This window comes from Chitinophaga filiformis (assembly GCF_023100805.1).
GTDB classification, from domain to species: Bacteria; Bacteroidota; Bacteroidia; order Chitinophagales; family Chitinophagaceae; genus Chitinophaga; species Chitinophaga filiformis_B.
The window spans coordinates 7,423,582-7,481,252 of sequence record NZ_CP095855.1; the positions used below are offsets into that span (position 1 = coordinate 7,423,582).

Annotated in this window: 39 protein-coding genes and 2 tRNA genes (1 of these 41 running past the window's edge); 21 read left to right on the top strand and 20 right to left on the bottom strand. The window is 44.3% G+C overall.

The window, feature by feature from the left end:
* The first annotated feature begins 297 nt into the window (after positions 1 to 297).
* Positions 298 to 1,074 carry a rhomboid family protein gene (locus MYF79_RS29020; protein ID WP_247811350.1) on the top strand — a complete coding sequence of 259 codons (777 nt, stop codon included), beginning with the start codon at positions 298 to 300 and terminating at the stop codon, positions 1,072 to 1,074.
* A 47-nt stretch (positions 1,075 to 1,121) separates the two neighbouring features.
* Positions 1,122 to 2,348, top strand: coding sequence for a 4-hydroxy-3-methylbut-2-enyl diphosphate reductase (locus MYF79_RS29025; RefSeq protein WP_247811351.1), 1,227 nt, complete (start codon positions 1,122 to 1,124; stop codon positions 2,346 to 2,348).
* A 223-nt stretch (positions 2,349 to 2,571) separates the two neighbouring features.
* On the opposite strand, the gene MYF79_RS29030 is transcribed toward MYF79_RS29025, so the two are convergent.
* From MYF79_RS29030 to MYF79_RS29065, 8 genes are all read right to left on the bottom strand, one after another.
* Complete coding sequence (locus MYF79_RS29030; RefSeq protein WP_199652904.1) at positions 2,572 to 3,333, bottom strand: LytR/AlgR family response regulator transcription factor; 762 nt, start codon at positions 3,331 to 3,333, stop codon at positions 2,572 to 2,574.
* Between the two features lie 18 nt (positions 3,334 to 3,351).
* Complete coding sequence (locus MYF79_RS29035; RefSeq protein WP_247811352.1) at positions 3,352 to 5,274, bottom strand: tetratricopeptide repeat protein; 1,923 nt, start codon at positions 5,272 to 5,274, stop codon at positions 3,352 to 3,354.
* Positions 5,275 to 5,748: 474 nt separating this feature from the next.
* The gene (cmk, locus tag MYF79_RS29040; protein ID WP_247811353.1) at positions 5,749 to 6,438 is read right to left on the bottom strand and encodes a (d)CMP kinase; all 690 of its coding nucleotides are present in this window, start codon (positions 6,436 to 6,438) and stop codon (positions 5,749 to 5,751) included.
* An 81-nt stretch (positions 6,439 to 6,519) separates the two neighbouring features.
* Positions 6,520 to 7,869 (bottom strand): hypothetical protein, encoded by a 1,350-nt coding sequence (locus MYF79_RS29045; protein ID WP_247811354.1) that lies wholly within the window; start codon positions 7,867 to 7,869, stop codon positions 6,520 to 6,522.
* A gap of 87 nt (positions 7,870 to 7,956) precedes the next feature.
* The gene (locus tag MYF79_RS29050) at positions 7,957 to 9,525 is read right to left on the bottom strand and encodes a T9SS type A sorting domain-containing protein (RefSeq protein WP_247811355.1); all 1,569 of its coding nucleotides are present in this window, start codon (positions 9,523 to 9,525) and stop codon (positions 7,957 to 7,959) included.
* A 50-nt stretch (positions 9,526 to 9,575) separates the two neighbouring features.
* Positions 9,576 to 11,663, bottom strand: a complete 2,088-nt coding sequence (locus MYF79_RS29055; protein ID WP_247811356.1) for a hypothetical protein — start codon at positions 11,661 to 11,663, stop codon at positions 9,576 to 9,578.
* 82 nt (positions 11,664 to 11,745) lie between these two features.
* Positions 11,746 to 13,566, bottom strand: coding sequence for a hypothetical protein (locus MYF79_RS29060; RefSeq protein WP_247811357.1), 1,821 nt, complete (start codon positions 13,564 to 13,566; stop codon positions 11,746 to 11,748).
* 679 nt (positions 13,567 to 14,245) lie between these two features.
* Positions 14,246 to 16,780, bottom strand: coding sequence for an ATP-dependent Clp protease ATP-binding subunit (locus tag MYF79_RS29065; protein WP_199652911.1), 2,535 nt, complete (start codon positions 16,778 to 16,780; stop codon positions 14,246 to 14,248).
* A 195-nt stretch (positions 16,781 to 16,975) separates the two neighbouring features.
* Between MYF79_RS29065 and MYF79_RS29070 the strand changes: the two genes are divergently transcribed.
* Both MYF79_RS29070 and MYF79_RS29075 read left to right on the top strand, forming a co-directional pair.
* Positions 16,976 to 17,350, top strand: a complete 375-nt coding sequence (locus MYF79_RS29070; protein WP_247811358.1) for an STAS domain-containing protein — start codon at positions 16,976 to 16,978, stop codon at positions 17,348 to 17,350.
* Between the two features lie 103 nt (positions 17,351 to 17,453).
* Positions 17,454 to 18,362 carry a ribonuclease Z gene (locus MYF79_RS29075; RefSeq protein WP_247811359.1) on the top strand — a complete coding sequence of 303 codons (909 nt, stop codon included), beginning with the start codon at positions 17,454 to 17,456 and terminating at the stop codon, positions 18,360 to 18,362.
* 72 nt (positions 18,363 to 18,434) lie between these two features.
* Here the strand turns inward: MYF79_RS29075 and dapA are convergent, their stop codons facing one another.
* Positions 18,435 to 19,313, bottom strand: coding sequence for a 4-hydroxy-tetrahydrodipicolinate synthase (gene dapA, locus MYF79_RS29080; protein ID WP_247811360.1), 879 nt, complete (start codon positions 19,311 to 19,313; stop codon positions 18,435 to 18,437).
* A gap of 101 nt (positions 19,314 to 19,414) precedes the next feature.
* Positions 19,415 to 20,368, bottom strand: coding sequence for an acetyl-CoA carboxylase carboxyltransferase subunit alpha (locus MYF79_RS29085; RefSeq protein ID WP_247811361.1), 954 nt, complete (start codon positions 20,366 to 20,368; stop codon positions 19,415 to 19,417).
* A 118-nt stretch (positions 20,369 to 20,486) separates the two neighbouring features.
* On the opposite strand from MYF79_RS29085, the gene MYF79_RS29090 reads away from it, so the two are divergent.
* Positions 20,487 to 20,560: transfer RNA gene (locus MYF79_RS29090), tRNA-Asp, on the top strand.
* Positions 20,561 to 20,639: 79 nt separating this feature from the next.
* Here the strand turns inward: MYF79_RS29090 and MYF79_RS29095 are convergent.
* Positions 20,640 to 20,927 carry a PDDEXK nuclease domain-containing protein gene (locus MYF79_RS29095; protein WP_247811362.1) on the bottom strand — a complete coding sequence of 96 codons (288 nt, stop codon included), beginning with the start codon at positions 20,925 to 20,927 and terminating at the stop codon, positions 20,640 to 20,642.
* Positions 20,928 to 20,981: 54 nt separating this feature from the next.
* Between MYF79_RS29095 and MYF79_RS29100 the strand changes: the two genes are divergently transcribed.
* Positions 20,982 to 23,231 carry an ATP-binding cassette domain-containing protein gene (locus tag MYF79_RS29100; protein WP_247811363.1) on the top strand — a complete coding sequence of 750 codons (2,250 nt, stop codon included), beginning with the start codon at positions 20,982 to 20,984 and terminating at the stop codon, positions 23,229 to 23,231.
* A 196-nt stretch (positions 23,232 to 23,427) separates the two neighbouring features.
* Here the strand turns inward: MYF79_RS29100 and MYF79_RS29105 are convergent, their stop codons facing one another.
* On the bottom strand, positions 23,428 to 23,988 hold the full coding sequence (locus tag MYF79_RS29105; protein WP_317233100.1) for an RNA polymerase sigma-70 factor: 561 nt from the start codon (positions 23,986 to 23,988) through the stop codon (positions 23,428 to 23,430).
* Between the two features lie 349 nt (positions 23,989 to 24,337).
* Between MYF79_RS29105 and MYF79_RS29110 the strand changes: the two genes are divergently transcribed.
* The 5 genes from MYF79_RS29110 to MYF79_RS29130 all read left to right on the top strand — a co-directional run bounded on the left by MYF79_RS29110 (position 24,338) and on the right by MYF79_RS29130 (position 34,917).
* Positions 24,338 to 25,597, top strand: a complete 1,260-nt coding sequence (locus MYF79_RS29110; RefSeq protein WP_247811364.1) for a FecR family protein — start codon at positions 24,338 to 24,340, stop codon at positions 25,595 to 25,597.
* A 239-nt stretch (positions 25,598 to 25,836) separates the two neighbouring features.
* Positions 25,837 to 29,010, top strand: a complete 3,174-nt coding sequence (locus MYF79_RS29115; RefSeq protein ID WP_247811365.1) for a SusC/RagA family TonB-linked outer membrane protein — start codon at positions 25,837 to 25,839, stop codon at positions 29,008 to 29,010.
* 14 nt (positions 29,011 to 29,024) lie between these two features.
* A complete protein-coding gene (locus MYF79_RS29120) occupies positions 29,025 to 30,560 on the top strand; it encodes a RagB/SusD family nutrient uptake outer membrane protein (protein ID WP_247811366.1) in 1,536 nt (511 codons plus the stop codon).
* A 109-nt stretch (positions 30,561 to 30,669) separates the two neighbouring features.
* The gene (locus MYF79_RS29125; protein ID WP_247811367.1) at positions 30,670 to 32,184 is read left to right on the top strand and encodes a calcineurin-like phosphoesterase C-terminal domain-containing protein; all 1,515 of its coding nucleotides are present in this window, start codon (positions 30,670 to 30,672) and stop codon (positions 32,182 to 32,184) included.
* A gap of 450 nt (positions 32,185 to 32,634) precedes the next feature.
* Positions 32,635 to 34,917 (top strand): histidine kinase dimerization/phosphoacceptor domain -containing protein, encoded by a 2,283-nt coding sequence (locus MYF79_RS29130; RefSeq protein WP_247811368.1) that lies wholly within the window; start codon positions 32,635 to 32,637, stop codon positions 34,915 to 34,917.
* Here the strand turns inward: MYF79_RS29130 and MYF79_RS29135 are convergent.
* A complete protein-coding gene (locus tag MYF79_RS29135; RefSeq protein ID WP_247811369.1) occupies positions 34,901 to 35,470 on the bottom strand; it encodes a TIGR00730 family Rossman fold protein in 570 nt (189 codons plus the stop codon). The two genes, MYF79_RS29130 and MYF79_RS29135, sit on opposite strands and share 17 nt — an antisense overlap.
* A 142-nt stretch (positions 35,471 to 35,612) precedes the next feature.
* Between MYF79_RS29135 and MYF79_RS29140 the strand changes: the two genes are divergently transcribed.
* Positions 35,613 to 35,686 (top strand) — tRNA-Asp (locus MYF79_RS29140).
* A gap of 154 nt (positions 35,687 to 35,840) precedes the next feature.
* The gene (locus MYF79_RS29145) at positions 35,841 to 36,131 is read left to right on the top strand and encodes a hypothetical protein (protein ID WP_247811370.1); all 291 of its coding nucleotides are present in this window, start codon (positions 35,841 to 35,843) and stop codon (positions 36,129 to 36,131) included.
* 498 nt (positions 36,132 to 36,629) lie between these two features.
* Here the strand turns inward: MYF79_RS29145 and MYF79_RS29150 are convergent, their stop codons facing one another.
* The 3 genes from MYF79_RS29150 to MYF79_RS29160 form a co-directional block, all read right to left on the bottom strand.
* Positions 36,630 to 37,280 (bottom strand): hypothetical protein, encoded by a 651-nt coding sequence (locus tag MYF79_RS29150; protein WP_247811371.1) that lies wholly within the window; start codon positions 37,278 to 37,280, stop codon positions 36,630 to 36,632.
* Positions 37,281 to 37,666: 386 nt separating this feature from the next.
* Positions 37,667 to 40,186, bottom strand: a complete 2,520-nt coding sequence (gene uvrA, locus MYF79_RS29155; RefSeq protein WP_247811372.1) for an excinuclease ABC subunit UvrA — start codon at positions 40,184 to 40,186, stop codon at positions 37,667 to 37,669.
* Positions 40,187 to 40,426: 240 nt separating this feature from the next.
* Positions 40,427 to 42,175, bottom strand: a complete 1,749-nt coding sequence (locus MYF79_RS29160; RefSeq protein ID WP_247811373.1) for an SWIM zinc finger domain-containing protein — start codon at positions 42,173 to 42,175, stop codon at positions 40,427 to 40,429.
* A 182-nt stretch (positions 42,176 to 42,357) separates the two neighbouring features.
* Between MYF79_RS29160 and MYF79_RS29165 the strand changes: the two genes are divergently transcribed.
* Positions 42,358 to 42,750: a response regulator gene (locus MYF79_RS29165; RefSeq protein ID WP_247811374.1), complete on the top strand. Its 393-nt coding sequence runs from the start codon at positions 42,358 to 42,360 to the stop codon at positions 42,748 to 42,750.
* A 293-nt stretch (positions 42,751 to 43,043) separates the two neighbouring features.
* Here MYF79_RS29165 and MYF79_RS29170 read toward each other — a convergent pair whose 3' ends face one another.
* Positions 43,044 to 44,792, bottom strand: coding sequence for a hypothetical protein (locus tag MYF79_RS29170; RefSeq protein WP_247811375.1), 1,749 nt, complete (start codon positions 44,790 to 44,792; stop codon positions 43,044 to 43,046).
* A 742-nt stretch (positions 44,793 to 45,534) separates the two neighbouring features.
* Here MYF79_RS29170 and MYF79_RS29175 point away from each other — a divergent pair.
* The 4 genes from MYF79_RS29175 to MYF79_RS29190 are packed head-to-tail and all read left to right on the top strand — an operon-like array spanning position 45,535 to position 51,982.
* A complete protein-coding gene (locus MYF79_RS29175; protein ID WP_247811376.1) occupies positions 45,535 to 48,786 on the top strand; it encodes a SusC/RagA family TonB-linked outer membrane protein in 3,252 nt (1,083 codons plus the stop codon).
* Between the two features lie 18 nt (positions 48,787 to 48,804).
* Entirely contained in the window at positions 48,805 to 50,280 is a 1,476-nt protein-coding gene (locus MYF79_RS29180) for a RagB/SusD family nutrient uptake outer membrane protein (protein ID WP_247811377.1), read from the top strand.
* A gap of 19 nt (positions 50,281 to 50,299) precedes the next feature.
* Positions 50,300 to 50,989 (top strand): hypothetical protein, encoded by a 690-nt coding sequence (locus tag MYF79_RS29185; protein WP_247811378.1) that lies wholly within the window; start codon positions 50,300 to 50,302, stop codon positions 50,987 to 50,989.
* A 21-nt stretch (positions 50,990 to 51,010) separates the two neighbouring features.
* The gene (locus MYF79_RS29190) at positions 51,011 to 51,982 is read left to right on the top strand and encodes a DUF5007 domain-containing protein (protein WP_247811379.1); all 972 of its coding nucleotides are present in this window, start codon (positions 51,011 to 51,013) and stop codon (positions 51,980 to 51,982) included.
* 201 nt (positions 51,983 to 52,183) lie between these two features.
* On the opposite strand, the gene MYF79_RS29195 is transcribed toward MYF79_RS29190, so the two are convergent.
* Together MYF79_RS29195 and MYF79_RS29200 are read right to left on the bottom strand one after the other, a co-directional pair.
* Positions 52,184 to 53,095 carry a helix-turn-helix domain-containing protein gene (locus MYF79_RS29195; RefSeq protein WP_247811380.1) on the bottom strand — a complete coding sequence of 304 codons (912 nt, stop codon included), beginning with the start codon at positions 53,093 to 53,095 and terminating at the stop codon, positions 52,184 to 52,186.
* A gap of 12 nt (positions 53,096 to 53,107) precedes the next feature.
* Entirely contained in the window at positions 53,108 to 53,911 is an 804-nt protein-coding gene (locus MYF79_RS29200; protein ID WP_247811381.1) for an SDR family NAD(P)-dependent oxidoreductase, read from the bottom strand.
* A 158-nt stretch (positions 53,912 to 54,069) separates the two neighbouring features.
* Between MYF79_RS29200 and MYF79_RS29205 the strand changes: the two genes are divergently transcribed.
* A complete protein-coding gene (locus MYF79_RS29205) occupies positions 54,070 to 55,092 on the top strand; it encodes an LLM class flavin-dependent oxidoreductase (RefSeq protein WP_247811382.1) in 1,023 nt (340 codons plus the stop codon).
* A 129-nt stretch (positions 55,093 to 55,221) separates the two neighbouring features.
* On the opposite strand, the gene MYF79_RS29210 is transcribed toward MYF79_RS29205, so the two are convergent.
* Positions 55,222 to 55,707 carry a CPCC family cysteine-rich protein gene (locus tag MYF79_RS29210; protein ID WP_247811383.1) on the bottom strand — a complete coding sequence of 162 codons (486 nt, stop codon included), beginning with the start codon at positions 55,705 to 55,707 and terminating at the stop codon, positions 55,222 to 55,224.
* Positions 55,708 to 55,922: 215 nt separating this feature from the next.
* Between MYF79_RS29210 and MYF79_RS29215 the strand changes: the two genes are divergently transcribed.
* Both MYF79_RS29215 and MYF79_RS29220 read left to right on the top strand, forming a co-directional pair.
* Positions 55,923 to 57,038, top strand: a complete 1,116-nt coding sequence (locus MYF79_RS29215) for an FAD-dependent oxidoreductase (protein ID WP_247811384.1) — start codon at positions 55,923 to 55,925, stop codon at positions 57,036 to 57,038.
* A gap of 230 nt (positions 57,039 to 57,268) precedes the next feature.
* Positions 57,269 to 57,671: the 5' portion of a hypothetical protein gene (locus MYF79_RS29220; RefSeq protein WP_247811385.1), read on the top strand. It continues 695 nt past the right edge of the window; the window shows 403 of its 1,098 coding nt (coding positions 1-403); it begins with the start codon at positions 57,269 to 57,271; the stop codon falls past the right edge of the window.

The following is a 57,671-nucleotide window of genomic DNA, read 5'->3' on the forward strand; positions in this document are numbered from 1 at the left end:
AATTCTCCCGGATTTTAGGCCCGAAAGTTTTAATTGGAGGGCAAAGATACTTAATAATCATTAAAAAATAAGCAATTTTCACATGTTTAACACAGCCCTCCCCCCGTTCCCCTCCCCCTCCCTCCAGGGTCGGTTTGATCCAAAAAAATGTGCCGCTAAATAGATTTATGATTGCGGATTTTGTACTAATTTTCAAGTATGAACGGGACCTCATTCAGCTCTGATATTCGCTATTGGCTTAGACAGGGAAATACAATTAACCATCTGCTTTTCTGGAATATAATTGTTTTCCTCGTCATGGGAACTGTATACCTGATCGGCAGAATTGCACCAACCACAGGGTTCGTTTCCGCTTTCCTTTTTGACAATCTTTCCCTGCACGCCAATGTCTATGCTTTCATCCGGAAGCCATGGGGTTTACTGACCTACATGTTCACACATCTGGAATTTTTACATATACTCTTCAATATGCTGAACCTGTACTGGTTCGGAAATATCTTCAGGTCTTTCCTCGGTAATCAGCGGGTGCTGCCGCTTTACCTGCTGGGAGGCATCATGGGAGGTATTGCATACCTGCTGGTATACAACCTGGCCTTTGGCGGCGTAAATGCCCCCATGATCGGCGCATCCGCCTCTGTCATGGCCCTGCTCATAGCCTGCGCTACCAAGCTGCCCAACTACGAGATCGGCCTGCTCTTTATCGGCTCCATCCGCCTCAAATGGCTGGCGCTTGTGGTGATCATACTGGACCTGATCTCCCTTACCCAGGGCAATGTAGGCGGTATTGTTGCCCATATGGGCGGTGCATTGACCGGTTTCCTCTATATCAAGTTCCTGAACAACGGCAATGATATCTGCCAGCCGCTCATCTGGCTGTTTAACCGCCGCATGCGGGTTGAAACGCCCAAACGCTCCTTTAAACCTAAAAAGTCTCCCCTTAAGCTTGTAAAACCCAGCCAGGAAGAAAATAAGCAACTCCGGCTGGACCAGCTGCTCGATAAAATAAACGACAATGGCATAGACAGCCTTAGCCCCGAAGAAAGAGCATGGCTGAAGAAAATGAGCCAGGAATAAACGGCCATGTATCCCAGCCATTCAAAATATGTAACTTTGCCGCCAAGATGAAAACATTTAACGTTCCTATTATATATCGCAGCCCGCTGATCACGGCCATCAAAAACCGCCGTAAGCAGCAGGACCGCATGAAGAAGGACTTTACACCTACCGTACTGGATTTTGGCGCCCTGAAGATATTACTGGCCCGCCACTTCGGCTTCTGCTATGGCGTCGAAAATGCCATAGAAATAGCCTTTAAGACTGTAGATGAAAATCCCGGTAAAAGAATCTTCCTGCTGAGCGAAATGATCCATAACCCGCATGTCAATAACGATCTGCTCGCCAAAGGTGTACAGTTCATCATGGATACCACCGGTAAACAGCTGGTACCCTGGGAAGAACTGACGCCGGAAGATATCGTGATCATCCCCGCCTTCGGTACCACCCTGGAAATAGAAGCAAAACTGAGCTCCCTGGGCATTGCTCCCCTGCAGTACAATACCACCTGTCCTTTCGTGGAAAGGGTCTGGAATAAGGCTGAACAGATCGGCCAACAGTCCTACACCGTCATCGTACATGGTAAACCCGGGCATGAAGAAACCCGCGCTACTTTCTCCCATAGCCGCAGCAATACGCCTACGGTGGTTGTGAAGGATATGGAAGAAGCCCGCCTGCTGGCCACCTTCATTACCGGAGAAAGCCCCGCCGAGGAGTTCTACGCCAGGTTTAAAGGCCAGTACTCCGACGGCTTTGATGTAACCCGCGACCTGCAGCGGGTGGGTGTGGTCAACCAGACCACCATGCTGGCCACAGAAACTCAGGCCATCGCCGACTATATCAAAAACGTGATCATGGACAGGTATGCCCTTGATCAGGAGAATGTAGGAGAACGTTTTGCCGATACCCGCGATACGCTTTGCTACGCTACCAACGACAACCAGAGCGCGGTAACCGGTCTTTTACAGGAAGAAGCAGACCTCGCTATTGTAGTAGGCGGATATAATAGTTCCAATACATCCCACCTGGTGGAATTGTGTGAGGTAAAACTGCCTACCTACTTCATCTCTTCAGAAGAGAAACTGGTAGCGGCTGATGAAGTATATCACTGGGATTTTCATCATAAACAGGAATTGCACAGCCGCTCTTTCCTGCCGGCTAAGGAACCGGTGACCATCCTGCTGACAAGCGGCGCCTCCTGCCCCGATGCACTGGTGGAAGCTGTGATCAGGAAACTGCTGTCGTTTTACGACCTTGAATATAAAATGGAGGAACTGGCAGCGACCTTCGCCTGAGACTGACTTTATTTACATAAACATCATAAAAGTAAAAAAGACACCATTACGGTGTCTTTTTTCTTTGGGGCTAATCAATGCTAGTAATGCAGAGAAAAAAAATTTTATATAGTAATAAGTTTAAACCTGAACCAAAATTAGCTGTTAGGCGACAAGCGTGCAATAGAGACTTATTATCCGGTGGTCTATTTCCTGTAAGTGGCGTAAAACAGATTAAATCTGGTTAGAACTGCATCGCCTTTTTCAGGAAATCAGCCTTCCTCCTGCGGGATATCTCTACCTGCGTTCCGTCACTCATCAATGCGAACCCGCCTTCACCCTGTATATAAGACTGCATCTGCTGTAAATTGATCAGGTGTGAATTGTGTACCCGGAAAAAGTCAACATCCGTCAGTAACTCCTCAAACTCTTTCAATGGTCTTGATACCATCAGGTTCTTTTTATCTGTAAAGAAAATACGCGTGTAGTTACCGGTGGATTCACAACGCACAATATTCTGTACCGGCATAAATACCAAACCGTTAATGGTAGGCAGGGCTATTTTCTTATGCGTCTGATGCAGCGTTTTCATATTCTGCAGGAATACTTCCAGCGGCGATGTGGACGTTTCCGTCTGTCCGTTACGGCGGCTGATGCATTTCTGTACAGCATCCTGTAACTCTTTTATACTGAACGGCTTCAGCAGGTAATCCAGGGCATTGAACTTGATGGCTTTCAGGGCATATTGTTCATAGGCAGTCGTGAATATTACATCAAAAGTAATCTTGTCGAACAGCTTCAACAGCTCAAAACCATTCTGGTGAGGCATTTCAACATCAAGGAAAACTACATCGGGCTGCAGTTCGGTGATCAGGTCTTTCGCTTCTTTTACGCTGTTAACTCCCCCCAGCACAGTCACTTCCGGGCATTTTTTCTGAAGCATAGTCTGTAGCGCATCTATGCAATGCTGCTCATCATCCACGATGATTGCTTTAATTTCGCTCATGCTGTCTTTGTAGGTTTTTTAAAATATGAATTCTACCGGTAAGATGAGTTTCACCTGTGTACCCATGGCTTTCCCAGTTTCATCTTCCAGGTCCGTTATATTTACGTCAGCTTCCTTGGTATTATTGATCTTTCTGATAAGGTCTATTCTTCCTTCTGTTACTTTCATGCCCATTGAGCGATGGGTTTGTCCTTTTTTCTCCTTTATTTCTACTGCTTTTTTTCGACCGATACCATTATCCGTTACAGTACAGGTCAGGGTTCTCCCTTTTACAGCAACAGCTATATCCAGTAATCCTTTTCCGGACTTATGTACCAGGCCGTGCCAGATAGCGTTTTCTACATACGGTTGAATGATCATCGGAGGGATCATTACTTCCTCTTCGTTAATATCTTCTGCTACAGTGATCCGGTACTCAAATACATCGTTGCAACGCAGCTTTTCAAGATCCAGATACAGGCGTAATGATTCCAGTTCCTTATTCAAAGATATGAATGTGTACTGCGTATTATCAAGAATCATTCGCATCAACCTGGAAAATTTTGTCAGATAGTCTGATGCTTCTTCCTGGTTATTACTCCATATAAACCGGTGAATGGAACTTAAAGAATTGAAAATGAAATGCGGATTCATCTGTGCACGCAGGGAACGTAGCTCCAGCTGCAGGGTCTGTTTATTGGTTTCCAGGTTCCTGTGCCGGATGTAGAAGAACCCTCCTATCGCCACCATCAGCACGAATCCGGCCATTGACAAAGTGTACACGACATTACGTTTCCTACGCAACTCGCTCATCTGCTTATCATGTTCCAGCAGTTTGATCTGGTTGTCTTTACGGTCTACCTCATAAACGGCTTGTGTCTGGGCCCACGCTAATGACGATTGTTCTTCCAGCAGGGTGTCTTTATAGACGAGCGACTTCTCCATGGCTTCCATGGAGCGCCTGAAGTCCCCTTTTGCCTTGTAATTGTCAGCAATGGCCTTGTAGGCCTCCATTAACAGGTATTTGAACCGCCAGGCCAGACAGAGATCAATGCATTGCATGAAGTATTTGTTCGCTTCATCATACTTTCCCTGCAGGCTCCACAGTTTTCCAATGTTCAGATAACTTTCGGCCACATGCACTTTATCGTCCACATTACCATTCACTTCCAGGGCCTTATCCAGGTATTCATGGGCGCGGGCATAATCTTTTTTCTCTTTATAGGCAGAGCCCAGGGCATTGTAACAGATGGCCAAACCTATGCTGTTGTTCAATTGCTGGTTCACTGCCAGCGATTTCTTGAAATATTCGATGGCCAGGTCCAGTTTTCCCAAGCCCTGGTATGCATAACCGATATTACCAAGATTAATAGCTACCCCCAGGGAATTTTTGCTCTGTTTTTCCAGCTCCAGGGCCTTTTCGAAGTGACTGATGGCCTCTGCATACTTCTCCGTGGACAGCTTGATGTTGCCGATACTGTTGATGGCAATACAGATATTGCGGATGTCGTTGATCTTTTCCGCCAGTTGAAGTGCCTTAAAATGATATTCAAACGCCTTTTCCAGCTGATCGTCCATCCTGCGGTAATCTACGCCGGTATTGTTCAGGGCATTACAAAGCCAAAGATCATTCTTTGCCTCTTCAGCATATTTAATAGCTTTCTGGTGGTAATCGGCGGCGAGCAGGTATTGAGATTTGTTCCTTTTGGAAATGCCGGTCTCGATATATGCATTGAAGATCCCCTGCGTATATTTAATACGCTGAGAGAGGGTTATTGCTTCCTGGAAAAAGAGGTTTTCCATCCCACGTTTGTCAAAGTACCTTCCCAGTAATTTCCCCTTATCTATCAACCAGTTTACTTTACTGGTGTCTCCGGGAAGTTTTCTGGCAGAATCGAGCGTCCGGTATACAAAGGCAGAATCCTGCGCAAGTATAATGTTCCCCTTTACAAACAAAAGCAAGAAAAATAGATAGAAATAGCCTTTAAACATGCATCAGCCAGGTAATACTCACAAGTTAATTAAAAAAGCGAAAGGGCGAAAGAATTCGCCCCTTCTTCCTATTAACCGAATACACCTACTGAAAATATGGAACAAGGCAGGCATCCCGGCCCTGCACCACATTAAGTTTAATAAATATCAGCCCACAAAGCCTGGATATATATGTAGTTACTAGCTTCGAAACGGTTAATAGCAACAGGTCCGTTGGATATAGTTATAAAAAGACCATTGCTGATCCCTTACGACTTCTCTTGACCACGTTGGGAAATGATATATAAAGCATCTCACGGTGCACTGTATGAACCGGTCAACACAATACGACTAATAAATTGCAGGAAATTCTAGAGGATGTGGAAAATTACCAATGGGTTTCTTCCTGGCTTGCACCAGGAACATAACAAATTTAAAAAGGATTTCTTAAAACTAAAAATAAATTCAGGAAGATTGTACCAATACTACATCGTCCACCCACTGGAGTACCAGCTTCAACTGTTCATCAGGGCTTAACTGACTGTTGTCCAGTATGATAGCATCTTCTGCCTTCCGCAAAGGACTGATCTCGCGGTTGGTGTCGATATAATCCCTCAGTTCCAGGTTCTCTTTCACTTCGTGGATACTGATATTCTTATTTTTGGCATATAGCTCTTTAAACCTGCGTTCTACACGGATGGCAGTATCCGCAGTCATGAATATCTTCAGTTCAGCATGAGGAAATACGGTAGTCCCGATATCGCGGCCATCCATCACAATACCCTTTCTGGCGCCCATTTTCTGCTGCTGCGCAACGGCAAATTCGCGTACTTCCTTCACGGCAGCCACTTCACTCACCTTCTCCGCCACCAGCATTTCCCGGATCATGTGTTCCACATTCTCACCGTTCAGGGTGATTTCAGATGCCTGGGAGATGGGGTTGAACTCAAACTCCAGGTGGATATCATGCAAGGCAGCCTTCACTGCATCATGATCTGTCCAGTCAACCCGGTTCTGAATAAAACACAGGGTTATTGCACGATACATCGCTCCGCTGTCTATATACACATAGTCCAGCTCACCCGCCAGTTGTTTGGCCAGCGTGCTCTTTCCACATGAGGAGTAACCATCTATCGTGATAATAATTTTTTTCAAAACCCAGTAATTAAATAACTATATAAAGAATAGACGGTGTAAAGGTAAAAGAAATTTGGAAAAATGAAACAAGATTGCCGGTTATATACCGGCAATGATCCACCAGTTCGATCCATCTGACTGAATGGTATATGAATTCCTTGCGCTATTGATCAACGCCACGTTGGCGTTACCATCGATCTGGCCCCCGGCAGTATCAATTGTGAGTGTGCCATTGGCGGCCTTTTTGATGACATATACTCTCCCTTTGCAGGTATTGGCAGCAGGTAATGTAATGGTAATATTTGCACCGGTATTTTTTACAACCGTATAGTCATTTTCAGTTAAGGTTGTGCTGGAGCTGACACCGCGGATCGGCAGACTGAAACTTCCGTCCAGATCCATCGTAGAGGTCGGCGCATTTGTCTTCACACCAAGGCGCTTGTTCGTATTGTCCCAGAAGAAGTTCGCGTTGTCCTGCCCTACCTCTGAAGATGCATCGCTGGTAATACTGCCGAAGATGATCGATCCATTCGAAATATTGTTATTCCCATTGGTCATTATTGCCTTATACCAGCCATTGATAGCGGTCGTACCCAGTGGAGCAGTAATGCCGGTCCACTCTTTCAGCGCCAGTGTATTCTTATCGAAATACAGCTGAGTGGTGAATCCTCCATTATTTCCCTTAAACGCCATTACACTCCAGGCAAAAGCACTTGTCCCTGCCGGACCATTGGTAACGACCCCGGTTACAGGGCTGGCCCATATTTTCATACGGGTGGTAGACCCTGCCACGTCTGCATTACCGACATCGTTGCTGGCCAGTGTGCCATATGTAGCGCCACCGTCATTATCGGTATTTGACTCCCAGGCAGTACCATTCCATTTCAGTACTTCGCCGCTTACCGGTGTTTTACTGGAGACCCTCAGGCCGGTCAGTTTTGATGCATTCCAGATAGCCAGTGAACTGTCGGCATATAAGGTACCTGCCGTATTCAGTTTAAGACTATTGTCCAGGGACACTTCCTGCGGACTTCCCACCCCTGTCGCATACCTTCCCAGCAGTTTTTGTGTATTGATGTTCTGCATTTTGGCAAAGGTCACTGCCTGGTTACTGATAGTACTGGCTACAGTACCTGTTCCGCTACCTGTAACATCGCCCGTCAGGGTAATACTGGAACTACCACCTGCGCCCAGACTTTGCCATTTTCCCAGTGAACGGATATTCAAACTATTATTGAGCGTCAGGTATATCAGCATACCATCAGGGGAACTTTTAATTGTTGTCGAGGTGGTGTCGCTAATACGCGGCAGTAGCAATCCCTGTGAGCTACTCTCCAGTTCCAGTAATGCGGATTTCTTTATCACACTTGGGTTGTTGCCCAGCTTTAGCTGTTGGGCATAGGATAACATTGGCGCCAATAACAATATTGGCATTAATAAAGTTCTCATAAGATTCGAAGCGGTTTCCAAATAATCAGAAAGCACACAGGCGATATTACCTGTGTGCTCCCTTCAAAATTATGTCTATTTAAAATATCAATGGTCTATTACAATTACTTTGCAGACGTAGGCCTGTTTCTTTGTCTCTTTATGCGTTAATGTGAGAACGTAAGTACCTGCAGGCATATCCCTGATGTATACTTCGCTTTGATTAACCATTTCCAGCCTGCGTACCTGTTGACCCCATGTGTCGAATACCTGTACGATCAGCGGTGTCTTAATACCTCTGACAGTTACTTTAAAGTCGCCATGGTTCGGGTTCGGGAATACAGTTGCCTGGATCAGCGGACCTACTTCCCTTACGTCTGTGTATACATATTTTCCGGTAGCAGATACCGCCTTGATGCGGTAAAAGCTCCAGCCATCATAATCGTTGGTGTCCTGGTAATAATAGTCAAGACGGGTAGTACTGTAGCCTCCGGGCGCCTTTGTCGGGACGGTCGCGATTTTCCTGAACGCCGTTTCGTTGTCCAGCATCCGCTCTATTTCAAATACAGCGTTGTTGGTCTCACGACTGGTTGTCCATACCAGGTCAACCAATGAGTAACTTACACGATATGCGTTAAAGTGAATAATATCAGCCGGCAGAAAACTATATGCCAGTGAGGTCAGTTTCGCAAAGTAAATGTTCCCGCCAATACCGGCAATGCCCCGGGAATGCATGGTAGCCTTCTGCAGCATGGGCTGTGTAGTCAGCGTACCTGGCGCCATATTATCGTTCACCGCTTTACGCATTTCCCAGTCCGTATCTATGAAACGGCTGATATAACTACTGCTGCGGTTTACATTATATTCCGGCGCTTCATCGGCATCCATATGCTGCAGCGTTACACTGGTCAACCCCGTGCCGTTGCCTTCCTGGCCCAGGTTCCAGGTCTTATATACTACGCTGTCATAAAGCGTTCTGCCTGTGATGGCCTGCATGAATACACTGTCAAAAACTCTCGCCTTAAAGTCTTCCGGAGAGCCTTCATAGCGCACACCGGCAGGTGCGTAATTGGTAGCACTGGTGCCTACAGGGAACACTACCTGGCCCGCGCTACTGTTCAGTTTTGCACGATAAAGAAAACCGCCTGCTGTTTCTGTTCCGGTAACGATGAAACGTTGATCGCTATACCCCGTAATGGAGCCCGGATTATCAGTTCCAACCATCAGGTTCCATCCATTCAGGAAAACGTGACCGTTAGTCAGTTGTAATGTATTTCGTACATGCAGGTCGTGCAGGTCTGCAAGCACAACGCCATTGGCGTTATTCACCTCCAGGTTGGGAAAGCTGGCCCCTGTCTTTGCAGCAACATTATAGCCTCCGGCAATGATCTGCTGACCGTTTTTACTCATAAAACGAAAAATTCCCCCGGTGCCTTTAAGGCCGGAAGGACTTTCGTCAGATAACAAAGCCGTATAACTATTGGTCCACTGTTTACCGAGAAAATAAAGTACAGAAGCCGGGCTGGACCCCAGCATACCGTCGTTGGTAACATCTCCGAAAAAGGCGACATTACCATAGCTCCATACCTGCCCACCGGCAGGTATGTAAGCTGCGTTTTGTGCAATAATATTTATGGAAAGAACCAGAAAACATAATATGAGTAAATATCTCTTCATGCAGGCATTATGTTTTTAGTTTCGCTTCGTTTTACTGTTATTAATCCGGATTATGGGTTGACTGCTGTAACAATCCACCGGGAATCCGCGCTGGAATAGACCAGGGTGATGGAACCTGTGCCTGTTGTAACGGCAGATCCCAGCGTCAGAATTCTGTTGGCCGCTGTACCACCACTGCTATTTTGCAGGGTCATATTCTGATTAGTAGTATTGTACAGCGTCACCATACGACCATCAAATCCGCCTGCAATACTTGTAATTGTAAAAGCAGCGGTAGGCCCCGTTATTCTTATAAAGGAAGCATTACCAATATTGATGTCATTGTTGGTAGTACCAAGTGAAATGGTGTTTGTCTCTACTGCCAGTGTAGTGAATGAGCCACTTGCCTGCGTGGTAGCGCCGATAGACACTCCGTCAAGTGCAGTGGTCTGTTTAACATCACCGTTTGCAGCAATTACCAGCGGATTACCGGTACCACTGGATGCCAGGTTCTCCACCCTGAGCGCATCATTGTTGGCATTTACATGCAAAGGTTTTACGGGTGTTGCTCCTGCAAGGCCTATACCTACCTTGTTGTTCTGCAGTCTCATGATCTCCGTGAAAGCCACCGTTGAATAATTATAGCTTTTAAAGGTGATCGGCTCGTCGCCGTCATCTCCGATGATAAACTCAAACCCGCCATTGTTGCTGGTTCCGGTAGCGCCAAATTCAAAATAATCTGTACCTGCAGAACAGCCTTTCATTCGGAAGTTACCATCTGCAGTGGTCCACATCTTCGGTTTATAGAAGCTTACTGTTGCCGGAACAGAGAACTGCAGTGCAGACTTCATGTACGTCACCATCTCATCGTTATCAGTATAATCAGTATAGCCTTCTGTGAGTCCCAGCGTCTGTCTGCGGCCAAACTCCAGCAAAGATGTGTTGTTGGATTTGATCACCATCTTATTATCATCTGTTGTACCCAGAAACTGAGTAGCGGCATTCACGCCATTATTACCAGTGAGTAACCAGTTGCTGGCAGCAGCATTTGCCGTTACAATCACATCACCCGTGCTGTTAATGGATAGCACCTTACTGTTATAGGCCTGGACGGTAGCTGTATTGAGGTCTTTCAATCTCAGTCCTGATACGCCGGTGGCAGCTACAGTACCTGCAACTTCCAGCGTATTACCTGGAGTGGTAGTACCCAGCCCCAGGCGGTTATTGGTATTATCCCAAAACAGGTTGGCATTCTTTTGTGAAACAAGCCCGCCTGTACCTGCGAACAATACAGAACCAGGTGTCATGGAAGATAGTGTGAATGTCCCCCCCACACTACCATTACCACTTATTGCATAACTGGCTGTTTGTGTACCTGAACTGATGTTCTGGATATAGCTGCCGGAGCCGGCAGGAATGTCTCCCGCGCTCAAAGCGCTACCTGCGGTAACGCGGCCTTTTGCGTCGACGGTTACCTTTGGATAAGTACCAGCTGTAACACCACTGTTAGCCAACGTTGTTGCAATGCTGGAAGTACCGCTACCTGTTACATCACCTGTTAACGTGAGTGTAGCAGCTGCGGTGGGTGCTTTCGGCAGCCAGGTACTGGTGGTGTTATCCCATGTCAGTACATCATTATTATTTGGTGCGGCGGCGGAAATATTGCGACTCTGGAGCTGGGAAGCATTCCAGAGCGCCGTAGTATTAAGTGCGGAAATAACGCCTGCACCGGTAATACCAATACCGGTACCTGCACTGAATGCTGCTCTTGCCCTTGTATCGGTATAATACAGGTTGACAGATTCAGTAATATTGTTGGTGGTTAATGTAACAACAGGACCTGTTTGTCCATTTACGGATGTAATACCATTTGTTTCATCGATCAGCTTTCTCCAGATGCCATTCTTCCTGATGTATAATAACTTATCAGGCACATTATAAATAAGCATACCATCGGGTGCGGCATTCAGCGGTGCCGCAGAAAAATCATTTATACGAGGCAGTAATAAGCCTTGTTTGTCACTGTTCAGATCTAATAACGCCGACTTTTCAATAACAGCTGGAGCTGCCCCCAGCTTTAGTTGTTGGGCATGTACAAGAACGGGCAGTAATAAGGTACACAAACCTAATAGTACGCCGCGGCAATATGATATATTCATAGGTTATGTAGGTTTCAGGAGATGTCAGCAATAATAAATTTAACAGGAGCGTCTTTCACGGCTCCTGTTAAATTATATTGTATTATTTCCTGATGATATACCAATTGGTGCCATCTGTCTGGATAGTGATGAAGGTCCAGTCGTTGTAGATCATATAGTTGGCGCCACCTTCAATTGTACCTGCACTTGGCTGTACGGTAACTGCATTATTGATATCGCCTGTACCGATCTTTTTGATCGTGTAGATACGGCCGGCCATAGCTGCAGAAGGAGTAGGCAGGGTGATGGTCAGCGCACCGCTGGTAGCATCTGCCAGCACTGTGTTATCAGTATCGGTAATTGCGTATGAAGTAGTGGTCTTTGTAATTCTCATCTGTAAGGAACCATTCACATCCAGGGTTGAACCCGCCTGTGTGGTTTTACCTACAGCAACAGCAGCAGCGAAGCTTTTGTTGCCGGCAAAGCTCTGGTTACCGGTAGATACCACGCCTCGTTGAGCGGTAGTATGAGAAGCATCTACAGCGCTTGCGTTAGGCAGGTTGAAAGACACATCATTGGCCGTTGCCTGAATGTCGAAGTTTGTACCTACGCTGTCTGATTTGAATGCAACATTTACGTTGCTGGTTGTACCGGCGCCTGCCTGGATAGTACGGATCGCTTTTGCAATAGCATCCAGGTCGAACGGCCTTTTGGTAACGGTGCTTCCTTCACGTACCAGCACATCATAAGATGCAGCGGTAGCGGCGTTGGCCACACTGTTCAGTGTCAGTGCACCGTTCAGCGTAGTAGCATTGGAAACTGCCAGTGTATTTAAGGTAGTAGCGCCGGTTACGCTGAGGTCATTACCCAGTGTTGCAGCACCGGTTACACCGAGTGTGTTGTTCACTGTGGTAGCACCATTCAGTGTGGTATTGCCGGTTACGCTTAATGTATTACCCAGGGTAGCAGCACCGGTAACGCCTAAAGTAGTACCAACATTTACTGCACCATTGAAGGTCTTGTCGCCACCAAAGGTCTGTGTACCTGTAGTTACGATACCCGCTAAAGTAGCGCTGGCAGCGGTCAGTTCCAGTTTATAGCTGGCAGTCAGCGGATCGTAAGTGATACGGCCACCTCTGTTCTCCTGACCAGCAGCGATCGCTGTGATGAAGTCAGCAATAGAAAGGTTGGTACCGCTCGACAGGGCCTGCAATTTGTCCCAGTCAGATTTTTTCAGGAAACCATAAGGAGCAGTTGCAGTAGGAGCCATAATAGGCGCATTTACTGTAATTTCTCCGGTAGTGGTGTTTTCAGCAATGTTGAAAGACGCATGTGCGGAATCAGCATTGGCGAAGATATTAGCTGCCAGACTTTTGAAAGCAGTCTGAGGTAATGTTCTTTTTGAAACGATACCTGTACCACTTAACATCAGTACTTCCAGCAGGCTGTTGTCCTGGTTTACAGTAGAAAATTTCAGTTGTCTGTCAGCCTGTACACCGATCGCTTCAACACCGTTTGTACGGATAGAAAGTGGATTTGCATCAGCGGTACCGAGGTAATCGGTTGCTGTGGTGCCGGTGTTACCTTTCAGGCTCCAGTTGGCCAATGCGTCAGCGGTGCTGGCGATTTTTACCCAGGCGCCGCCCTTCCTCATGTATACACCCTCGGTGGTTGTACCACTGGCCAGGTATACGATCATTCCATCCACAGCATCAGTTCCGATAGCCGCATCGATAGCTGTGAAGTTTGGAATTCTTGGCAGCAAGAGACCTTGCTTGTTGCTGCTCAGCTCCAGGATAGCTGATTTAGTGATCTGGGAAGGGTTGTCACCGATTTTCATCTGTGCCTGAACTGCTGTAGCTGCCAGGACCATGCCTCCAGCTAAAAAGAGCGTGCGTGAAGTGTTGCGTATAACTAATTTCATAGTATAGGGATAGATAGATTTTTTTATCCGTGAATAAATATTAACCATGATTGTTTGCAAACGAAAACACGCATCTCTCATGCGCATACAGCAGCCACTAAAGTTTATCCGCTTTGAGGTAAACTGCCTGGCTGTTACCCCGTTTGCACCGGGAGGTTTAACAAGTATGAAGATTGGTTAAAAAAGGTTGGTTAAGAAAGAAAGGATGTCCACTAGTTCGTTTACGAGTCTTCTACGATTGTCCAAATTATATGATGCAAATATCCAATATTAATAATATTAGTTCTATGACATGAACGTATCATTTTGACAGACACAACAATTTTACATACCATTGATTATCATTTAATACTTTTTTATATATATTAAAGATCACAAGTCAATGCTATCCTCACATAGAAGACATGTTCTTCACATAACACAATCATGTTATATTTTTTCCTTTTCAAGGGATTCAGGCAGGCAACAAGATAAGTTTTGGTTGTATTGAGGGGGTTGGCTTCGGTGTTTTTAGATCATTTTAACATTTTAACAGCATATTATCTGACTGATCTGGCCTGCTACGGTATCTATTTCAGGTGTTACACCTGCCCCATGGGAAGCAGCGGATAAAAAAAATCCCGGACTAATGTCCGGGATTTCTATCAAAAACAATTTCTATCAACTATGGCTTTATTGTTTATGCTTCTGATTTTTCGGATTTGTTACTCTTTGGCGAGTTCTTTAAAGTAAAGATCAGCTTCTGATTTTCCTTGTCAAGATCTGCCAGCAATACATCTCCGTTATGAATGTTCATATTCAGTATTTCCTCTGCCAGCGGATCTTCCAGGTATTTCTGGATGGCTCTGTGCAGTGGACGGGCGCCGAACTGCTGGTCGTAACCTTTCTCTGCGAGGAAGCCTTTCGCCTCGTCTGTCAGTTCCAGGCTGAAGCCCAGGTTGTTCAGGCGTTTCAGCACGCTCTGCATGGTGATATCTATGATAGTATAGATATGCTCTTTGCTCAGCGAGTTGAATATGATCACATCGTCAATACGGTTCAGGAACTCAGGAGAGAAGGTACGTTTCAATGCTTTTTCAATCACTGATTTTGTATTGTCTTCTTCGCTGGTTGCTTTTGCTGAGGTAGTGAAACCAACACCTGCACCGAAGTCTTTCAACTGACGAACACCAATGTTAGAGGTCATGATGATGAGTGTATTCTTGAAGTCTACCTTACGGCCCAGACCATCAGTCAGGATACCATCATCCAATACCTGTAACAGGATATTGTAAATATCAGGGTGTGCTTTTTCAATTTCATCCAGGAGGATTACGGAATAAGGTTTACGGCGTACTTTTTCAGTCAGCTGACCACCTTCTTCATAACCTACATATCCCGGAGGCGCACCAATCAGACGGCTTACGGAGAATTTCTCCATATATTCACTCATGTCGATACGCACCAGGCTATCTTCCGAGTCGAACATATAACGCGCGAGGGATTTCGCCAGCTCGGTTTTACCAACCCCGGTAGGTCCGAGGAAGATGAAGGTACCGATCGGTTTCTTAGGATCTTTCAACCCTACCCTGTTACGCTGAATAGCTTTTGTCACTTTGGTGATAGCCTCATCCTGACCAACTACGGCGCCTTTCAGGTCTTCACCCATGCGGCGGAGTTTTTCAGTTTCGGCCTGTACCATACGTTTGACAGGAATGCCTGTCATCATGCTTACTACTTCTGCGATAGCCTCTTCATCGATCGGGTAGCGTTTATGCTTCACTTCTTCTTCCCACACATTCTTTGCACGCTCCAGGTCTTCTCCCAGTTTCTTTTCGGTATCCCGCAGCGCAGCAGCTTCTTCAAAACGCTGGCTCTTTACTACTTTGTTTTTTTCCTGCTTGATGTCTTCGATCTGTTTTTCCAGGTCGAGGATATTCTGCGGTACGTTGATGTTCTTGAGGTGCACTCTTGCGCCTACTTCATCCAGTACGTCGATTGCCTTGTCGGGCAGCAGACGGTCTGTCATATAGCGGTCGCTGAGTTTAACGCAGGCCTCAATTGCATCTTCGGAATAGCTTACGTTGTGGTACTCTTCGTAACGTGGCTTGATGTTATTCAGGATCTGAATAGTCTCGTCCACGGTTGGAGGATCTACCATTACTTTCTGGAAACGGCGGTCTAATGCACCATCTTTCTCGATGTACATCCTGTATTCGTCCAGGGTAGAGGCGCCGATGCATTGAAGTTCTCCACGTGCCAGGGCAGGTTTGAAGATGTTGGAAGCATCCAGGGAACCTGAAGCGCCTCCCGCACCTACGATGGTGTGGATCTCATCTATGAAAAGTATAACGTCGCGGTTTTTTTCCAGCTCATTCATGATGGCTTTCATCCTTTCCTCGAACTGACCACGGTACTTGGTACCCGCCACGAGGGCTGCCAGATCAAGGCTTACCACGCGTTTGTCAAACAGTACGCGGGATACCTTACGCTGCACGATACGCAGTGCGAGGCCTTCCACGATAGCCGTCTTACCAACGCCCGGTTCCCCGATGAGGATCGGATTATTCTTTTTACGGCGGGACAATATCTGCGATACACGCTCAATTTCCTGCTCGCGACCCACTATAGGGTCAAGGCTGCCACTCTCGGCCAGCTTGGTGATATCCCTGCCGAAATTGTCCAGCACAGGAGTTTTAGACTTCGTATTAGTTTGTTTGGCCTTGGAGGCAAAGCTCTTGCGCTCATCTTCAAATTCCTCCTCTCCAGGATCATCAAACTCCGCTTTAGGATCAGCAGATTTTACGAAGCCCAGCTCGTTTTTAAAAGTGTCGTAATCCACGTCAAACTGTTGTAAGATTTGTGTACAAACGTTTTCTTTATTCTTGAGGATTGAAAGCATTAAGTGCTCTGTCTCAACTGTGGGGCTTTTGAGGGCCTTTGCCTCGAGCACGGTAACGCGTATTACCTTTTCTGCCTGCCTTGTAAGCGGTAGACTGTTGATATTGGCGATATTTTTTCCTGTCTTATCTTTTACGGCCAATTCAACCTCTTTACGCAGTTCATAAAGGTCTACATTTAAAGCCTGCAGAATTTTAACAGCTGTCCCTTCCCCTTCTCGAATTATGCCTAGCAGCAGGTGCTCAGTGCCGATGAAATCATTCCCCAAGCGTAGAGCTTCCTCTCTGCTAAACGAAATGATCTCCTTTACTTGCGGTGAAAAATTCTGGTCCATTGTGAGAATATTAAATTATTAAAACCCTTACGGGGACTTGCTTATACAATATTAGCAAATAATTTTGATTTACCTTTACCCTAACACTTTAATAGTATAAGTATACAATTAAGGCTGGCGAAGTAAGAAAGAAGGCTGTTATTTGGCAGGATTCCCGATTACTTATTTACTAACTTATAAAAGAAAATCTTGCTTATGGAATTCAAAATTGATACCAAAGAAAAAATATTAGTTGTACAGCCTCAAATTACCACCCTGGATGCTAATTTGTCAGCCAGGTTTACTAAAGAAGTAGCAGAACTGCCAGGTCTGGAGGGCCGCAACCTTATACTGGACATGGAATTAGTGGAAAAAGCCGATGATACTGGGATTAAAGCCATTTTAACAGTATACCACCAGCAGTATGACAGCGGCATGTCGTGTGCACTTACCGGCCTTAACAGCACTTTAACAAATACAATAAAAAAAGCGGACGAAACAGTGTACAACCTTGCTCCTACTATGTTAGAGGCAATTGACCTGGTGATGATGGAAGATCTTGAAAGAGAATTGATGCAGGACGAGGATTAATGTTCCGCTACTCACATATTGGTGCCATATTTTTCCGTAATGTGGAAATAGATTCCATTTTCCGGAATAAATAGGAGATTTTAGTAATTATTTATTTTCGTTCATGTTTGCAGTCACCATTTTAGGTAACAATTCGGCTCTCCCCACGTTAGAAAGGCATCCAACAGCTCAGATTATAACCTGTAATGATCAGCTGATACTGGTTGATTGCGGAGAAGGCACTCAGTTACAATTTGCGCGCTATAAGATCAAGAGCAGCCGCCTGAGATACATTTTTATCAGCCACCTGCACGGAGATCATTATTTCGGCCTTATAGGCCTTTTAAACAGCTTAAGTCTCCTTGGCAGGAAGGAACCGCTCACCATATTCGCTCCACCCGAACTGGAGGCTATTATCCAGCTGCAAATGCAATGCTCAGGGACCGTTTTCCAGTTCGACCTGCAGTTCGTACCCCTCCTGGAAGAGAACCAGGGACTGATCCTGAGCGATAAAGACCTGAACGTCAGCTTCTTCCCTACCATGCATCGTATTCCCTGCTATGGTTTTGTGTTCGAAATGCAGAAACGGAAACGTAAACTGCTTCCTGAACAGGCCAAAGCATACGAAATACCGGCGGCCTACTACTCAAAGCTGCAGGAAGGCGCTGATTATCAACGAAAAGATGGATTCGTGGTGAAGAATGACTGGGTGACCCTCCCTCCTCCCAAAGAAAAAAAATACGTCTTCTTTGCCGACACCATGTACTCGGAAGACCTGATCCGCTTTGCACACAATGCTGATCTGGTCTATCACGAAACGACATATTTACATGGCCTGGCAGAAAGGGCGGCAGAAAGGTTTCACAGCACTACTGTACAGGCGGCCACCCTGGCATTGAAAGCCAATGCCCACAGGCTGATAGTAGGTCACTTTTCCTCCAAGTATACCGACCTGACCTGTTTTGAAGAGGAATGCCGGGAGGTATTTCCCAATTCCGACATTGCGATTGAGGGCGCTACTTACATCATTTAACCAGCGCTTAAAAATATCAATCCCCGTCCTGCCAGGCAGAACGGGGATTATTATTTCTCACCAGTATGCTGGTTATTTGTAATTTTTCCTGAAAGCAGCTATGCGGCTCTGCAGTCCGGCACTTACCGGCACAACCGGCAGGCGGAAAACATTCTCGATAAGACCGGCTTCTGCCATAAATGCCTTTACACCGGCAGGATTGTTCTCTTCGAACATGAGATCGAAGGAGTCCTGCAGTTTGTAATGCAGTTCACGGGCGGCAGGAATATCGTTGGCCAGTGCAGCCTTAACCATTGCAGCCATGTCTTTCGCAAAATAGTTGGCGGCAACAGAGATCAGGCCGTCCATACCGGTAGCGATCTGCGGGAACGCCAGCGCGTCATCGCCGCTCACCACCAGGAAGTCCTTCGGCTTGTCCTTGATGATCTGCATGCACTGTATCATATCCCCGCTGGCTTCCTTCATCGCGACGATATTGGGCACTTCATTTGCCAGTCTCAGGGTGGTCTGCGCCGTCATATTACGGCCGGTCCTGCCTGGTACGTTGTAGAGGATGATCGGTTTGGGAGAGGCAGCTGCCACTGCTTTATAATGTTGGAACAACCCTTCCTGGCTCGGCTTGCTGTAGTAGGGAGCAACGCTCAATACCGCAACGGCTTCGTCCAGCGGGCAGGTTTGCAACCGCTTGACAACGTCGCTGGTATTGTAGTCACCAATACCTACTACCACCGGTACGCGCTTATTCACCTTTTCGAAGGTGAACTTCATGATGTCCAGCTTCTCTTCTGAGCTTAGTGTAGGAGTTTCTCCGGTCGTCCCCAGGGATACTACATAGTCAACCCCGCCGGAAATCACATGATCAATCACTTTTTCCAAAGCATTCCAGTCAATGCTTTCGTCTTTTTTAAAGGGCGTTACCAGTGCTACACCGGTGCCTCTCAATTGTTCCATATTTTGTGAAAATTCCAGATAACAAATTCCAAATTGCCCTCTTTCTCAATCTAAAAGAGGTGCAAAGATGACAATTTGGAATGGTATATGACAAAATAATTTTAGCGTTCGTCGAAAAATCCCATGTTGCTGAACTTATCGATACGCTGCTCGATACGGGTATCGGCATCGATCTTTTTCAGCTCTGCCAGGGTGTTTTTGATGGTTTGCTTCAATATGGAGGCCATTTCGTCCGGATTTACGTGCGCACCGCCTAATGGCTCTTTAATAACGCCGTCTACCAGCCCGAAGCGGCTCATATGGTCGGATGTCAGTTTCAGTTCTTCTGCTGCCTTTTCCTTAAAGTTCCAGCTACGCCAGAGGATAGTAGAGCAGTTTTCGGGAGAGATCACCGTATACCAGCTGTTTTCCAGCATCAGGATCCTGTCGCCGATACCGATACCCAGCGCTCCGCCGGATGCTCCTTCCCCGATAATGATACAGATCACGGGTACCCGCAGTTTCACCATTTCGAATATGTTACGGGCAATGGCCTCCCCTTGTCCGCGCTCTTCAGCTTCCAGACCAGGATAAGCACCGGGAGTATCTATCAGGGTAACGATAGGCTTATTGAACTTTTCAGCCAGTTTCATGAGGCGCAGGGCCTTTCTGTAACCTTCTGGGTTGGCCATACCGAAGTTACGGATCTGGCGCATTTTGGTATTAATACCCTTCTGCTGACCAATGAACATGATGGTTTCTCCATCCAGTTCAGCAAAACCGCCGACCATGGCCTTATCATCCTTCACATTCCGGTCGCCGTGCAGCTCCACGAAATTACTACACATCTTCTCAATGTAAGCCAGGGTATAGGGCCTATCAGGATGCCTGCTTAGCAGAACCTTCTGGTAACTGGTAAGGTGCTCGTATACTTCCAGGCGGGTGTCGGCAATCTTCTGCTCATACTCCCTCACGGTGGCGGTAACGTCTACACCTGACTTTGCTCCGTTCTCCTTCAGTTTTTCCAACTGATCATACAGGTCCTCAATAGGTTTCTCAAAATCCAGGAATTGCATATTTATGTATAAAATTGGTTAAAGTACGGTGTAAAGATAAACGCTAAAATATTTTTTAAAAAAGATTTGCATAATTGATGGCTTTGTTCCTATCTTTGCTGCCCCGAAAACAAGGGAAGGATCAGTAGTTCAGTTGGTTAGAATGCCGCCCTGTCACGGCGGAGGTCGCGGGTTCGAGTCCCGTCTGGTCCGCAACTCAGTAAAAGTGGGTATAATCGAGCAAAAGCGCTTAATTATACCCACTTTTTTTTAAAGTGATAGTTTGCCCGTATTAGACTTTCCCAATTTCCTTTGCACTTCTGCCATAATCTTTTGCTAATTCATCTTCACCGGGCAGATTAATAAGATATTTAGACATAAATACTTGCTGTGGTAAACCGGAGGTCATATACCCTACCAGGTTTTCATTCTTGCTTGCACAGCGTATGATGCCTACCAGTTGATTATCGCTTTCATGCATTTCAATCTCTTTGTAATAGTTCAGACAGGCATACATTGGCCAGCATCTTTTGTTGAATGGCAAGATTTGGTATTTTTGAGATATAGCGTAAGATAGCATAAATCTGCGTGTTGCCTGCAATACTGCAGTGATCCTACACTCTAAATAGTTGCTATGAAAGTGATCAAGATAACAGGCGCAAGACAGAATAACCTTAAGAATATTTCCTTAGAAATTCCCAAAAACAAAATCACTGTCTTTACCGGTGTGTCAGGTTCGGGAAAGTCATCATTGGTCTTTGAAACAATTGGAGCTGAAGCACAGCGCCAAATTAATGAAACACAAAACAGTTTTGTTCGTAACAGGCTGACTCAACTCGGTGTAGCGGATGTTGATAAAATCGAGCATCTGAATGTGCCTGTCATTATCAATCAAAAAAGACTGGGAGGCAATGTCCGCTCTACCGTTGGCACCGCTACGGATATTTATGCATCGCTACGTTTATTGTTTTCAAGATTGGGAGAACCTTTTGTGGGGTATTCCAATATTTTTTCTTTCAACAATCCTCAGGGAATGTGCCCTGTTTGTGAAGGCCTGGGCTACAAACAAACCATTAGTATCGAACATCTGTTCGATAAAGATAAGTCCTTGAATGAAGGAGCTATCTTATTTCCGACTTTTCAGCCAGGTGGCTACAGATGGTTGAGATATACGGAATCGGGGTATTTTGATAACAACAAGAAATTGAAGGATTATACGCGGGCTGAATGGGATCTATTATTGTATTCAAAAGAACATAAGCCGAAACATCCAGGCAAAAATTGGTACAAATCCGCTACATATGCCGGAGTGTTGACACGTATAGAAAATGATATTCTGAAAAAAGATTCCAGAGAACTCTCAATAAGGAAGGATGACCTGAAAAAAATAGTTGTTTCAAAGACCTGTCCGTCCTGCAAGGGTAAACGGCTAAACGACAGTGTTTTGTCCTGTAAGATCAAAGGCAAAGACATCGCTGATTGTGCGGCATTACCGATAGATGAATTACTGGAATTTGTCAAATCGCTTTCCTCAAAATCGTATGAAACGGTGTTGAACGAATTACAAAGAAAACTGGAAAACGTAGTGAACATAGGACTTCAATATCTAACACTTGACCGGATTACTAACACGCTTTCAGGCGGCGAATCGCAGCGGATAAAAATGGTTCGGCATTTGGGCAATAGCCTCGAAGATCTGTTGTACATTTTTGACGAACCCAGCATCGGCCTTCACCCGAAAGACCTGGAAAATATTGCCGGTATCATTAAACAGATAAAAGAAAAGTGTAACACAGTCCTGATTGTAGAACATGACCCGGATCTGATTAAAATTGCTGATCACATTGTAGATATGGGCCCGTTATCGGGAAGAAAAGGTGGCGAAGTTGTGTACGAAGGAGCGTTTACAGGTTTGAAACAATCCAGTGGAAAAACGGGCAGATATTTTTCAACGATAAGAACCTTTAACGCATCGCCCAGAAAAAGCGAAACGTTCCTGACTATTAAAAATGCACAGTTGCACAACCTGAAAAACGTCACAGTAAATATTCCCAAAAATGTATTGACGGTTGTATCAGGAGTGGCAGGTTCGGGTAAAAGTTCCCTGATCAGCAAAGTATTGCCCATGCAATTTCCCGATGTGAAGATCATTGACCAGTCTTTGTTTGCGGTAAGTGCGAGGGCCACCCTTCTGACTTATCTCGGCATATCTGATAGTATCCGGAATTTATTTGCAAAATCAAATAATGTCAGTAACAAGTTGTTCAGCAGAAATGGAGAAGGAGCTTGCCCTAATTGCAAGGGTCTTGGGGTGGAAAAGATTGACCTGGCTTTTATGGAAGATATAGAAGAACCCTGCGAAGTATGTGGCGGAAACGGCTTTGATCCCGATGTATTAAAGTATCGCTACCATGATTTAAATATCTCGGAAGTCATGAATCTTACAGTAGATGAAGCAAAGATTTTTTTTAACAATAATACTTTCACCCACCACTTTGAATTACTGGTGGAATTGGGTTTAGATTATTTAACCTTAGGCCAACGCTTAAGCAGTTTTTCAGGCGGAGAAAGGCAAAGACTCAAATTAACCAGAGAATTAGGCGATCACAACAACATTTTGGTGCTGGATGAACCCAGCACAGGTCTTCATCCGTCCGATACACAAAAGCTCATGAAAATATTGAACAAACTGGTAGATCATGGGAACACGGTGATCGTTATTGAACATAATTTGGACATTATTGCGCAAGGCGACTGGATTATAGATATTGGTATTGGCGCAGGAAAATATGGGGGCAATTTGATTTTTGAAGGCACAGTTGCAGCGCTTTTAAAAAACAAAAAATCGGAAACCGCGAAGTATTTGAAGAGGCATCTACAATAATCCTGCAGGCAACATCGCAACCTATTTACCTGCTCACACCTGATCACTTTCCATGATTGGTCTCGCAAGTTGGTAGATATGCTCTAAATCCTGTGCAAATTGGTTCGATAATTGTCCCTCGCAGTCCGTAAAAAGGTTCATCAGTAATGGTGAATTGGCTAAATCCCTTAAAAGAATGAAAAAAACCGAGGAAGGATCAGAGAAAAAAACAGCTTAAAAAACTACCAAGTTCTACCCGCAGCTTCCTGCGTGCACGTAATAAATGGGCATCTACTGCTTTTTCCGATATATTAAGTTCGGCAGCAATATCCTTGTATGATTTATCTTCGCTTTTCATTTTGTAAACTAACCTGCCTATTTCAGGAAGCTTATCAACAAGAATTTCAAGCCGTTCCCGAATCTCCTCAAATTCCAGATATTCTTGTGTGGAATTATCCTGCGGATCACTAGCCAAATCTAAGCTTATGGAACGCACAGCGGCCTTTTTTGCCAGGAACTTAAGAGTCCTGTACTTTACAGAAACAAAAAGATAGTTTGAAAAGTTACCTGTTATTTTGAGGCTTTCCCGCCTTTTCCAAAGCGAAACGAAAACATCCTGCACAATATTTTCCGCTTCCATGAGATCACCTGTTTTTCGATATGCCAGACTTAGCACCCTGTCCCAATAACGATTGTAAAGCACGTCAAATGCATTCGCATTACTGTTCTCAAGTAAACTAAGCAATTTTGAATCATCAAATGTATGCAGTGAACTCACAGCTAAGTTGTTGAAATAATGCAATTATATTTCTTCGAAATTAGTAACTGCAGGTTAACTATATGTTAAGCATTAATGATATTTGCATTACTATTCGTTCATGAAACTCGCCCGCTCATAACGTTGTTAAAGCTAACTTTCTGCTCCCGGTAAATTTCTTAGATTGTTTCCGCAAGCTTTTTCTCCGCTCCTTTACGGCAGGCTGTATTGTTGGCGGTCCGCAGGCACTTGACAATATTTCCGTAGTCATCGGGAATCAGACAACTCGTGAAAAGGCCGACCGGACAACTTCTTTAGCTTCTCTTATAGCACTGATTCACCCGTTTAAAGTTCTAAAAATTATTGATGTATGATCGCTCAGGGCCAATGCCGAAAAAAAAATATTCCTTTTTTGCGGGATTGGCCACGGAAAAAGAACCTATTTAAAAAGCAAGGTAAAATGAATGAACGACCATATAGTGAAAGACTACAAAATCTGGCTCACCAATATTTGCGGGGGGAATTAAATCGTAAAGAACAGCAAGAGGTTGACGAATGGTTCCAGAGTGAAGAAGGTGCTGATTTTATTGAAAGCCATATGAGCAAGGATGAATATAGGAATTTGCTTCTCCAGCGTATTCATAATAAAGCAGGTATCGTAAATAATAAACGTCCAACACAACTATATGTTCGGGTTGCGGTTGCCGCTTCGCTGATATTAACGACGATGTTCGTCGCCTATCTGGTCCCTAAAAAATCACCCGTTAAACAACAAGTAAGTCAAGCAGTTGTTGGCCAGATACAACCCGGTGGAAACAAGGCAGTCTTAATACTGGATGACGGCAGCAACATTAATCTAACATCCGGTAAACAGGGATTGCTTGTCAGGCAGGGCAGTGTAAAAATCAACAAAACTAATAGTGGTAGCCTGAGCTATACATCGGATAGTGCTAGTGATATTAAAGAACCGATCTTGTACAACACCGTTGTTACTCCTCGCGGCGGAAAATATAGGTTAACTCTTTCAGACGGCACAATCGCCATTCTTGACGCGGCCTCCTCGATCCGTTTCCCGGTCGCATTTGATAAGGAACGAAAAGTTTCCATTACCGGGCAAGTGTATTTTGAGGTTGTTCATAATGTAAACAGCCCATTCCTCGTAAGTGTAAAAGGCCAGCTTGTTAAAGATTTGGGCACAAAGTTCAATATCAACGCATATGATGATGAGCCGGTGATCAAAACAACACTATTGGAAGGAGGGATAAGTCTTACCCGCGGTTCACAAACAGCAGTTTTAAAACCAGGCCAACAGGCGATCAATGCGATCGGGAACCCGGCTATCAAAATCATAGATGCAGATATTGACGAATCCGTAGCATGGAAAAATGATTTCTTCCAATTTGAAGATGAGCCGTTGGAAAGTGTTATGCGAAAAATTTCCCGATGGTACGATGTTGATGTAGTATATCAAAAAGGTTCTGATATACATGAATCCTATTTAGGGCGCATAACCAGGTACTCAGAGGTATCCAAAGTTTTGAAGATGCTTGAGGTTACGGGAGATGTACAATTTGAAATTCAAGGCAGAACAATCAAAGTATTTTCTAAAATACAGACAAACCAAAAATAGACAATAAAAATATAAACGCTTAATTAAGAATTATGAATAAAAAACAAAGCACCTGACACCCACCTAACCGCGGTTACGCAAGATATAAATGAAGTGGAGGTAGTGGAATACCTCCACTTTTGAACTGGTAACCGAAATTGCTCTAACAATATTTAATTAAACCAGAATTACAAATGTATAAAAATTTTATACGCATTTCGTGTGCACCTCCCGGGCCCATTTATAAATATACACTAATAATGAAACTGACCGTTGTGTTCATATTAGCAGCCCTGTTTCAAGCAAGGGCAAGCACATTCGCACAAACAATTAATTTTGTTCATAAAAACACATCTTTTAAACAGATCATAAAAGAGATCAGGAAACAGACCAATTACAATATTCTTGTATCGGCTAATAAGATTAAGGACCTTAAAACCAGGAATGTTAGTTTCGTCAACGCAAGTATTAGCGAAGTGCTGAACACTTTTCTTGCCGGGGAACGTCTTACTTATGAGATTCATGGTGAGAGTGTACTGATCAAAGACAAACCGGTCAATACCGCGCCCAAGCGGGAGAAACAAAAGTTATCTTTTATTGAACTAAAAGGAACTGTGATTGATGAAAATGGCGTACCCATTCCAGGCTTAACTGTTAAAGTAAAGGGGACTTCCCAGGGCACGGTTACAGATACTGCAGGGGTTTTCAACTTGAGCGTAGGTGATAAAAACAGCCTGATTGTTTTTAGTGCTATCGGTTACCAATCTTTAGAAATTGCAGCAGGCGACTTGCCGAAAGTCATAAGAATGAGATCAGAGGTCGCTACCTTAAGCTCGGTTGTTGTCGTAGGCTATGGCAGTCAAAAGAAGTCAGACGTTACAGGCAGTGTTTCTAATGTCACCGCCAAAGATTTTAATAAGGGCGTTGTTATCAATCCTTTAAATCAGATCCAGGGAAAAGTTGCAGGTTTAATTATTACTCAGCGCGGTGGCGATCCCAATGATCAGGGTGCTTCAATCTCCCTGCGGGGGCAAACCTCAATTCTCGGTGACCAAAGACCACTATTTGTGATCGATGGGATAGCTATCTCCAGTGCTTCACAATTTCAAAACCTTTCGCCGGCAGATATTGAAAGTTATGATATACTGAAAGACGTTTCTGCGACTGCCATTTATGGCGCCAGAGGTGCTAACGGTGTTATTTTAGTGACTACTAAGAAGGGAAAAGGTAAAAATCTCCAGGTTGATTACGAAGGTTTTACAGGATTTGAAAAACAGGCCAAATACTGGGATCTCCTGTCAGCCAGCGACTATCTTACTACAATTCGCCAGATCCCTAACGTAAACGTCCCTACTTTTGATAAAGGGGCCAACACCGACTGGCAGAGGGCTGTAAACCGCACAGGTGTTGTTTATAGTAACAATCTTGGATTTTCAGGCGGCACCGACAAATTTACATACCGTGCGTCACTCAATTATCAAAACCAGCAGGGCATTATTATTAACACCAATAAGCGTCAGCTTGGCTTAAGATTCAATGCGCAGCAAAAGGCCTTGAATGATAAATTGGAGATCCTTTTAAACATGTCAAATACAACGGTCTATAGAGATCAGTTATCCGATCCGAATTCGATCAACCAATACATCTTCAACGCCCCACCCACATATCCCGTATACAATCCGGACGGGTCTTACTTTGCCTTCACAGATCTTTTGCAAGCCAACCCGGTGATGCACTTAAAGGAAACACTTGCTAAGGAAACAACCAAGCAAACCCTGATCAACGCAACCGGTAATTATAAGATCACCCCAGGTTTGAGTGTGGGGCTGACAGGGGTTTTGATTCAGGACAATACGCTGACGCACAATTTTACCCCAACTTTCCCTTTGGAGGGTAATATCAATACAGCAGGGCAGAATAGCTACAACCAAAACACGATCGAAGCTAATGCGCATATCAATTACAGTAAAACTTTGGGTAAACACAATTTTGCTGCCATGTTTGTACATGAGTACAATCAGTTTGATAATGAATCTTTTTACGCTAACGGACAAAACTATCTTGTACCGGATGTTTTAGACAATAATTTAGGTTCGGGCGATCTGACAAAAAATCAGATAGGCTCCGGCAAGTCCGCCTATAAGATCATTTCATTTTTAGGTCGAATCAACTATGCCTACGATAACAGGTACTACCTGACCGCCTCGTTGCGTAGGGATGGTTCAGACAAATTTGGCATTGATCACCAATGGGGTACATTTCCATCAGTGAGCCTGGCTTACCGGTTAAAAAGTGATGTGCTGAAAAAGGTGAACTGGGTAGACGATCTTAAGCTAAGAGCAGGCTTTGGTGTGGTAGGTAATTCCAATAGTATCGGGCCCTACAATGCCATCGCCTTATACTCGGCGCAGGCACGTTATTATGATGCGTCAAACCTGTCTTACCCTCTTCTTAATAGTTATTCCTATAGTCAAAATCCAAACCCTGACCTAAAATGGGAAGAACGGCATGGCAGGAATATAGGGGTAGATTTTTCCTTTTTCAATAGCAGGTTGACAGGTGATATCAACTACTTCGATGATAAAACCGTTCATATGCTATACAATTACAGTGTTCCAACCCCACCTTTTTTTGTAAATACCATACTGGCAAATGTTGGTGATATGACCAATAAAGGGTTAGAAGTCATGCTATCGGGAGTGGTTGTGAAGACGAAAAACTTTAACTGGACTGTAAACGGACAATTCACCAGGATTAAAACAAAGGCTTTAAGCCTTTCAGGCGAGTACAATGGGTTTATTCTGAATACCGATCAGGTAGGTACGGCTACTGTAACGGGAAGGGGTTTAAATTCTGTACCTGTAAGTTATATCAAGCCGGGCGAACCATTGAACGTTTACTTTCTTCCTCATTTTACCGGGACTGACGCTGCCGGAAGACAGTTGTTTGACGGGAAAACGATCACCGAAAATCCCGCCCCGACCAAATATTACATTGATCCCAATCCAAAATTCAGCTATGGACTGAACAACTCCTTCACTTACAAAAACTGGGATGTGAACTTTTTTATCCGCGGTGTTCAGGGGCATAAGCTCTTCAATCAGGTGCTGCTGAATTATGAGTCCGCAGCAAGGTTGCCGGGTGCCAACACAACACCGGCAGCATTGACAAATGGGATAAAGGATGCACCATATATTTCAGATAAGTGGCTGGAAAACGCATCGTTTTTAAGGCTTGAATATGCCACTCTTGGATATACTTTTAAAAAAATGACCGGGATGAAGAATTTCCGGCTATATATAGCCGGAAATAACTTGTTCGTGATCACCAAATACCGCGGACTGGATCCGGAGATTGCAGGGAATTTTCTGGATGGTAATTCATATCCCAAAAATCGTACGATCATACTGGGAACCAGTTTTTCATTTCGATAATCAACTAAGTAATTATGAAACAGATATATTTCGCTTCAGCGATTATCACCGCTACAATCTCAATATTGCTTAGCAGTTGTACTAAGTTAGACAGCAAGGTCTACAATCAGGTAACGCCGGATAATTTTTTTCAAACACCCCAGCAGGTCAATGCGGCATTAGCTCAGGCTTACACGCCAATGACCACGATACCAATGGGAAACACTTTTCAACTCAATTCTGTCTCTTCCGATGAATTGGTTATCCCCACCCGGGGAAACGACTGGTATGACGGGGGAATGTGGCAGGCATTATGGCTGCATAATTACAGGCCGGACATTAAAGTGCTTAATGACGCGTGGAATGACATCAGCAATGGAATAGGTAAATGTAATTTTTTATTAAGCACGGTTAACCAGATTCCGGAGAACAACAGACCTGTAAATCTTGACCAGATCATTGCAGAGATAAAGGTTTTACGGGCTTACTATTATTTCGTGTTCACTGACCTCTTCGGAAATGTTCCCTTAGTGACCGATTATAATGTCAATCCCACTACGGTCAAGCAGCGTTCACGAAACGAGGTTTATAATTTCCTGGAAAACGAGCTGACAACGAATGTTCCATTGCTTCAGGACAAAGCTGTGGCGAATTATGGCCATATAAATAAATGGGGAGGCTACATGTTACTCGCCAAGTTGTACCTGAATGCACAGGTATATACCGGGACACCACAATGGGAGAAAGCCGCAAACACAGCAGATCAGGTGATCAAATCCGGCAAATACAATCTGCAGGCTAACTTCTTTGACAATTTTATTGTGGCTAACGAAGGTTCCGTTGAGAATATCTTCGTTGTACCTTTTGACTTCACATTTATCGGTGGCAACATCATGGTCAGGCGTTCCCTTAATGGCAGCCACATGTATACATACAATCTTGGCGGGCAGCCAAACAATGGCTGGTGCGCACCTACAGCATTCTACAGGACTTTTAGTGACAATGACATCAGAAAAAAAATGTGGCTGATTGGCCAGCAGTATAATGCCTCCGGAGCAGTATTGATTGACGTGGCAACCAAAAAACCGGTCATATTAAGTCCATATGTAAATGAATTAAGTAATCCGGCCGATACATTTAAGTTTGCTGGCGCCAGAAGTGTTAAATACGCACCTCAGCCAGGTGCGGGTACAAATGCAAGTAATGATGGTGTCGTCTACCGTTTGGCCGATGCTTACCTGATCAAGGCAGAGGCACAGATTAGAAACGGGCAGACTGGTGATGCCCTGATGCTGATCAACGCTATAAGGAAACGTGCCGGTTTGAACGACTGGACTGCAGCAGACTTAACCCTGCCAAATATTTTGGCAGAACGTGGACGCGAGCTCGCCTGGGAAGGCTGCAGACGAAATGACCTGATCCGTTTTGAGGTCGCTGATCAGCTACCCTATTTTACTGGCGCACGCAACCCAGGCAAGAGTAAAGATCCTGATAACCGGACTTTCATTTTTCCTATTCCAGCTAATCAAATGATCAGCAATAAAAATCTCGTTCAAAACCCTGGATATTAAATCTTAATATTTTTAGTTGAAATGGTTGCGAATGAGCAATAACGATTGACCTACCCTTCCGTCTGGAACCAAACTCTCAATTGAATTTTAGCTATTTAAAATATAAGCCATGAAATCAAATAAAATATTTCATATAAAAAATCTGTTCATCTATTTTTCGCTTCTTGTTTCCGTTGGATGTAAGAAGCCTGAGTATGCAAACACACTGCATTCTACGCCAGATGCAATTAAAAAAGTAACATTAGCGAATAATATCACGGGACATTTGCAGGATGATATTGGCAACCCGGTGAAGAATGTGGTTGTAAGCGATGGCTTTACTTGCACTATTACAGATGATAATGGAAACTATACCTTAACAAGGGATTCAGCAGCCCAATTCGTCTACTTTTCTGCGCCGGCAGAATACAACGCAAGTGTTGGCAGCAGCGGACTTCGTGAGTTTTATAAAAAGATAACAGCTCCATTGTCAGATGCTGTGCAAGCTGATTTTACACTGATCAAAAAAGCAAAGGAAACAAAATTTAAAATCATCGGCATATCAGACCCTCAGGTTGCCAGTACTGCAGAACTGAACAGGTTTAAAAACGAAACGGTAGACGACATAAAAACAAATATGAACGGAGAAAGTTTGCCGTACTATACGTTGGTGTTAGGTGATGTTGTTGCTGATAAGCAAGACCTGTTAGTACCGATCCGACAATCGTTAGCTACTATTTCGCCATCAACATTTGTGGTAGCAGGTAATCATGATCTATTCAAGTCAGCAACTAACCAGACTAAAAATGGCGAAATTTTCAGTGCAGTTTTTGGGCCCTTAGACTATTCCTTTAATGTGGGTGATGTGCATTTTATATGTATGAATGACATTATTTTTGCTGCTGATGGCTCATATTCTTCCGGATTTACAGCTAAGCAGTTAATCTGGCTACAGCAGGATCTGAGCTATGTAAGTAAAGACAAGGTGATCGTAATGTCATATCATCGACATACCTTGAATACCGGAGGGACAGAGATGAAAAATCTGCTTGCCGGTTATAAGGAAGTACATATTATGGCAGGGCATTTGCACGCAAACGCAAATAATATCAACTCCGCTAATCCTTTATTTTATCAGCATATTCATGGAGCGGCCTGCGGCCGGTGGTGGTCATCAACGATTAATGCCGATGGTACCCCTAATGGCTACCAGGTTTTTGAGGTTGAAAATAATGCTGTTAAAAACTGGTATTATAAATCGGTACGCTATCCTAAAGACTTCCAGATCAGAATGTATAGAGGGAACAGCTCATTTGGCGGACCAAACGGGACTTTCAGTTTTAACCTGACCTCATCACAGATTGTAGCAAATGTTTGGAACATGGATAGTAGCTGGAAGGTGGATGTGTACGAGAATAATGTCAAAACAGGAACTATGGAACGTTTTACTGGTATTGATGCCTGGGCTACAGGGTATCATAACGGCGTACTTACTGAAAAAGCTTTTGCTAACCCTGAGCATCTTTATAAATACACCCTTAAAGATCCGGGTGCCACAGTCAAGATTGTTGCAACTGACCGGTTTGGTACACAATATACACAAACCAATTTCACGACAGACCTTTCAACCGCTGCATCTTATTAAAAAAACATTTCATAATTGGACCAATAGGGGGTAGGTATAAAAGCCGGGTGATACTTTTCATCCGGCTTTTGTTTGTAAGCAGGTGTTCTTAATAAGTGCTGACTTTTTCTTAGACAAAGATCAGCAGGCAAAGATCGACACACAGCGTACCTGTTTTTTCGTAACTGACGTGAAGCATGAGCTTCAATCAATCTAAAAACTGAAATATCAAATACCAACGCAAGACACTGCCACTTATAATAATTGAAAAAAATAGCCCTTCCAGGCAAGTGTCACTTTAACATTATTAAAATAGTACCTTCAACAGGGGTTAAAGATTGCATGATCATAAAAAATATTGTACTTTTCGTCTGTCGTGATGAGCCATCTTAATGCAAACCTGTGTCTCCAACATGTCCAGCGGAACAGGGCACAGGAATCAGAAAAAATGTCTATAAAAATAATTAGCATATGAACAGGATACTGTTGCTTTCCTGTTGTATGATGGGGTGTTTATTACAATGCCTTGCACAAAAGCAGCTGCCTTCATACGCAGTTCTACAAGAGCTGATAAAAAAAGAGCGCCCGGATACCGCGGAGATGCGCATATTGCTGAATGCAGGATACATGTATGTGATGAAGCCAGGTGCCGTCGGCATCGATATGGACAGCGCTACCCTTTTTGCAGATAAAATACTGGCATCTTCTATAAAAGCAGGCAATAAAATATGGCAGGGACAAAGTTACCTGCTCTATTCAAATATCCTGCGTGAGCAACAAATAACAGCGAAAGGAAAAGCGTACGCCCTGGAAGCGAAAAGCATTTTTCAAAAATGGCAGCAGAGCGCCTATCTCGCAGATACATATGTCGAACTGGCTAACTATTATAGCCTGGAACCCAGGGAAAACCTGGACATTAAGATCAGCTGTTACAAGGAGGCCATTAAACTTTACAGAGCTGCCGGCCTGAAGGAAAGACTGGCACATACGCTGTATGTGCTGGGAGATCTTTACAATGTCACGGACGACTTCAAATTACTGACAGAAACACTGGCGCAATCGGTAGCCATTTATGATGAAATTAAAGTGGAACCCGGCGCTGATGTTTATTCGCTTCTTGGAACAGGCTATAACCGCCTGGGAGATTTTGGTAACGCACTCAAGTACAACCTGCTTGCCGTAAAAGTGGTAGAGTCACGAAAAGACACAGTAAGCACAAATGCTACGGTTTATAACAGACTGGCACTCCTCTACCACTATATGGGAGAATCGGACGAAGCATTAAAATACTACCAAAAAGCCTGGCTCATAGCATCTAAGCTAAATGATACATCTACACTGCGTCTCCTGTCCATCAATACCGCGGCGACTTATGCAATGAAGAAAAGACCTGATAAAGCCCTGGCCGTAATTAAACGGCTGGAACGTAATTATCCGCCCACTGACTTCGCAGAAAAAATGTGGATGTATATATTCATCGCGGGCTGTCATATGGATCTTAAACAACATAATGCAGCTCTCCCCTATATTCGCATCGTACACAAAGGCAAAAACCAGTTGCCTGACATGTTGCACGCATCTGCAGATGACATTGAATCCAGGTATTATCTTATAACCGGTGATTATGTGAAAAGCCATCAGCTGGCCTTAAACGTGATTGCAACGGCGCTGAGGTCAAAGAATCTAAGCCTGCAGTCAGTCGCCTATCACGATCTTTTCCAGGCCGATTCCGCCATGGGCAATTACAAAGAAGCAGTCGAACACTATCGCCAGTATAAAATTGTCAACGATTCCCTGTTCAACATCTCTAAGGCAATACAAATAAGTACCTTACAGGTGCAGTTTGAAACACAACAGAAACAACAGAGCATTGAACTGCTCACACGTAAGTCGCAGCTGCAACGCGCAGCACTGGACAAAGTCCGCTTTACCAGGAATGTGATCATTGCAGGCGCCGTCATGCTGGTCATTATGCTGGCACTGGGATATAACCGTTACCAGCTTAAACTGAGCAACAACCGGCAACTGATGCAAAAACAGAATGAGATCAACGAGAAAAACATATCTCTCCAGGATCTCATTGCCACACAACATAAATTACTGGGAGAAAAAGAATGGCTGGTAAAAGAAATACACCACCGCGTCAAAAATAACCTGCAGATAGTCATGAGCCTCCTGAACACACAGGCTGCATTCCTCGATGATAAAGACGCACTCAACGCCATAAGGGAAAGCAGGTACCGTATGCAGGCGATATCCCTCATTCATCAGAAATTATATCAATCTGAGAACATGGCCCTGATAGAAATGAGCGCGTATATCAAAGACCTGGTTGAATACCTGAAAGATGGCTTTTCAGGTATTAATAAGATCCGGTTTGATCTTCAGATAGCCAACATAAAACTGGATGTATCACATTCCGTTCCCATTGGACTGATACTAAATGAAGCGATCACCAACTCCATTAAATATGCTTTTACCGGGAACGGGCTTATTAAGATCTCCCTGCAGGAGACATCTCCCGGACAGCTGACACTTATAATCGCAGACGATGGCGTCGGGCTACCCATAGAAGATAATAATCGGGACCGTAAACAGTCGATGGGAATGATGCTCATGAACACTCTTGCCGAACAACTGGACGGCACATTGCACATACAGAGCAGGAATGGTGTAATTATTACGGTCAGCTTTAAATACCAGGAAGAACAAGCTTTTACTACATCCGGAGAAGCAATTACTTCACCCATTTAGGCTGATAAACCACCTTTTGTTGCAGCACTGTATTCAGTAAACGTTCCGGATCATCATCAAAAACCAGAGACTTCATATGGTATTCAGATAAAAAACCTGCACTGCACATTGTCATCAACAACTCCTGCAGCTTGTCATAGTAACCATTCACATTGAGAATGCCACAAGGCTTGCTATGAAAGCCCAGCTGCGCCCAGGTGAACACCTCTATAATCTCTTCCAGGGTACCTATCCCGCCGGGTATTGCTATAAAACAATCTGCGAGGTTCGCCATCATTGCCTTCCGCTCATGCATGGTAGCTACAACATGCAATTGCGTAAGGTTTTTGTGGGCAATCTCCGTATTGGAGATCTTTTCCGGCAATACGCCAATCACCTCCCCTCCCAGTGACAATACCTGGTCGGCCACAACTCCCATCAGACCAACAGCTGCTCCGCCGTAGATCAGCCTGAGTTTGTTCTTTACAATACAATTGCCCAATTCCTTGGTCAGACTGGTATAAACCGGATCATTCCCGAAGTTAGATCCGCAAAAGATAGCAATGTTGTTCATGGTGCAAAGATTGTAAAAAATAACCGGGGAAGCAGGACAAATGTCCTGGTGGGGAGCCTGGCAGGGATGGCAGGCAACACACTAAACAATTATTTGTCTATTTAAAATATTTATTCAATATTTGCACCCCGGCGAACAAAAAGGATCAGTAGTTCAGTTGGTTAGAATGCCGCCCTGTCACGGCGGAGGTCGCGGGTTCGAGTCCCGTCTGGTCCGCTAAAGGGGACAAGTCATAAAAAAAATGACTGTCCCCTTTTTCGTTTTCTGCCCAATCCCTTTGCAGTCGGGCAATCCGGGAAAGACAAAATTCACTTTTTCGGTTCGATATTGCCGTTTTTCGCGGTCATAGACCGTACACTCCAAGTTCCGCTTGAAAGATCCGCTGCAGAAAGATTGTATTATTGCAACTGGCTCGGCTAACTTCAGTGGTCCGTCCACTACTGACAATGATGAGAATATGATGACCATCAAAGGTAATCCCGGAGTGGCTGATATCTACTTCACAGAATTCCTGAGATTATTTAACCACTATTACTTCCGTTGGATCGTCAAAAAAATGACAGAACAGGGGTCACTCGATTACGATAACCCCGCTTTCCTTTCCTCTACCGACACATGGACAAATCAATACAAAGCTGTAAATACAAGAGAAAACGCATAGAGATATTCACGGTATGTATGGCATACAGCAACTCCAACAAGCATCTTCAAAATACGATGCTGAGCCTGCCTAACAGAACTTGGTCACACAACAACATTGATATTACAACAGAAATAAGCAACCACTGCTTATTTCTTTTTATTTAAACATATCCCTCCTGATCTGGGCTTCGATGGATTACAGTGCTTTATGAACGGAAACTAACTGGTTGTTTACTGAGGATTCGGACAAGTATAAGAATTTTGCGATCTGCTTAATTCACCAGAGGGCAGCAAAATTATTTATTCCCCATACCATATTCCGTGATTTGTGTTTGGCAGGGCTTACAAAATTTGCTTGCCGAACCGATAAATCTTGTCTAATCCGAGCAAATTGATTCGATAGTTGTCCCGTCGGGTCCGCAACCTCTAGTGTCCCGTAGGTTGGCACCTGTGGTTATAACAGCTTCCAAACAGTCTTAATTTTGGGCTGACTACAACATGGTCAATGCAATGTTTGTTAGCGGCAATTCTTTCTAAATTGGGTTAAATCTAAAACCTCTACACGACCCGTTGTGCGAACCCATTTTACAGTTCCATATTCTTTGCTTAACCATACAGTTGCATCGTTCGGCTTTGTTGATCTGTCATACACTATTAAGTTCAGCTTAATACATTTCTTAAGAACAGTGTCACCTATCCAAAGATCTTCAAATTGATAATCCTTTATAAAGACTCCCATCACAAAACTCCATTTCAATTTAGCCAGGTCGAATGGCTTGGAAAATCGTAAGTTTGGTGGTAAAATATGATTGAAATTCTTTTCAGTCAACTCAGTTGGACTTTGATTCTCGGTAAGCGACGCTAACCATACAGAATCATTCCTGAAAATCATAGCAGAACCTGAAAAGCTTGCCCACTGAGCCCAACGTCCAGTCGTATCATCTGCGGTCGAAATATAATAAGCAGTGTCTTTACCAATAAGGATTTTCCTGTAAACTAGTTCGCTTGTATCACGAAGACCTGACGCGTGGTAAGAATCATAAATACAATTATAGACTAAGGTATCACATCTGGGCTTTAAATATTCAGATAGATTAATGCCGGCTTTTTGTCCCTGCCCAATCGAGTAAGATCCAAGTATAAGTGAAAGTATCAAAATTATCCTCATCTATAAAGATTGCCTGCTATTAAATATCCGCTAACGGTTGTATTGCTGTACAAACGAATATATTCAGTTTTTAGAAAACATTATAATTAAATAATCATCTATTGTGTTAGTCTTAACAGATTTTCAAGTTCATGTCACGAACCATTGTCATAAAGACGGAATACAAAAGCAGTAGAAGATGACGGCTGTCCGTGTAACCCTGTCGAAGAAAGAACTGTTGTCAAAATGAAGGCAACTGTCCATCGCGACATATTTGTTTTTGCATTGTCATGTTGTGATTGGATTAATGAAACCCGTCTTCGCATAACGGTTGATTATAAAATCTGTTGTCAGTTGCCTGATAAATGAATACCCTGATTTGGTGTCATTTTAGCCTGCGACCCGGGTCATACGTACAGGGATAAATAAGCAGCTGTTTCACTCTTTTTATTTTTGGCAACCGCCGCCGGTATTCCTTCAGCAACGATCTTTCCGCCCTGTTCGCCGGCCCCCGGCCCAATGTCGATCACCCAATCGCTCTGCGCAATAACGTGCATGTCGTGCTCAACAACGATCACCGTATTGCCCGCATCTACCAGCGAATTTAATTGCACCATCAGTTTCTCTACATCTGCCGGGTGCAATCCTGTCGTCGGTTCATCCAGCACATAAAGCGTATCGCCACGCTGCGAACGCTGCAATTCCGTTGCCAGTTTGATGCGTTGTGCCTCACCGCCTGATAATTCTGTAGCAGGCTGACCTAACCTTAAATAACCTAAGCCTACCTGTCGAACAACATTAAGGCTACGCCGCAAGATCTCCTCTTCTTCAAAAAACTCCCACGCAACATCTACCGGCATCGCAAGTACTTCAGCAATATTCTTATCCTTGTATTTTATTTCGAGCGTTTTGTCGTTGTAGCGCGTGCCGTGGCAGGTAGGACAGGGGGAATACACGCTTGGCAAGAACAACAATTCTACCATTACGAAGCCTTCACCGGCGCAATGTGGACAACGGCCCTTGGCTACGTTAAACGAAAAACGGCCTGCATCGTAATGACGCGCTTTCGCCATTTTCGTTGCTGCAAAAAGTTTACGCACATGGTCAAATAAGCCGGTGTACGTAGCAAGATTAGACCTGGGTGTACGGCCGATCGGTTTTTGATCCACCCGTACCATGCGTTTAACCCGTTCCATACCTTCCGTTATCCGCCCTGAAGAAAGAACTGTTTCTTCCTGAAGTAAATCCTGTTGATCTTCAGTTGGAGGATCTATTTCCTGGCCAAGCTGCGCTGCAACGAGTTCTATAAGCGCCTGGCTGACAAGGCTGCTTTTACCTGAGCCGGAAATACCTGTCACACTCGTCAAAACGCCTAAGGGAAAAGAAACATCCAGGTTGCTGAGATTATTGCGGGAAACTCCTTCCAAACGTAGCCAGCTTGTCGTAGTACGTGCAGTTCGTTTAGGCGGGATTGCCTGTGCTATATATCGCCGGGTAACAGAGGTTTCCACTTTCTGCAACCCGCTTAAAGGCCCGCTGTATAGAATTTCACCACCGTTAACACCAGCGGCAGGACCGACATCTACCACCCAGTCAGCGTGCCGAATGATATCCACTTCATGCTCGACTACGAAAAGCGAATTGCCAGCGTCTTTCAGCTTATCCAGCGCGCGCAGCAATGCTTCAGTATCCGCCGGATGAAGGCCCGCAGAAGGTTCATCGAGAACATACACAACGCCGAATAAATTTGAACGTACCTGCGTTGCAAGCCGTAGTCTTTGCAACTCACCCGGTGACAGCGTAGGCGTGCTGCGTTCCGGCGTAAGGTAGCCAAGGCCGAGATCAAGCATTATAGACAGCCTTGCCACGAGATCTTCCGCAATACGTTGAGCCACCATTGCTTTTTCAGGGTGCAGTTCATTTATTTTATCAAACGATGCCTGTCTGGCATAAGGACTAAAAATTTTATTAAGCTCATACAATTGAAGGCGCGATATCTCTGTAATATCATAGCCGGCAAATTTTACAGACAGAGATTCTTTTTTTAACCTTTTACCATTGCACACCGGGCAATCTGCCCCCGTCATAAACTGCATTACCCGCTTTTTCATTAGCTGGCTTTGCGTATTCGCGAAGGTCTGCATTACATACCGCTTAGCACCTGTGAACGTGCCCATGTAGCTCGGCTCCAATTTTTGGTTCAGCGCCTTCTTCATTTCTTTTGCAGAAAGGCCTGAATACACAGGAACGGTTGGCTGTTCGTCTGTAAATAGTATCCACTCACGGTCTTTCTTCGGCAGATCACGCCAGGGCTTATCTACATCATAGCCCAGCGTCATCAGTATCTCGCGCAGGTTTTGCCCCTGCCAGGCTGTAGGCCACGCAGCAATGGCCCGTTCACGGATCGTGAGACTGTCGTCCGGTACCATCGATTTTTCGGTCACATCATAGATACGGCCAAGCCCGTGACAGTTGGGACAGGCCCCTTCGGGTGTATTCGGTGAAAAGCCTTCAGCGTAGATGATCGATTGTCCTTTGGGATAGTCGCCTGCCCTTGAAAACAACATACGGAGCAGGTTGGATAGCGTTGTTACACTACCAACAGAAGAACGTGTGGTTACTGCACCGCGTTGTTGTTGTAAGGCAACAGCAGGAGGCAGACCTTCGATTTCATCCACTTCAGGGACGGACATCTGGTTAAATAACCGTCTTGCATAAGGTGAGACTGATTCCAGGTAACGGCGTTGTGCTTCAGCATACAAAGTTCCGAATGCCAGCGAAGATTTACCTGAACCCGATACGCCTGTGAAAACAACCAGCGCATTACGCGGTATGTCAACATTGATATTTTTAAGATTGTGTTCCCTTGCACCCCGCACGCGAACAAAATCGCCAGCCGATGCTTTTTTAGATTGCCCTTCCTTCATAAATGAATATTACAAACGTTTTGATACTACTATAGTTTAAGCTATAGCACTTACAGCAAATACCATACTATCAAAATACGGCGGTTTCGGGTACCGGCATGCTGCCAGATGCCGCCGCCAAAGACCTGGCTTTTACACCCAGCTCAAAAAGTACTTCGACCATATTTATGCCGGCAGGCCCATCTTTCCCGTGATATGCGCATTATTCAGAACCGAAACAGCCTTGATTTGTGGGCGATTTTACCCCCGCATTTCAATAACCCTATTCAGCTCTTGTATCATAGCAGGCCTGCGGGGATATTTACGGCATATTTCCTCTGCAATAGTGATGACTTCATCCGTTCCCTCAGGAATAGCTTCAATCACCATTATCATTTTGATAGCCAGATCCGTATATTCCCGACGGTTTCCAACTATATCACCTTTACGCCCAAAGGCGGGAAGATATAATGCTAACAGCTGTATGGGATAAATATTCACTAAATGATCATGGTACCGTAACAGCCGGTCCAGATCTATTTCCTGGCTCATAAGACTCAGCAGTCTGTCCCAGTATTTCTCCTCAATATAGATAGGAGCGAGTACATCAAGCAGTAGTGTATCTGGCGAATACCATACTTTTCCCTTATTTTTTTGATATTGTAGTTCTACACCTGTTATTCTTTCTTCAATATATTTTTCTATTTCCTCTTCCCATTCATCCATGTCGAAGCTACTCTTCCATTGATTGTAATAAATCTGATGAAAGCCCCGATCAAAAGCAAAATGTTTTGTATAATACCTTATTGTATCTTTATCGTTTTCTAAAACAGCAATGTGGAGAAGCTCTTCCTCCCACTGCCTTACCGTTCCCGGATGGTCCTTTTTTCGGGCAAGTTCAATTCCCTCAACTATTAATTGCTTAGCCGAAGAAAGATCGGTCTTTTCTACCAGGCGCCTAACCTCGCCGCGTCGAATATCAACAATATCTAAATTTTCCCGAAGAAGTGCCTGAGCATCACTAAAATTCCCAATAGCATGTAAGAATGCTACTTTCCGCACAAGAAAATAATCCTTCCTATAAGAATGCTCGTCTTCTGATGTCTTTTTAATCTGACCATCAATAAAATTCAGATAGGACGCCTGTTCATTTAACTTTATGGCAAGGGTAAAATAAACATCCAGCATATCATGTCCAAAATCACCATAATCGAAATATACCGGAAGGCTTACCGCTGATCGTATAAAATCAAATATCTCTGCCTGCACATCCGTCATTGCCTTTTCCTCCTCCACGACAACCTTTATCAATGCTATGGCACTATTGATAATATCTCCAATGTATCCACCGGAATCATCGCAATAAGTAATAAGGTCGATGACTTCCGTCAATACTGATCTTGCTAAAATAAACGCGTTATGAAAATTGCCCTTTTCTAACAGGCGTCGCCCCTCATCAAGTAATCCATTAATCTCATTTGCCAATTGTTGAACAGATCTGTAATCAATAAAATCTCCGCCTGAATTGCTCCGTATCAAGCCTTTTAGTTGTTGGGTATAGCTCTTACCTATATCCATGTCGCCATCTTTATCCGCGAAGTAGCGTTCAAATATAGATTTGAACTTTTGATCGCTTGCAGCATGCGTCAGAATAAATTCCCGGCATTCTTCTAAACCTATTTTTTGTAATAAGGTCTTAAAATCTTTTTTGGGATCGCCTTTTTGGGGGGCCGGGGCCTTAGATAATTCTTCCTTCAGCAGAAATAAGACTGCCACAACATGTTTGCAGATGTCACCTTCATACGGGCAATCGCATGAATATGATGCTATGTTGTTCTTTCTGAGCAACCTCACCTCCACTTGGTATGTATCGCTTCCCGTCACTTCCGCATACCATAAACCTTCTTCCGTTTCCTCCAGATCAACAACAGCTGCATTCTCATAGTATTCCCTTCCCCGATGGACGATCTTATCACTTAGTTGTAATTCAAAATTTTTCAATGTGAGCATGTAGGCAGTGCTTTATTCAGCCGATAAATCGTCCGTAGTTTAACTGTTATGGATCAAACCACGGGCATAGATATTCTTTACTATTCCAAAGGTACTGATCATGAACCAAAAATAGCCTTATGGGCGTGGCCTGTGCCATTTGGCATGCTTTTTAACCTCTAACAGTTATTAAAAATGCAAGTATGAAAACTAAAACACGCAAAGTATTGATCATTGAAGACGAAGGTGACCTATGCCTGCTTATAAATATACTATTGGAAGGCAAGGGAATGGAAATAGAACATGTACAAAGCATTGCCAAAGCTGGGGAATATCTTCTACAGGAAAAGCCTTCTTTAATATTATTAGATAATCGCCTGCCTGACGGTTTCGGCATCGACTTTCTTAGCATTGTAAAAAAGGAACACCCTACAACAAAAGTGATCATGATCTCTGGTGTTGACGCGGCCGCTGAGGATGTAGCTTTAGAAAATGGCGCTGACGCTTTTCTGAAAAAGCCGTTTACCAAAGCACAGTTGCACGAAACGGTTACGGAGTTGCTGAAAACAGAAGATGCAATTACTTCGCCATCCTAAACTTCCTCCGACACCGTCGCCTTTGCAATTTAAACCCCTGGTGAGATGTGAAGAGTAATTATATCATTTCAGCTTCGCATTTTAACAACCTATTCAATTTCTCTATTGTAGCTGACTGCTGGTATATTAGCGCCAAATTGACCATCAATTTGGCGCTAATATGCTACAAAAAGAAATATAAAGCCAGAAGCTTTTTGTTTGTCGGCCGATGACGGGTACGTCCCCGATCCCGGCAATTATCCGGAAGTGAATCATTAAATCTGATCAGGGACAACACTATTTAAACACAAATGTTATTTCAAAGTGATCTTACCTATCGCCAGTTTGGTTTTTCCAAACGTACGGTCCGTTTTACCTATCAGATACATTTCATTGTTAATAATAGACCCTAAACGCGGCATCGCTGTAGGTACCTCCGTGTTGGAGAAGAACTGTTTCCTTGCAAGTTTGCCGGAGATCGCATCGATATTCAGTACATAACAATCAGACTTGGCATAACGGTAGATCTTTTTTGCTTTCTGACCAGCCTGCGTAACGCCGGTATTTTTAGGGCTATCATTAAAGATGACCTGGATATTGTCATCTGATTGCATAGCACCAAAACCGGAATAAAAAGGCCTGCCTCCCAAATCAAAGTATCCGGTATAACTATAACTGAGACCGAAACCCATACTATAAGAAGGACCGGTAATGGATATTGTTTCCCGCTGATCTTTAGGCAGAATCTCGAGCCAGCCAATATCCCCGGTAGCATTGATCTTACACATCAACAGATCGCCGGAAAGGTAATGATAAGTGGTAGTTGAGCTTCCGCCTGTCATCATACCAGCAGCACCAGGCGTACCTGCAGTGCTCGAAACAGTCACATATTGATGATATTGTTCTGCCAGTATAACCAGTCCATTGTCGGGGGTATAAAAAATGTTCCTGAACTGCATATATTTTGAGAACCCTTCACCTTCATCTTTCAGTTTATTCAGCCTTTCCCTTTCTTTTCTTTCCTCTTTGTCTTCATCTTTATCATCATCATCATCTTTATCATCATCACCATTGTCTGCAGTTAAAAGGGAATTATTAATAGCTTTATCACTGGTAGAGATGATCGTCCCGTCGTTTATATTGATCCTCTGCACCAACAGGCCATCAATGGTCTTACCCTTTTTGCTATTGCTGTAGAATGCGGCCAGCACAAGGTCTTTGTTCTTTTCCTGTACCACTTTCGTACTGTTCAGCCATTTACCGTTGACAGCGGTATTGATTTCCGTCTGCTGATTTCCTTTTTCGTCATACAGGCGGATGTTGTAATTGGTGAAATCCAGGAATTTCGCTTTCTTCTTTTTACCTTCTTCATATTCATACACCCTTCCTACAAGCAGGATCTTATTATTGCTTAGGTACAACAGGTCCTGAAGCTGATATTTCTTTGCCTCAAACTCATTTGTCAGCACTACAGGTTTACCGATTGCCCTGAAATTTTTATCAAATTCCTGCACCTTGTATTCATTTCTTTCCTTTCCTTTTATGCTGCTCACCAATATGATCCTGGTGCTGTCTGCATTGTAGGTAATTTTGAAATCAATATCATCGGCCTTCTCCTCTTTCTGCAGGAGGGCTACTTCTTTAAATTCCCCGGTGAGCTCTCCCGTGCCTTTATTTACCGCGGAAGCATAAATAGCTTCTGTTCTGTCCCGGCGACTGTAATCAGATGAGATCAGGAACAATTTATCACCAAATGGGAAGAATTGCACGAATTCCTTACCTCTTAGTTCCTTGTTAAAATCATTCCGGAACACTTCATTTAAATTCTTATCTACTTTTATAAGGGAAGCCGATTCACGGGTGGTGGCAGCTACCACAAAATAACCTTTCAGGGCCTGGTGACTTTCCTGCAGATAGGCGCCGGTTTTGTCCACGGATATTACTTCCAGGTCGCTACTCCCCTTGCGTAATTTAAATTCTTCCCCCCATTTGATAGTTGGTTTCTGGGCAAAACAGGTAATACTAAGGCCGATACAGGCCAGCAAAAAACTACAATGTTTCATTTGTGAAATAGGTATATGATAAATAATAATTACACGGCTCCGGGTGGGCACGTCTTTATTTCAAGGTATATTGTCCAATTACTTTTTCGGGCAACAATATAAGACCAGTGTGGTCGAAAAACAAATATTTACACATTTTTAAATAAATTAATCTGTTTATCGCCCGTTAAGGTCCGTTATTATGCCCAGTCTGCCACCGGCCGATTATACCGGTTAAATCTTCTTACTGATTCCGCAGGCTCATACTCCCGGTCCTTGGCCTCATCTTACACACCATATGAATTATCGCGCTAAGGCATTAACCGGGGTGTTATACTGGTACCTTTAAAAACAACCCGCATACTAAATACAATGGTTGGCTGTGCTCGCACTCATGCCTGATAATACAGTTTAAATTTCATTTAAGATTGTTTACAATCTGTTTAGTATTTATTGACAACTTATTTACTTATTACGCACTATCTTGTCACAAATTAATAGTTACATCAACCAAAAGGAAATCTGTTAAGAACAGATAGTCGAGCAACACAAGGATGGGGATTAATATGTACTGTGGAGCAACATACAGTTATGTAGCTCTATGTACTTTTTTTGACGACAGGTCATGCCAATTATTATTATCAATAAAAAATCTATGATATCTCAATACCGGGGAAAGCATTAATCAAGCCCGTATTAAATCTGTTGCCGCAGGGCATAATCAACCAATTCGCAATAATCAGCAAGCATTAAAATCTAGTTCATGACTGTTAATTTGACAAAATACAGCTACGGCTGTAGTGTGCTATTAACGCTCGTCTTCACCCTCATGTCCGTATTCGCCAGGGCACAGGGCACAGACGCGCGTGTAAGTATTGCCGGGACCATTAAGGACGGAGGAGACGGCACCTTCCTTCCCGGCGTATCCATCAGTATCTCCGAATCCAAGGCAGGTACAGTTTCAAATATAGACGGAGGTTTTACTATTAAAGCCAACGTAGGTAGTACGCTGACGTTTTCGATTGTAGGGTATCTGCCTTTTACTTATAAAGTGAAAGGTCCCGACGCCAATGTGTCCATTGTACTGCGGCGCGATAAAACAGATCTTAAAGATGTAGTGGTTATTGGTTACCAGGAAGCATCCCGTAAAACTGTAACAGCTTCTGTTACCTCTGTAAATCCAAAAAACCTGCTGGATGTTCCAACACCTTCACTGGACGCACTTCTACAAGGTCGCGCTCCTGGTCTGGATGTTCAGAACTTTTCCGGTGAGCCCGGCGTAAGAAGTAACGTGGTAATGCGTGGTAACACAGCGGTGAGCAGGAATATCAACAGTGATTTCACTACTGCCCAGGGTAAAGCAAGTCTCGCCCGCGCATTGAGTGGTCCCTTATATGTAATTGATGGTGTGCCGCAAAGCACTGAAGATATCGCTGCTATCAATTATGGTAGCGGTACCAATACGGACGCATTGGCGGGTATTGCCGTAAATGATATCCAGAGCATTGACATCTTAAAAGACGCCTCTGCTGCGGCCATTTATGGTTCAAGAGGCGCCGGTGGTGTGATCATCATCACTACCAAGCGTGGTATTACCGGTAAGCCGAAGATTGATTTCTCTGCCTATCATGGTATCACTGATATGCCAAGCCTTGATAAAATAGTGATCGGGGCGGAAGAGCGCAGAGGTAAGATGGCGCTGATCCAGCACTATGGGCAATATTTAAACCTGCAGAACATTCCCCAGATCCTGACTGACAGCCTGAACCCTGCATTTAACAACGCAAATGACTACCAGGGACAGCTCTATCAAACAGGTCAGGTTGGTAACTATGATCTCTCTGTAAGCGGAGGAACTAATCTTGTCAACTACAGGTACTCCCTTAACTATTATGACGAAGAGGGCATCATTAAGAAATCCGGTTTTAAGCGATATAGTTTCAGCAGCAATACAGGTTTGAATTTATCTCCAAAACTGAATATCAACACCATTATCCGTTATTCCAGATCAGACAGACCAAGGTCTATCAATGATCTGTCGGGCGGTTATGGTCCTTTTAATGGCGGTTACTATGCTTCCAGTCCATTACCATCATCAACATTATATTTATCACCTGCAAATGCCGCCTTTATTTTTGGTAATACCACCAATCAGACAGACCGTAACTCAGATGATAACCTGTCTATCAGTCCTGTAATTGACTGGAAGATCTCCAAGAAATTCAGTTTCAACACGGTAATATCCTACTCTGCGCATTCAGCACGTTCGGATTCATACACCCCGGGCGCAGTGAGGAGAGACGGAACGGGTGCTGCATCCAGCTTCGTTGAAAACAGGAACAACTACCTGTTAAGTAATGCCCTGCAATACACCACAGGATTTGGTCAGCACCATACCCTGAACCTCCTGCTGGGTCAGAATACGGAATATATGGAATACAGGGCTACGATATCAAAAGCAGTAGGTATTCCAAATGACCAGATCCGGACGGTTACCGTACTGGACAAGAACCTGGCTGAAACCAGCAGCGACCTGTTGCAGAGTGGTATTCAGACCGGTTTCCTGCGTGTGAACTATGGCTTTAAAGGACGTTATTTATTGTCTGCCGTAATGAACGCGGATGCGTCTTCCCGTTTTGGTAAAAACAACCGTTGGGGTTATTTCCCATCAGTGTCTGCAGGTTGGGTGGTTAGTGATGAGCCATGGCTGAAAAGCAAGAGCAGCTGGCTTACTTTGCTGAAACTGCGTGCAAGTTATGGTGAAACCGGCCGTCAGCCGGATGGTGGCGACAACTACCTGTCTTATAACACCTACAACATTGGCGCCGGTGCTTTCCCTGGTAGCACCAACCCTGCTACAGGCGCCAACCAGTCATTAACTTACAATGGTGTTCCTGCTATCTCCCTCAATTTCGATAAAGGCCTTTCCAATCCAAATCTTAGCTGGGAAAAAACAAGCCAGTCTAACATTGGCCTGGACCTCACTTTATTGAACGGACGATTCAGCGTGGTAACAGATGCCTATGTGAAAAGCACACATGGTGGGATCTTTACACTGGCAGTGCCTATTACTACCGGTTATTCCACTAACACGGCCAATGCCATTGGTGTGAGGAACACAGGGGTGGAAATGCAGTTCATTGCCAATGTCTTTGCACCGGCTAAACCATTCCAGTGGCAGTTCCTGTTAAACATCGCCCACAACGATAATATCATCACCTCATTGCCAAATGGTGGCCGTGACATCTATCTCGATAAATACCTGTTGAGACAAGGTCAGCCTATTAACACTTACAATACATTTAAAGCAACCGGCATCTATAAAACTGATGCTGATGTACCGGTGAACCCTGTAACAGGTGCGGCACTGAACTTCTATGGTTATCCATTCAAAGGTGGCGACCCGATCTGGCAGGACTCCAATGGTGACGGTGTACTGGACGCAACAGACTATGTCCCTACCGGCAATCCGAATCCAAAACTGACTGGCGGTTTCAGTAACACATTCAGTTATAAAAGATTCACGCTGGACATCTTCTGTACTTTCACTGCCGGCCGCCAGATCTACAATGACTACTTAGCCGGAAGATTGTCCCAGCTGGTACCTACGGATGATGGCGATTCAAATCCCCTGCACTCCATCAGTACGCACTCGCTACCTGACCTGAGTGGTATCAATTACTGGTATAATCCGGGTGATAACGCACAGTATCCTTCCCTGAGCTCTGTAACGGGTACCCGTTATAAATATGCGCTGGTAAGTTCTCAATGGGTAGAAAGCGGCACCTACCTGCGTATTAAGAAAGTATCCCTCGGTTATAGCTTAAATCCTGCATTACTGGAAAGAGTTCATCTGAAGCGAGTACGCATCTATGGCCTGGTAGACAACCTGAAGATCTTCCAGAAATCCAAGAACGTACCTGATGCTGAGCAAGTGGATGTTTTTGGTGTATATAGCGGCAGTGGTTATCCACTTCCTAAGAAATTCACGTTTGGACTGGATGTCAGCCTATAACTTTTTAAAAACAGGATCATGAACAAACGACTCGTACATACAATATATATCGTCTTACTACTGGCTCCCCTCATGATAGTATCATCATGCAGTAAAATACTGGATCTGGAGCCTCACAACTCTACTTTCACAGAGGCATATTTCACCAATGAATCGGACGCAAATACTGCCATCGCCGGCGCTTATGCACTGCTAAGGAATATCCTCATCGCAGATAATACATGGCATGTGTATGGCGACGTTCCCGCCGGTGAATTCCTGATCAACGGTAACTACGACTCCGGCAACAGCAATGTGGCATTAGGGCTCTTTACGGGCCTGAACGTAAACGGCGGCAGCTACTGGAACTGGCAGAAATATTATAAACTGCTTCAGCAGGTGAACCTGATCATCGCCAAAGTACCGGGAATCGACTCGACAAAATTTGTTGATCCGGCCACTAAGTCGCATATCATCGGTGAAGCATATTTCCTGCGTGCTTTCACTTATTTCTTTATGAGCAGGGTTTGGGGCGGCGTGCCCTTGAAACTTACACCCGACTATGACGCCAATGCTGCTTTAAATATCCCAAGAAGCACTGCCGATGCTGTACTGGCTCAATGCCTGGCAGATGTGAGCATTGCTGAAAAAGATATGGCCTTTGGTTACGAAGACGAAGGGCAACGCGCCGTGAGGGCGAACAAGGGAAGCGCTTATGCGCTGGAAGCACATATCAGGGCATGGAAAGGCGATTATGCCGGTTGCGAAGCAGCCGCCAATACTGTGATCACCCAGGGAGGTTACCAGCTGGTCGACTCTGCGAATTATGAATCTGTATTCATCGGCAGGTCAGCAGAAGGCATTTTCGAGATCAATATCAACAGCGGACAGAACGAAGGCATCGCTCTGAATGGCGGTGGCAACGGTTCTGCTGTTACCCTGATGCAACCTTTCGTTTATGGTAAAGGATATCTTGAGTGGCCGGTACGCACCATTTATGTAAACAAGCTGTATGCAGCAGATAGTGCTACAGATATCCGTTACAGTAAGTTTTTCTTTCGGTCCCAGTCGTCTAACGGACAAGTTATCAAATATGCCAATATTACCTATGCCGATGGCTCAACAAAACAGGATCCGAGATTAAACAACAACCTGAATATATTCAGGCTCGCCGATATCATACTGTTAAGAGCAGAAGCGTTGAATAAGTTAGGTCGTGATGGAGAAGCAGTTACATTACTAAATGAGGTGCGTAAAAGAGCGGGCGTTCCTGATTACAGTGGCCCTGCTGGTGATGACCTGGCCACTGCAATACTGGAAGAACGCCTGAAAGAACTATTCTTTGAAGGACACGCGTATTTTGACCTTGTAAGAAGCAAAAAACTGACGGACTACAACGAGTCCTTCAACGGGAACCAGTATAATAATGGAGGATGGTTATGGCCAATTGATCCTAACATGTTCAAAGACGACTATACGCTTGTCCAGACACCTTACTGGCAGGGTAAACTTTAATTAAAATTAAACCAGCTGCATGAAAAAGATATTTTCCGGAACCATCATATTAATGACGATAGCTTTCTTCTCCTGCAAGAAGGACTATACGATCGGCGGTAGTATAACAGATCCGCATGTGAATATGACGACTTACGATTACTTAAAAACAAATCCGCTGTTTGATACGCTGTTATTACTAATTGACAGAACAGGACTGAAAGAGGAAGTGAATACATCAGGGACATTCTTTGCCGTTACTGATTATTCTATCAGTAATTATATAGCAAAAAAACAGGACGATCTGAGGACAAAAATGAACGATGAAAACCTCGTATATACCTTCGACTCCATTGATTATGCGGTGATGAAAGATTCCTTGAGAGCCTATCTGTTCAAAGATCAGATCACCAGAAACAATACCACGGAAATTGGCCGTTTCTTTAAAGCGAATGATGGTGAACTGCGCCTGGTGCAACTGATCCCTTCCAATGATTATACAGATGGTACTGTGTTCAGTACCAGGCCAAAGTACATTTACCTAACCAAACTGATCGCTACCGAGAATGGCTATCCTGTACCGACTGATTCTACGGGTCTGCCTGGCCTGAAGGACGGACAGAAATTACAGACACTTTGCCAGACGACGGGTATTATTACGACAACAGGCGTATTGCATGTGTTGAACAATGGTCACACATTCACTTATTTCCAGGATTTATTCAATTAATCGTTACATTATTTTATTATCATGAATAATATTTTCAAAGCCACTGCCTATGCATTGCTTGCAGCCGTTGCACTGTCACCTGCCTGTAAAAAGGTAGAAAATGGTTACCTGAGTAACCAGATACGGTATGTTGATAATCCAATGGAGATAAAGCGGGGACAAGTTGAGCAAACCGTTGCGGTTAGTAATGATGGTTCAAGTGCACCGGTTGTGTATAAATTGCTCGATATCAGGGACAGTACCGGACATCATGCAGATTCACTCTTTGCTTCTTACGATCGCTATGAATGGATCGGTGAGTTTAACCCGGATACTGACACCACGGTGGAACTGCTAAATAAGAAAAGACAGCTGGTAAACAAACCTCCTTTCGATTTCAATGTTCATACAGGTGCATTTACCTTCTATAATACGACTACCAAAGTGCCCTTGGGTAAATACGATTTTGATATCCAGGCAACCAACGAAAACGGTACCAAGACCTTTAAGAACATCGCCTCTTTTACATTAGTGGATGATGATCCGTACGTGATTGGCGGCGGCGGCGGAGCGTTGTTTCTGGATGGTACCACTACCAGTTACGACATCGGAGCCCCTGATGTAACAATTGTTAAGACTTCTGATGAAGGTACAAACATCATCCTGAAGATCACCGACCAATATGGTCATCCGTTTAATCCGGCAAAAGGTGAGATCATCAGAAGGGGCGACCGTAGTGATTTTGGCACCTATGCACAGTTTCACCCACTCGTGTATACAGATTCTACAATGACCTGCAATTTCGAGACAACACCGTTTCCTTTGAAGCAGAGTACTTACGGCTACCTGATCTATTACCGTATTCCAAGTCAGTATGTGATAGCTGACGGGGGGTATGCACCGGACAACAGGCAGGTTTATAGTGCAAATCCAAGGTTCCAGTTTAATATCTACCAGGAAGGTACTTATGAAGTAACTGTGAGAGTGAAGCATGTAACGAGAGATCCTAACTAAGAATATAACAGCTCAGCGAAGGCTGTCGGGAGAACATGGGTTAAAACAGGTACTTCGAAAGTTGTTTCCTGGCCCGTTTAAGTTAAAAGAGGAAGAATTAGCAATAATTCTTCCTCTTTTTGTATTACTAAGTCTGGTTATTCTTTCTTTTGATCCATCACTATGTATTCCCTTTACTCATAGGCTGCGATGCCGGCTCCTTTAATTAAAATGCGTCCGGAATGCCAGTGGGGTTTGGGCAGTCTTATCTTTAAAGAACTTGTTGAACGACTGGGAATAATTGAATCCCAGCCGATAGGCAATTTCACTGACTGTCAGATTAGTTGTTGACAATTGCTGTTTAGCTATCTCAATGATCTTTTCCTGGATATGCTGCTGCGCGGTAAGCCCCGTCAGCTGTTTAAGCATATCACTTAGATATTTGCCGGAAAGATGAAGTTTTTCAGCAAAATAGGAAACAGTCGGCAGTCCTTCGTTTCTGCCATCAGTTTTAAAATAATCATCAAGCAGTGCTTCAAAACGTGTCAGCAATTGATTGTTGATCGGTTTTCGGGTGATGAACTGCCTGTTATAATAGCGGTTACTGAATGTCAGCAGTAATTCCAGCTGCGCCACGAGCACATCCTGACTGAAATTATCGATTGGCCGACCGATCTCCTTTTGGATCTTCCGGAACAATTCTTCCATATCACGTTCTTCATCCGCTGAAAGTATCAGTGCTTCCCTCACGCTGTAGTTGAAAAAGTGATAGTTCCTGATCTTCCTGCTGAGATCATAGCCCTGCAAAAAATCAGGATGGAATACAAGGCACCAGCCATCCTCAGGAAAAGCCATCTCCGGATCTATACCCATTACCTGGTTAGGTCCGAAAAACCCCATCACACCCTCATCATAATCATAGGTCGTTTGCCCATACACCGATTTGCAGTTACATTTATATTTAATGGTAATAACATAGAAACCCAACATAAATCTAATTCCGGCATCCACACTTATTGCAGGCAGGTCACCGAAATTATATATACCGATCAGGGGATGCCTGGGTTTGCCAAGACCCGTTGCAGCATAGTATTGATGCAGGTTTTTAATATACAATATATCTGTAGGCCTCATGGTCATCCATTTTTAATGACTATTTAAATTAAGGCTTTTCCTCATCATATTGCCAAAGATCTTCAATCCTACACGGACCGGCACCAAGGTGGTGGCGAACCAGGCTAGCTTGTTATGAAGACCACTGATGGTAATGAGTTTATTTTTCCGAAGGCCATTCATGGCTGCCGTCACCACCTGTTCCGGTGTTTCCATCCTTTTCGTCGAAAAACTGCCTTTCCTGTCCTCACCGATCTTTGCAGCAATAAAAAAACCGGTTTCCGTAGCGCCGGGACACAACAACATTGTTCTAATGCCATATAACCTGTTCTCCTCCCAGAGCGCCTGTGTGAAATATTTCACGAAACCTTTTGTTGCAGCATACACATTCATATACGGTATAGGGCCGAAGCTTGCCATCGAGCCTACATTAATAATCGTTCCGCTTTTTGACGCCCTCATTTGTGGCAAAAATCTATATGTCAACGCAACTACTGCATTCATATTCAATAGCATCATGTTGCGGTAATCCTCCAGGCTGTATTCCAGTATATCCCCTCCTGCGCCACCACCAGCATTGTTGATCAGCCAATTCACCTCAACATTCCTTTTTACAATTTCATCAGCAATGACCTGATCACTGCCGGGCTTTGACAGATCAGCCACGATATAATAAGCAGCAATCTGGTGCCGGTCACTTAGCTGCTTGCATAATGTTTTTAATTTTTGTTCGGAGCGGGCCACCAATACCAGATTGTGCTTTTCTACAGCCAGGCATTCGGCAAAAGCCTTACCGATACCACCGGATGCACCGGTTATTAATGAAACTTTCATCATCTTATTTTTAATAAGACAAAGTTGGTAAGTCTTATGCGCCTGTTAGTATCCCAAAGGCGGTTGTTTGTATGTAAATTGTATGAATTTTCTCCAGGCGCCGGTCATTGATATAATATCTATCTTTATAAGGGCTATTCTTTATAATTGAAAAGAGACGTATGAAGAAAATAGGATTTTTATCGTTCGGACATTGGTCTAATCATCCGGGCTATCAAACCCGTACGGCGGCTGACACCTTGCTGCAATCTATTGATCTGGCTGTTGCGGCCGAAGAAATAGGTTTAGATGGCGCCTATTTCCGGGTACATCATTTTGCAGCTCAGTTAGCATCTCCGTTTCCTTTGCTTTCCGCCATCGGCGCCAGAACAAAGAGCATAGAAATTGGAACAGGTGTTATCGACATGCGTTATGAGAATCCACTCTATATGGTGGAAGACGCCGGAGCTGCTGATTTGATTTCGGGAGGGCGATTACAACTAGGGATCAGCAGAGGGTCGCCGGAGCAGGTAATTGATGGCTGGCGTTATTTCGGGTACGAACCGGCTGAAGGAGAAACTGATGCAGATATGGGGCGCAGAAAGGCCCTGCAATTCCTGGATAAGCTCAAAGGTGTCGGATTTGCACAACCCAACCCCTATCCCATGTTTCCTAATCCGCCGGGGCTCTTACGACTGGAGCCTCACTCCGAGGGATTGCGGGAACGTATCTGGTGGGGAGCAGCCTCTAATGCTACAGCTATCTGGGCAGCCGAAAACGGCATGTACCTGCAAAGTTCTACACTGAAGTTCGATGAAAGCGGCAAGCCATTCCACATACAACAGGCAGAGCAGATCAGGATGTACAGAGAAGCATGGAAAAAAGCAGGGCATACCCGCGAACCAAGAGTTTCTGTGAGCCGGTCCATCTTTGCATTGATGAATGATCAGGACAGGTATTTCTTTGGCAGGGATACGAAAAGCGCCGATAAAATCGGTTTTATTGAAGCTGACAGACGGGCCATTTTTGGAAAAAGTTATGCCGGGGAACCGGATCAGCTCATCAGGGAATTGGCTGAGGACGAGGCTATTCAGGAAGCTGATACCCTCCTTTTGACGATACCCAACACCCTGGGAGTGGAGTATAATATACACGTTCTGTCTTCTATTCTGGAACATGTTGCCCCTGGCTTAGGCTGGCGTTAAACAAGCATACTTCGCCGGAAAATTTGAAGCCTTCAAGTCGAAAGATTGAAGGCTTTTAAATTTTGCTTAGCAGGAGCATTTGGGGCATACCTAAACTACAGAAAGTCAACACAGCTCAGTGGGCCGGAACTATGACTTTGGTACAACAAGCGCCATTTGCAGGTCCTTCTTTACCTCGTCCGATTCTATCCAGATATGATCATATGGAGATTCATCTCCCATCATTCTATCTTCGATCTCTGCACTACGCTCCTTGTAATAGGCTATTGTCTTTAAAACCCGGGCGGTATCAAGATCAATTTCGCCATTCTTCAGTTCAGCATTAGTTTCCAATATACGACCGATGTTGATCCTGTTCTGGGTCAAAGTAAGACTGCCATTGGGACCGGACACATTCCAGGCTTCCAGCAATTCACTGAATACGCCATTAGCATTATCATCCTGTCCATCATCTTCCCAGAAGCAGACCATGCATATGAAGAATTCACCCCGTGCTTCGAGCGAAGGAAAACCACAGCCCGGGCATGTATGCAGGTCAATATCGTTAGCCTTAAGATATGTGTCATAATGTACTCTCCTGGCATGGAAAGCAGCTAATATTTCAGCCTCGTTCATATCCTTCAAAATTAGCCTATTTCCGTAAAGCCGCAATTCATGGTGATGGCCAACCTTCCGTTCTTCCGCCCCCGGTAACAGTGCAAGCTTTTTTCGGACATCCGGTTCGCATTGCTGCTCATAAAAGTCCTTTACAACTATTTTTAGGATAAAATCGGCTATTTTAACGCAAAAACAATCGTCAATTTTGTCCTGCAATTAAACAATGCAGGATTATGCTACTGAAGAATAAAAGAATAGCCATCATCGGCGCAGGCCCCGTTGGATTGACCATGGCGACATTGTTACAGCAAAAGGGAGTAGATGTAAACGTCTATGAGAGAGACAAAGATGCCCAGGCAAGGATCTGGGGAGGTACGCTTGACCTCCATGAAGATTCAGGGCAGAAAGCAATGAAAGCAGCAGGATTACTGGAAAGCTATTTCGCATCAGCAATACCTATGGGAAGAACGCTGGCTGACGACCACGCTAACGTTTTCCACTCAACAACACCTCAATATGATTGTCCTGAAATAAACAGGAACGATCTAAGAAAGATACTGCTTGAAAGCCTGGCAGGCAATACCGTTGCCTGGGACAGGAAGTTTACGGCACTTGAAGCACAACATGGAGAATGGCTTTTACATTTTGAAAATGGTACAACGGCAAGTGCAGATGTTGTTATCGGGGCTAATGGCGGCATGTCCAGCGCAAGAAAATATGTTACGAATGCGGAAGTCGAATATACCGGGACTTTCATTATCCAGGGCGAAGTATATCAGCCGGAAATCAAATGCAGCCAGTTCTATCAACTGTGCAACAATAACATACTGATGATCGCCAGCGAAGGCATTACGCTCGTGGCAAACCCAAGGAATAATGGCGCTTTGACCTATAATGTAAGTATTAGAAAACCTGAATGGCCAGAACATAGTCTAAACTTTCAGAATACGGGCAACATCAGTACATTCCTGTCAAATAAATTCTCCCATTGGCACGAGTGCTACCAGCAATTATTCCGGTCAACATCTTCTTTTGTCGGATTACCTGCGAGGAAAATACCACTGGACAAGCCCTGGAAATCTGATCGCCCTTTACCTGTCACCCTGATCGGAGATGCCGCGCATCTGATGCCACCCTTTGCAGGTCAGGGTGTGAATACCGGCTTGATAGATGCATTAATTTTATCGGATAACTTCAGCAGCGGAAAATTTGAAACAATACAAGCTGCAATAAACGATTATGAACAACAAATGTTTGTTTATGCAAAGGCGGCACAGCTTGAAACAAGTGAGAACGAGATAGCAATGCATCGTCCGAACTTCTCTTTCGGAAAAAGATTTGGCGGCTAGGTTGTACGGCGTTTTACTGTATATAGGTTCGCGTCTGTATGCAATATTTGTATGCATCGGGCTATCATCAATTACGTCAGACTAAGAAGATAGATGGGCTGTCTGATACCCGCAATTTCCGCTAGGTTTAATACAAAAAAAACACGATACTTGTTCCACCAACCCAACTGTGCTGAGACCTCCAGGTAGAATGCCAGGGGTTCGGGCCAGAAATGTAACATAACGAAACTATGGAACAGGATTTCCCTATCTCTTCCTTTCTTGAGATAAAAAAACACATCAGCACAGCGCGCAAAGATCTGGAAAAAGAAAAAGCTGTCTGGAAAGCCATCAGAGCATCTCTTACTGAAGCGGAGGCCGAGCAGCTGGACGAACAGTTTAGAACCATCTTTGAAACCACAACTGACCCCCAGTTATTAAAGCAGCTGGTGCAAAAGGGCGCCTCTGCCAGATTGCTCGGAAACTATGAACTGGGTTCACACAACCTGGCCATGGTTGTCCAGGAGCTTGCCGATGCCAGTACAAAGGAAGACCTGGAAAGTGCCGCTGACATCATCAAAACAACGATCGTGGCGGGCGCAGACCTCAACACACAAAAAGCATATTGGGGGAATGGAGGAATGATTGCTGTCT

Bases quoted from the DNA above. Each gene is read 5' to 3' on its own strand.
- MYF79_RS29125 (WP_247811367.1), top strand. From the start codon at position 30,670: ATGAAATCAAATAAAATATTTCATATAAAAAATCTGTTCATCTATTTT.
- MYF79_RS29170 (WP_247811375.1), bottom strand. From the start codon at position 44,792: ATGAAACATTGTAGTTTTTTGCTGGCCTGTATCGGCCTTAGTATTACC.
- MYF79_RS29020 (WP_247811350.1), top strand. From the start codon at position 298: ATGGGAACTGTATACCTGATCGGCAGAATTGCACCAACCACAGGGTTC.
- MYF79_RS29165 (WP_247811374.1), top strand. From the start codon at position 42,358: ATGAAAACTAAAACACGCAAAGTATTGATCATTGAAGACGAAGGTGAC.
- MYF79_RS29065 (WP_199652911.1), bottom strand. From the start codon at position 16,780: ATGGACCAGAATTTTTCACCGCAAGTAAAGGAGATCATTTCGTTTAGC.
- MYF79_RS29135 (WP_247811369.1), bottom strand. From the start codon at position 35,470: ATGAACAACATTGCTATCTTTTGCGGATCTAACTTCGGGAATGATCCG.
- MYF79_RS29085 (WP_247811361.1), bottom strand. From the start codon at position 20,368: ATGCAATTCCTGGATTTTGAGAAACCTATTGAGGACCTGTATGATCAG.
- MYF79_RS29175 (WP_247811376.1), top strand. From the start codon at position 45,535: ATGACTGTTAATTTGACAAAATACAGCTACGGCTGTAGTGTGCTATTA.
- MYF79_RS29195 (WP_247811380.1), bottom strand. From the start codon at position 53,095: ATGAGGCCTACAGATATATTGTATATTAAAAACCTGCATCAATACTAT.
- MYF79_RS29100 (WP_247811363.1), top strand. From the start codon at position 20,982: ATGAAAGTGATCAAGATAACAGGCGCAAGACAGAATAACCTTAAGAAT.
- MYF79_RS29185 (WP_247811378.1), top strand. From the start codon at position 50,300: ATGAAAAAGATATTTTCCGGAACCATCATATTAATGACGATAGCTTTC.
- MYF79_RS29160 (WP_247811373.1), bottom strand. From the start codon at position 42,175: ATGCTCACATTGAAAAATTTTGAATTACAACTAAGTGATAAGATCGTC.
- MYF79_RS29150 (WP_247811371.1), bottom strand. From the start codon at position 37,280: ATGAGGATAATTTTGATACTTTCACTTATACTTGGATCTTACTCGATT.
- MYF79_RS29110 (WP_247811364.1), top strand. From the start codon at position 24,338: ATGATCGCTCAGGGCCAATGCCGAAAAAAAAATATTCCTTTTTTGCGG.
- MYF79_RS29030 (WP_199652904.1), bottom strand. From the start codon at position 3,333: ATGAGCGAAATTAAAGCAATCATCGTGGATGATGAGCAGCATTGCATA.
- MYF79_RS29180 (WP_247811377.1), top strand. From the start codon at position 48,805: ATGAACAAACGACTCGTACATACAATATATATCGTCTTACTACTGGCT.
- MYF79_RS29190 (WP_247811379.1), top strand. From the start codon at position 51,011: ATGAATAATATTTTCAAAGCCACTGCCTATGCATTGCTTGCAGCCGTT.
- MYF79_RS29060 (WP_247811357.1), bottom strand. From the start codon at position 13,566: ATGAAATTAGTTATACGCAACACTTCACGCACGCTCTTTTTAGCTGGA.
- MYF79_RS29050 (WP_247811355.1), bottom strand. From the start codon at position 9,525: ATGAAGAGATATTTACTCATATTATGTTTTCTGGTTCTTTCCATAAAT.
- MYF79_RS29200 (WP_247811381.1), bottom strand. From the start codon at position 53,911: ATGATGAAAGTTTCATTAATAACCGGTGCATCCGGTGGTATCGGTAAG.
- dapA (WP_247811360.1), bottom strand. From the start codon at position 19,313: ATGGAACAATTGAGAGGCACCGGTGTAGCACTGGTAACGCCCTTTAAA.
- MYF79_RS29115 (WP_247811365.1), top strand. From the start codon at position 25,837: ATGAAACTGACCGTTGTGTTCATATTAGCAGCCCTGTTTCAAGCAAGG.
- MYF79_RS29075 (WP_247811359.1), top strand. From the start codon at position 17,454: ATGTTTGCAGTCACCATTTTAGGTAACAATTCGGCTCTCCCCACGTTA.
- uvrA (WP_247811372.1), bottom strand. From the start codon at position 40,186: ATGAAGGAAGGGCAATCTAAAAAAGCATCGGCTGGCGATTTTGTTCGC.
- MYF79_RS29095 (WP_247811362.1), bottom strand. From the start codon at position 20,927: ATGCTATCTTACGCTATATCTCAAAAATACCAAATCTTGCCATTCAAC.
- MYF79_RS29205 (WP_247811382.1), top strand. From the start codon at position 54,070: ATGAAGAAAATAGGATTTTTATCGTTCGGACATTGGTCTAATCATCCG.
- MYF79_RS29070 (WP_247811358.1), top strand. From the start codon at position 16,976: ATGGAATTCAAAATTGATACCAAAGAAAAAATATTAGTTGTACAGCCT.
- MYF79_RS29055 (WP_247811356.1), bottom strand. From the start codon at position 11,663: ATGAATATATCATATTGCCGCGGCGTACTATTAGGTTTGTGTACCTTA.
- MYF79_RS29120 (WP_247811366.1), top strand. From the start codon at position 29,025: ATGAAACAGATATATTTCGCTTCAGCGATTATCACCGCTACAATCTCA.
- MYF79_RS29210 (WP_247811383.1), bottom strand. From the start codon at position 55,707: ATGAACGAGGCTGAAATATTAGCTGCTTTCCATGCCAGGAGAGTACAT.
- MYF79_RS29025 (WP_247811351.1), top strand. From the start codon at position 1,122: ATGAAAACATTTAACGTTCCTATTATATATCGCAGCCCGCTGATCACG.
- MYF79_RS29045 (WP_247811354.1), bottom strand. From the start codon at position 7,869: ATGAGAACTTTATTAATGCCAATATTGTTATTGGCGCCAATGTTATCC.
- MYF79_RS29215 (WP_247811384.1), top strand. From the start codon at position 55,923: ATGCTACTGAAGAATAAAAGAATAGCCATCATCGGCGCAGGCCCCGTT.
- MYF79_RS29130 (WP_247811368.1), top strand. From the start codon at position 32,635: ATGAACAGGATACTGTTGCTTTCCTGTTGTATGATGGGGTGTTTATTA.